The 53,826-nt window shown below is 72.0% G+C and carries 55 protein-coding genes, 2 tRNA genes and 1 pseudogene; 16 read left to right on the top strand and 42 right to left on the bottom strand.

The genetic code is table 11. From position 1 onward, the window contains the following. The 3 genes from Q0W60_RS06775 to Q0W60_RS06765 all read right to left on the bottom strand — a co-directional run. Nucleotides 1-751: transcription termination/antitermination protein NusA (locus tag Q0W60_RS06775; RefSeq protein WP_297693872.1), on the bottom strand; the 751-nt coding region annotated here is incomplete at its 3' end. 12 nt (nt 752-763) lie between these two features. Further along, nucleotides 764-1,306: a ribosome maturation factor RimP gene (gene rimP, locus Q0W60_RS06770; RefSeq protein ID WP_297693870.1), complete on the bottom strand. Its 543-nt coding sequence runs from the start codon at nt 1,304-1,306 to the stop codon at nt 764-766. 140 nt (nt 1,307-1,446) lie between these two features. Beyond that, nucleotides 1,447-2,004: a hypothetical protein gene (locus Q0W60_RS06765; RefSeq protein ID WP_297693868.1), complete on the bottom strand. Its 558-nt coding sequence runs from the start codon at nt 2,002-2,004 to the stop codon at nt 1,447-1,449. Between the two features lie 97 nt (nt 2,005-2,101). On the opposite strand from Q0W60_RS06765, the gene ppa reads away from it, so the two are divergent. After that, entirely contained in the window at nt 2,102-2,632 is a 531-nt protein-coding gene (ppa, locus tag Q0W60_RS06760; protein WP_297693866.1) for an inorganic diphosphatase, read from the top strand. Here ppa and trmB read toward each other — a convergent pair. The 14 genes from trmB to Q0W60_RS06690 form a co-directional block, all read right to left on the bottom strand. Further along, on the bottom strand, nt 2,629-3,300 hold the full coding sequence (trmB, locus tag Q0W60_RS06755) for a tRNA (guanosine(46)-N7)-methyltransferase TrmB (protein WP_297693864.1): 672 nt from the start codon (nt 3,298-3,300) through the stop codon (nt 2,629-2,631). The two genes, ppa and trmB, sit on opposite strands and share 4 nt — an antisense overlap. Before the next feature lie 143 nt (nt 3,301-3,443). Then, nucleotides 3,444-4,664 (bottom strand): methionine adenosyltransferase, encoded by a 1,221-nt coding sequence (gene metK, locus Q0W60_RS06750; RefSeq protein WP_297693862.1) that lies wholly within the window; start codon nt 4,662-4,664, stop codon nt 3,444-3,446. A 75-nt stretch (nt 4,665-4,739) separates the two neighbouring features. Next, entirely contained in the window at nt 4,740-6,320 is a 1,581-nt protein-coding gene (gene lnt / locus Q0W60_RS06745; protein WP_297693861.1) for an apolipoprotein N-acyltransferase, read from the bottom strand. 7 nt (nt 6,321-6,327) lie between these two features. Further along, nucleotides 6,328-7,212, bottom strand: coding sequence for a hemolysin family protein (locus Q0W60_RS06740; protein WP_297693859.1), 885 nt, complete (start codon nt 7,210-7,212; stop codon nt 6,328-6,330). After that, entirely contained in the window at nt 7,199-7,669 is a 471-nt protein-coding gene (gene ybeY, locus Q0W60_RS06735; RefSeq protein WP_297693857.1) for an rRNA maturation RNase YbeY, read from the bottom strand. The genes Q0W60_RS06740 and ybeY overlap by 14 nt, the downstream gene beginning before the upstream one ends. Continuing rightward, nucleotides 7,666-8,616, bottom strand: coding sequence for a PhoH family protein (locus tag Q0W60_RS06730; RefSeq protein WP_297693855.1), 951 nt, complete (start codon nt 8,614-8,616; stop codon nt 7,666-7,668). The genes ybeY and Q0W60_RS06730 overlap by 4 nt, the downstream gene beginning before the upstream one ends. Before the next feature lie 10 nt (nt 8,617-8,626). After that, nucleotides 8,627-9,970: a tRNA (N6-isopentenyl adenosine(37)-C2)-methylthiotransferase MiaB gene (gene miaB, locus Q0W60_RS06725; RefSeq protein ID WP_297693853.1), complete on the bottom strand. Its 1,344-nt coding sequence runs from the start codon at nt 9,968-9,970 to the stop codon at nt 8,627-8,629. 63 nt (nt 9,971-10,033) lie between these two features. Then, the gene (locus Q0W60_RS06720) at nt 10,034-10,465 is read right to left on the bottom strand and encodes a Fur family transcriptional regulator (RefSeq protein WP_297693851.1); all 432 of its coding nucleotides are present in this window, start codon (nt 10,463-10,465) and stop codon (nt 10,034-10,036) included. Nucleotides 10,466-10,480: 15 nt separating this feature from the next. Beyond that, on the bottom strand, nt 10,481-10,948 hold the full coding sequence (locus tag Q0W60_RS06715; protein WP_297693850.1) for an N-acetyltransferase: 468 nt from the start codon (nt 10,946-10,948) through the stop codon (nt 10,481-10,483). Continuing rightward, nucleotides 10,945-11,583, bottom strand: a complete 639-nt coding sequence (gene tsaB / locus Q0W60_RS06710; protein ID WP_297693874.1) for a tRNA (adenosine(37)-N6)-threonylcarbamoyltransferase complex dimerization subunit type 1 TsaB — start codon at nt 11,581-11,583, stop codon at nt 10,945-10,947. The genes Q0W60_RS06715 and tsaB overlap by 4 nt, the downstream gene beginning before the upstream one ends. A 12-nt stretch (nt 11,584-11,595) precedes the next feature. Then, nucleotides 11,596-12,165, bottom strand: coding sequence for a NifU family protein (locus tag Q0W60_RS06705; protein WP_297693848.1), 570 nt, complete (start codon nt 12,163-12,165; stop codon nt 11,596-11,598). A gap of 71 nt (nt 12,166-12,236) precedes the next feature. Continuing rightward, nucleotides 12,237-13,271 (bottom strand): tryptophan--tRNA ligase, encoded by a 1,035-nt coding sequence (trpS, locus tag Q0W60_RS06700; RefSeq protein WP_297693846.1) that lies wholly within the window; start codon nt 13,269-13,271, stop codon nt 12,237-12,239. 118 nt (nt 13,272-13,389) lie between these two features. Further along, complete coding sequence (murJ, locus tag Q0W60_RS06695; protein ID WP_297693844.1) at nt 13,390-15,072, bottom strand: murein biosynthesis integral membrane protein MurJ; 1,683 nt, start codon at nt 15,070-15,072, stop codon at nt 13,390-13,392. A 10-nt stretch (nt 15,073-15,082) separates the two neighbouring features. Further along, the gene (locus Q0W60_RS06690) at nt 15,083-17,911 is read right to left on the bottom strand and encodes a [protein-PII] uridylyltransferase (RefSeq protein ID WP_297693843.1); all 2,829 of its coding nucleotides are present in this window, start codon (nt 17,909-17,911) and stop codon (nt 15,083-15,085) included. Between the two features lie 146 nt (nt 17,912-18,057). Here Q0W60_RS06690 and Q0W60_RS06685 point away from each other — a divergent pair, with 146 nt between their 5' ends. Together Q0W60_RS06685 and Q0W60_RS06680 are read left to right on the top strand one after the other, a co-directional pair. After that, a complete protein-coding gene (locus Q0W60_RS06685; protein WP_297693841.1) occupies nt 18,058-18,912 on the top strand; it encodes a hypothetical protein in 855 nt (284 codons plus the stop codon). Continuing rightward, nucleotides 18,909-19,745, top strand: coding sequence for a retropepsin-like aspartic protease (locus tag Q0W60_RS06680; protein WP_297693839.1), 837 nt, complete (start codon nt 18,909-18,911; stop codon nt 19,743-19,745). Before Q0W60_RS06685 ends, Q0W60_RS06680 begins: the two co-directional genes overlap by 4 nt. Before the next feature lie 66 nt (nt 19,746-19,811). Here the strand turns inward: Q0W60_RS06680 and Q0W60_RS06675 are convergent, their stop codons facing one another. From Q0W60_RS06675 to mutS, 6 genes are all read right to left on the bottom strand, one after another. Beyond that, the gene (locus Q0W60_RS06675; protein ID WP_297693838.1) at nt 19,812-20,681 is read right to left on the bottom strand and encodes a type II CAAX endopeptidase family protein; all 870 of its coding nucleotides are present in this window, start codon (nt 20,679-20,681) and stop codon (nt 19,812-19,814) included. Next, nucleotides 20,678-21,322 carry an SdpI family protein gene (locus Q0W60_RS06670; protein ID WP_297693836.1) on the bottom strand — a complete coding sequence of 215 codons (645 nt, stop codon included), beginning with the start codon at nt 21,320-21,322 and terminating at the stop codon, nt 20,678-20,680. The genes Q0W60_RS06675 and Q0W60_RS06670 overlap by 4 nt, the downstream gene beginning before the upstream one ends. Before the next feature lies 1 nt (nt 21,323). After that, on the bottom strand, nt 21,324-21,641 hold the full coding sequence (locus tag Q0W60_RS06665) for an autorepressor SdpR family transcription factor (protein ID WP_297693834.1): 318 nt from the start codon (nt 21,639-21,641) through the stop codon (nt 21,324-21,326). Between the two features lie 172 nt (nt 21,642-21,813). Continuing rightward, a complete protein-coding gene (locus Q0W60_RS06660) occupies nt 21,814-22,425 on the bottom strand; it encodes an HAD-IA family hydrolase (protein WP_297693831.1) in 612 nt (203 codons plus the stop codon). Next, complete coding sequence (locus Q0W60_RS06655; RefSeq protein WP_297693830.1) at nt 22,425-23,021, bottom strand: AAA family ATPase; 597 nt, start codon at nt 23,019-23,021, stop codon at nt 22,425-22,427. Before Q0W60_RS06655 ends, Q0W60_RS06660 begins: the two co-directional genes overlap by 1 nt. Nucleotides 23,022-23,023: 2 nt before the next feature. Further along, nucleotides 23,024-25,717, bottom strand: coding sequence for a DNA mismatch repair protein MutS (gene mutS / locus Q0W60_RS06650; RefSeq protein ID WP_297693828.1), 2,694 nt, complete (start codon nt 25,715-25,717; stop codon nt 23,024-23,026). 79 nt (nt 25,718-25,796) lie between these two features. Between mutS and Q0W60_RS06645 the strand changes: the two genes are divergently transcribed. Next, nucleotides 25,797-26,351: a GNAT family N-acetyltransferase gene (locus tag Q0W60_RS06645; protein ID WP_297693826.1), complete on the top strand. Its 555-nt coding sequence runs from the start codon at nt 25,797-25,799 to the stop codon at nt 26,349-26,351. Nucleotides 26,352-26,355: 4 nt separating this feature from the next. Here Q0W60_RS06645 and Q0W60_RS06640 read toward each other — a convergent pair whose 3' ends face one another. From Q0W60_RS06640 to tsaD, 4 genes are read right to left on the bottom strand one after another with little or no spacing between them, the layout of a single operon-like run. Continuing rightward, nucleotides 26,356-26,718, bottom strand: coding sequence for a Rieske 2Fe-2S domain-containing protein (locus Q0W60_RS06640; protein ID WP_297693824.1), 363 nt, complete (start codon nt 26,716-26,718; stop codon nt 26,356-26,358). Beyond that, complete coding sequence (locus tag Q0W60_RS06635; protein WP_297693822.1) at nt 26,705-26,983, bottom strand: YciI family protein; 279 nt, start codon at nt 26,981-26,983, stop codon at nt 26,705-26,707. The genes Q0W60_RS06640 and Q0W60_RS06635 overlap by 14 nt, the downstream gene beginning before the upstream one ends. After that, nucleotides 26,983-27,972 carry an NAD(P)H-dependent glycerol-3-phosphate dehydrogenase gene (locus Q0W60_RS06630; RefSeq protein ID WP_297693820.1) on the bottom strand — a complete coding sequence of 330 codons (990 nt, stop codon included), beginning with the start codon at nt 27,970-27,972 and terminating at the stop codon, nt 26,983-26,985. The genes Q0W60_RS06635 and Q0W60_RS06630 overlap by 1 nt, the downstream gene beginning before the upstream one ends. A 10-nt stretch (nt 27,973-27,982) precedes the next feature. Next, on the bottom strand, nt 27,983-29,083 hold the full coding sequence (gene tsaD / locus Q0W60_RS06625) for a tRNA (adenosine(37)-N6)-threonylcarbamoyltransferase complex transferase subunit TsaD (protein ID WP_297693818.1): 1,101 nt from the start codon (nt 29,081-29,083) through the stop codon (nt 27,983-27,985). 98 nt (nt 29,084-29,181) lie between these two features. Between tsaD and hemC the strand changes: the two genes are divergently transcribed. The 5 genes from hemC (at nt 29,182) to Q0W60_RS06600 (ending at nt 31,917) form a co-directional block, all read left to right on the top strand. After that, the gene (hemC, locus tag Q0W60_RS06620) at nt 29,182-30,132 is read left to right on the top strand and encodes a hydroxymethylbilane synthase (protein ID WP_297693815.1); all 951 of its coding nucleotides are present in this window, start codon (nt 29,182-29,184) and stop codon (nt 30,130-30,132) included. 88 nt (nt 30,133-30,220) lie between these two features. Beyond that, the gene (locus Q0W60_RS06615; protein ID WP_297693813.1) at nt 30,221-30,925 is read left to right on the top strand and encodes a uroporphyrinogen-III synthase; all 705 of its coding nucleotides are present in this window, start codon (nt 30,221-30,223) and stop codon (nt 30,923-30,925) included. Then, nucleotides 30,922-31,164, top strand: a complete 243-nt coding sequence (locus Q0W60_RS06610) for a hypothetical protein (RefSeq protein ID WP_297693812.1) — start codon at nt 30,922-30,924, stop codon at nt 31,162-31,164. The genes Q0W60_RS06615 and Q0W60_RS06610 overlap by 4 nt, the downstream gene beginning before the upstream one ends. 49 nt (nt 31,165-31,213) lie before the next feature. Next, nucleotides 31,214-31,289 (top strand) — tRNA-Thr (locus tag Q0W60_RS06605). 172 nt (nt 31,290-31,461) lie between these two features. Then, entirely contained in the window at nt 31,462-31,917 is a 456-nt protein-coding gene (locus tag Q0W60_RS06600) for a hypothetical protein (protein ID WP_297693809.1), read from the top strand. A gap of 62 nt (nt 31,918-31,979) precedes the next feature. On the opposite strand, the gene Q0W60_RS06595 is transcribed toward Q0W60_RS06600, so the two are convergent. The 5 genes from Q0W60_RS06595 to Q0W60_RS06575 all read right to left on the bottom strand — a co-directional run bounded on the left by Q0W60_RS06595 (nt 31,980) and on the right by Q0W60_RS06575 (nt 37,228). After that, the gene (locus Q0W60_RS06595; RefSeq protein WP_297693807.1) at nt 31,980-33,491 is read right to left on the bottom strand and encodes a hypothetical protein; all 1,512 of its coding nucleotides are present in this window, start codon (nt 33,489-33,491) and stop codon (nt 31,980-31,982) included. Next, entirely contained in the window at nt 33,488-34,237 is a 750-nt protein-coding gene (locus Q0W60_RS06590) for an ABC transporter ATP-binding protein (RefSeq protein WP_297693805.1), read from the bottom strand. The genes Q0W60_RS06595 and Q0W60_RS06590 overlap by 4 nt, the downstream gene beginning before the upstream one ends. A 54-nt stretch (nt 34,238-34,291) precedes the next feature. Further along, nucleotides 34,292-35,749, bottom strand: coding sequence for an ATP-binding protein (locus tag Q0W60_RS06585; protein WP_297693803.1), 1,458 nt, complete (start codon nt 35,747-35,749; stop codon nt 34,292-34,294). Beyond that, the gene (locus Q0W60_RS06580; RefSeq protein WP_297693801.1) at nt 35,746-36,477 is read right to left on the bottom strand and encodes a response regulator; all 732 of its coding nucleotides are present in this window, start codon (nt 36,475-36,477) and stop codon (nt 35,746-35,748) included. Before Q0W60_RS06580 ends, Q0W60_RS06585 begins: the two co-directional genes overlap by 4 nt. A gap of 67 nt (nt 36,478-36,544) precedes the next feature. Beyond that, nucleotides 36,545-37,228 carry a sulfur transferase domain-containing protein gene (locus tag Q0W60_RS06575; RefSeq protein ID WP_297693799.1) on the bottom strand — a complete coding sequence of 228 codons (684 nt, stop codon included), beginning with the start codon at nt 37,226-37,228 and terminating at the stop codon, nt 36,545-36,547. Between the two features lie 137 nt (nt 37,229-37,365). Between Q0W60_RS06575 and Q0W60_RS06570 the strand changes: the two genes are divergently transcribed. Further along, complete coding sequence (locus tag Q0W60_RS06570) at nt 37,366-38,820, top strand: NAD-dependent succinate-semialdehyde dehydrogenase (protein WP_297693798.1); 1,455 nt, start codon at nt 37,366-37,368, stop codon at nt 38,818-38,820. A 31-nt stretch (nt 38,821-38,851) separates the two neighbouring features. On the opposite strand, the gene Q0W60_RS06565 is transcribed toward Q0W60_RS06570, so the two are convergent. The 3 genes from Q0W60_RS06565 to Q0W60_RS06555 all read right to left on the bottom strand — a co-directional run bounded on the left by Q0W60_RS06565 (nt 38,852) and on the right by Q0W60_RS06555 (nt 40,946). After that, entirely contained in the window at nt 38,852-39,322 is a 471-nt protein-coding gene (locus tag Q0W60_RS06565) for an OmpA family protein (protein ID WP_297693796.1), read from the bottom strand. A 153-nt stretch (nt 39,323-39,475) separates the two neighbouring features. Beyond that, on the bottom strand, nt 39,476-40,219 hold the full coding sequence (locus Q0W60_RS06560) for a Sir2 family NAD-dependent protein deacetylase (RefSeq protein WP_297693794.1): 744 nt from the start codon (nt 40,217-40,219) through the stop codon (nt 39,476-39,478). Nucleotides 40,220-40,292: 73 nt separating this feature from the next. Then, nucleotides 40,293-40,946, bottom strand: coding sequence for a BON domain-containing protein (locus tag Q0W60_RS06555; protein ID WP_297693792.1), 654 nt, complete (start codon nt 40,944-40,946; stop codon nt 40,293-40,295). A 372-nt stretch (nt 40,947-41,318) separates the two neighbouring features. On the opposite strand from Q0W60_RS06555, the gene Q0W60_RS06550 reads away from it, so the two are divergent. Beyond that, nucleotides 41,319-42,536 (top strand): ammonium transporter, encoded by a 1,218-nt coding sequence (locus tag Q0W60_RS06550; RefSeq protein WP_297693791.1) that lies wholly within the window; start codon nt 41,319-41,321, stop codon nt 42,534-42,536. A 4-nt stretch (nt 42,537-42,540) separates the two neighbouring features. On the opposite strand, the gene Q0W60_RS06545 is transcribed toward Q0W60_RS06550, so the two are convergent. Then, the gene (locus Q0W60_RS06545) at nt 42,541-42,849 is read right to left on the bottom strand and encodes a YggT family protein (RefSeq protein WP_297693790.1); all 309 of its coding nucleotides are present in this window, start codon (nt 42,847-42,849) and stop codon (nt 42,541-42,543) included. A gap of 127 nt (nt 42,850-42,976) precedes the next feature. Here Q0W60_RS06545 and Q0W60_RS06540 point away from each other — a divergent pair. Beyond that, a tRNA-Ala gene (locus tag Q0W60_RS06540) sits at nt 42,977-43,052 on the top strand. A 40-nt stretch (nt 43,053-43,092) separates the two neighbouring features. Here Q0W60_RS06540 and mscL read toward each other — a convergent pair. Next, on the bottom strand, nt 43,093-43,506 hold the full coding sequence (gene mscL, locus Q0W60_RS06535; protein WP_297693788.1) for a large-conductance mechanosensitive channel protein MscL: 414 nt from the start codon (nt 43,504-43,506) through the stop codon (nt 43,093-43,095). Nucleotides 43,507-43,698: 192 nt separating this feature from the next. Here mscL and Q0W60_RS06530 point away from each other — a divergent pair, with 192 nt between their 5' ends. Next, complete coding sequence (locus tag Q0W60_RS06530; RefSeq protein ID WP_297693786.1) at nt 43,699-44,430, top strand: hemerythrin domain-containing protein; 732 nt, start codon at nt 43,699-43,701, stop codon at nt 44,428-44,430. A gap of 58 nt (nt 44,431-44,488) precedes the next feature. Here Q0W60_RS06530 and polA read toward each other — a convergent pair whose 3' ends face one another. The 3 genes from polA to Q0W60_RS06515 form a co-directional block, all read right to left on the bottom strand. Further along, entirely contained in the window at nt 44,489-47,353 is a 2,865-nt protein-coding gene (polA, locus tag Q0W60_RS06525) for a DNA polymerase I (RefSeq protein ID WP_297693783.1), read from the bottom strand. Between the two features lie 79 nt (nt 47,354-47,432). Further along, the gene (locus tag Q0W60_RS06520; RefSeq protein WP_297693781.1) at nt 47,433-48,008 is read right to left on the bottom strand and encodes a hypothetical protein; all 576 of its coding nucleotides are present in this window, start codon (nt 48,006-48,008) and stop codon (nt 47,433-47,435) included. Nucleotides 48,009-48,012: 4 nt separating this feature from the next. Beyond that, nucleotides 48,013-48,339 (bottom strand): hypothetical protein, encoded by a 327-nt coding sequence (locus Q0W60_RS06515; protein ID WP_297693779.1) that lies wholly within the window; start codon nt 48,337-48,339, stop codon nt 48,013-48,015. A gap of 66 nt (nt 48,340-48,405) precedes the next feature. Between Q0W60_RS06515 and Q0W60_RS06510 the strand changes: the two genes are divergently transcribed. Further along, the gene (locus tag Q0W60_RS06510) at nt 48,406-48,957 is read left to right on the top strand and encodes a metallophosphoesterase family protein (protein WP_297693777.1); all 552 of its coding nucleotides are present in this window, start codon (nt 48,406-48,408) and stop codon (nt 48,955-48,957) included. Here Q0W60_RS06510 and Q0W60_RS06505 read toward each other — a convergent pair. After that, a complete protein-coding gene (locus Q0W60_RS06505) occupies nt 48,954-49,766 on the bottom strand; it encodes an isocitrate lyase/phosphoenolpyruvate mutase family protein (protein ID WP_297693775.1) in 813 nt (270 codons plus the stop codon). The genes Q0W60_RS06510 and Q0W60_RS06505 overlap by 4 nt on opposite strands. A 223-nt stretch (nt 49,767-49,989) precedes the next feature. Between Q0W60_RS06505 and recF the strand changes: the two genes are divergently transcribed. Both recF and gyrB read left to right on the top strand, forming a co-directional pair. After that, entirely contained in the window at nt 49,990-51,123 is a 1,134-nt protein-coding gene (gene recF / locus Q0W60_RS06500; RefSeq protein ID WP_297693773.1) for a DNA replication/repair protein RecF, read from the top strand. A 131-nt stretch (nt 51,124-51,254) separates the two neighbouring features. After that, nucleotides 51,255-53,690 (top strand): DNA topoisomerase (ATP-hydrolyzing) subunit B, encoded by a 2,436-nt coding sequence (gyrB, locus tag Q0W60_RS06495; RefSeq protein WP_297693771.1) that lies wholly within the window; start codon nt 51,255-51,257, stop codon nt 53,688-53,690. Nucleotides 53,691-53,702: 12 nt separating this feature from the next. Here gyrB and Q0W60_RS06490 read toward each other — a convergent pair. Continuing rightward, a pseudogene (locus Q0W60_RS06490) lies at nt 53,703-53,826 on the bottom strand (IS630 family transposase); the annotation flags it as partial.

Raw genomic sequence — 53,826 nt, 5'->3', positions numbered from 1 at the left:
GGGCCACGGCGCGGATCTCGATGACCCCGTCGTAGACTTCCGGCACCTCCTGGGCGAACAGCTTGGCCATGAAGCCGCCATGCGCGCGCGAAAGCAGGATCTGCGGCCCCTTGGTCTCGCGGCGGACGTCGTAGATGTAGCAGCGGATCCGGTCGCCGATATTGAAGTTCTCGCGCGGGATCGACTGGTCGCGCCGCATGATGCCTTCGCCGCGGCCCAGGTCGACGATGACGTTGCCGTACTCGACGCGCTTGACCACGCCGTTGACGATCTCGCCGACCCGATCCTTGAACTCCTCGTACTGCCGCTCGCGTTCGGCGTCGCGGACCTTTCCCATGACCACCTGGCGGGCCATCTGGGTCTGCACCCGGCCGAACTCGAAGGGCGGCAGGACCTCCTCGTAGGTCTTGCCGATCTCGGCGGACTTGTCGGTGCGCTTGGCGTCGGCCAGCCGGATGATCCCGGCCGGCTCCTCGAAGGGCAGTTCGTTGCCCTCCTCGTCGACGCCGCCGCCGAACACCGCGTCGTCGGCGACCACCGTGACCACGCGCTTGATCGTGGTCTCGCCGGTCTTCGGATCGATGTGCACGCGGATGTCGTGCTCGGCGCCGTAGCGGGCGCGGGCGCCCTTCTGGATGGCGTCCTCGATCGCCTCGATGACGATCTCCTTGTCGATCGCCTTCTCGCGGGCGACGGCTTCGGCGATCTGCAGAAGCTCAAGCCGGTTGGCGGAAATGCCGGTCAGGCTCATGGGGTCTCTCTCTCAGTCGGACGCTTCGTCGTGTTGATGTTGCAGGCGCTCGGAGCGGCTTTCGGCCCCGCGTTTCATAAGGTCGTCGGTCAGTACGAGCTTCGCCTCGGCAATCCAGGCGAACGGGATCAGCGTGGTCGAGTCCTCGCCCTCCAGGTCGATGGCGACGTTGTCGCCCTCGACGCCGGCCAGCGCGCCCTTGAAACGCTTGCGGCCCTCGGCCAACCGGTCGAGCTCCAGGCGCGCCTCGTGGCCCTCGAAGGTCTCGAAATCCTTCATCCGGGTGAGCGGCCGGTCGACCCCGGGCGAGGAGACCTCAAGCGTATAGCGGCCGCTGATCGGATCGGCGGCGTCCAGAACCTCGGAGATGGCGCGCGAAAGCGTGGCGCAGTCGTCGATGTCCATCTCGCCGTCGGGGCGTTCGGCCATCACCTGCAGCCGCCGGGCCTCGCCGCCGCCCATCAGCCGCAACCGCACGATGGCGTAGCCCGCCGCCTCAGCCACGGGGTCGAGCAACTCCAGCAGTCCTGCGTCCTCGGCGGTCTTCCCGCGCATGAAGCTCGGCCGTCCTTCGGCAAAGAAAAAAGCGGTCGGGCCGGAGCCCGCCGCTTGAAAGCGCCATCCAGCGCTATCAGCGATGTTGCGAGGAATATAGGCGAGGCCGGGCCGCTTGTCAGCCCCGATTGCGCGCGGCGTTATTTCGCCGGCGGCGTCGCCACCTTGAACGAGCTGACGAACGCTTCCCCGACCGATTCCGGCGGCGTCTCGTGGCTCGGATCGAGCGTGGCGAGCTGACCCTCGCCACTACGCATGAACGTCACGCCATAGATGTGGCCATTGACCTTGACCGTGCGGATCAGGACGACTGCGCCGTTCCCCATCACGCGACGCTCCTCGGGCGGCGAGGCCAGATCGCGGCCGACGGAGTCACAGGGGCTGATGGTTCCGGGCGGTACGGGCAGAGGCGGATCGCCGCACGTCGCGCGCGGTGCGCCGGGCTGCTCGCGCGGGGTCATTGCCGTGGCCCGAAAGGTCGCGCCGCCGATCCGCAGCATCCAGGTGTCGACGGAGCGGATCGACTCCGTCCCGGCGCCCTTCGCCGGTCCCGCCGGCGGTTCGGACGTCGTGTGCATCTTGGCCGGCGCGCTCGGGAAAACGACCGAAACGCCGTCGCCCAGGTCGACCTTCGTCTCGGCCAGCGCAAGCGTCGGGAGCAGGGCGCTCAGAACGCCTCCGGTCACAGCCATCCGCATGGGCTAACCCCCAATTCCCCCGCAACTGTCAGCTGGGTTTTTGCCGAACGCAAGCCGCAGCTTTACTCGTCTCCCGACCTGCCCCACATGCGCCCGCATGGACCTCTCCAAGATCCCGGTCGGCGCCAATCCGCCTTATGACGTCAACGCCCTCATCGAGATTCCGCAGGGCGGCGAGCCGGTGAAGTACGAGCTCGACAAGGAGAGCGGGGCGATGTTCGTCGACCGCTTCCTGCACACCGCGATGTTCTACCCCGGCAACTACGGCTTCATCCCGCACACGCTTGCCGACGACGGCGATCCGATGGACATCCTGGTGGTCGGGCCGACGCCGGTGGTCCCGGGCGCGATCATCCGGGCGCGGCCGATCGGAGCGCTCTTGATGCGCGACGAGGCGGGGGGCGACGAGAAGATCCTGGCGGTCCCCGTCGACAAGCTGCACCCGTTCTACGAGGGCGTGGATTCCTGGCGCGCGCTGCCCTGGATCGTCACCGAGCAGGTCGCCCACTTCTTCCAGCACTACAAGGACCTGGAGAAGGGCAAGAAGGTCGACATCCTCCGCTGGGCCGACCCCGAGGAGGCCGCCGACCTGATCCGCGCCGCCATCGAGCGGGCGAAGGCGCGCTAGACCCTTACGAAATCCAGGAACGCCGGCGCGCAGTCGCCCAGGTGCTTTTGCTCGTAGCGGGTCGCGACGTGATCGGCTGGCGGGGCGCGCCAGTCGTTCGCCCGCTCGGCGGTCCAGCGCAGAGCGGGACTGGCGAGGAACCGCGCCAGCGCCCAGTCCACGTACTCGGCCCAGTCGCTGGCGAAACGCAAGGCGCCGCCCGGCGTTAGCACGCGGGCCAGCTCGGCCACGGTGTCCGCCTGGACCAGCCGTCGCTTGTGGTGCCGCGTCTTCGGCCAGGGGTCGGGGAACAGGATGAAGATGCGCTGGAGGCTCGCCTCCGGCAGCTGGATTAGCAATTCGCGGGCGTCGCCGGCATGGATGCGGACGTTCCGCAGCGCCTGAGCCTCGATATGGCGAAGCGCGCTCGCCACCCCGTTCTGGAACGGCTCGGCGCCGAGCATGAGCACGTCAGGATGAGCCGCCGCCTGCGCCGCCAGGTGCTCGCCGCCGCCGAACCCGATCTCCAGCCAGACCTCTCGCGCCGCCGGCATCAGGCTCGCCGGCTCGAACGGGCCCTCCGGAACGCGGATCGCCGGCAGCAGGGTCGCGAGGAGCGCCGCCTGCCTGGGCTTGATCGGCCGCGCCTTGGTGCGGCCGTAGGTGCGGAGTTGGGGACGGTCCGACATCGTTCCACCTAACCGTCATGGCCGGGCTTGTCCCCGGCCACCCAGAGACGCCGAGGACCGAACGCTGGCGCGACCTCAGCCGAGGTCGTGTTTCCAGGTCCCGGGGACAAGCACGGGGATCACGATCAGTTAGTTGGAATGAGCTACGCCAGCCCGCGCAGCTGGTCGACCAGGTCGGTGCGCTCCCAGGAGAAGCCGCCCTCGTTGTCCGGCTGGCGGCCGAAGTGGCCGTAGGCGGCGGTGCGGGCGTAGATCGGCCTGTTCAGCCCCAGGTGCTCGCGGATCGCTCTGGGCGTCGCCCCGCCGATCATCGCCGGCAGAGCGGTCTCCAGCTTGGCGGGATCGACCTCGCCTGTGCCGTGGGTGTCCACGTAGAAGCTGAGCGGCTGGGCCACGCCGATCGCGTAGGAGATCTGGATGGTGCACTTTCTCGCGAGGCCCGCGGCGACGACGTTCTTGGCCAGATAGCGGCAGGCGTAGGCCGCCGAGCGGTCCACCTTGGTCGGATCCTTGCCGGAGAAGGCGCCGCCGCCATGCGGCGCCGCGCCGCCATAGGTGTCGACGATGATCTTGCGGCCGGTCAGGCCCGCATCGCCGTCCGGTCCGCCGATCTCGAAGCGGCCGGTGGGGTTCACCAGCCACTCGGTGTTCTTGGTGATCAGGCCCTCCGGGAACACCTCTTGGACGAACGGGCGGATCTCGGCCTGCAGCCGCTTGGGCGTCACCGAATGCAGCCCCATGCGCTTCTTGTGCTGGGTGGAGACGACGATCTTCAGCACCTCGACCGGCCGTCCGTCCTCGTAGCGCAAGGTGACCTGGCTCTTGGCGTCCGGTTCGAGCACGGCGCACTCGCCGGAGTGCCGGACCTCCGAGAGCCGCTTCAGGATGTTGTGGGCGTACTGCAGGGTGGCCGGCATGAGCTCCGGCGTCTCGTCGACCGCGTAGCCGAACATGATCCCCTGGTCGCCCGCGCCCTCCTCCTTCTTGGCGGAGGCGTCGACGCCCTGGGCGATGTGGGCCGACTGGGCATGCAGGTAGCAGGCGTACTTGGCCTTGGCCCAGTGGAAACCCTTCTGCTCGTAACCGATGTCCTTGATGGCCTGGCGGACCTTGGGCTCCAGCGAGCGGACGATCTCCTTGGTCAGCGACTTGTTCTCGCCCTTCGAGCCGCCGGGCCGGCCCGCGCGCACCTCGCCGGCCAGCACGATGCGGTTGGTGGTGACCAGAGTCTCGCAGGCGACGCGCGCCTCCGGCTCCGCGCTCAGGAATGCGTCGACCACGGTGTCGGAGATGCGGTCGGCGACCTTGTCGGGATGGCCTTCGGAGACGCTTTCCGAGGTGAAGATGTAGCTGGAACGGCTCAAGTCGGACTCCGGGAGGCTGGGCCGTGCGGCGGACGCCGCGGGCCGGTCGGCATGCGAAAACCTATAAAGACATCCTTATGTCCCGCCAAGTCGGCGCGCCCGCTCGGCAGCCGCGATCAACGCGGAGAGTGCGACGAGGCTCCAGAACGGGATATCCCCAAGCCGTTCGTAGGGCGTCGGGCCGAGCGCCGGCGGCAGGCGCGCATCGATCACGCCGAAGTCGCCAAGACCCAGCCGCTTGCCGGGCTCGGTCCGCCCGAACGCGTCGATCACCGCCGACACGCCGGTCGGCGTCGCCCGCACCATCGGCAGGCCTTCCTCGATCGCCCGGTAGCTCGCGAGGTTCAGGTGCTGCAGCGGCCCCGACGTGCGGCCGAACCACGCGTCGTTGGAGATGTTGAGAATCCAGGTCGGACGCAGGTCCGCGCGCGCCGCCCCTTCGCGGGTGAAGCCGGGGAACAACGCCTCGTAGCAGATCAGCGGCTGGAAGGGCGGCAGGCCGGCCGGCGTCGCGGGCCGGGGCGGCGGCCCGGCGGAGAAGTCGTCGGGCATGTGCACCAGGCTGCGGAACCCCACCTTCGAGGCGAGCGCCCCGAGCGGCATGTATTCCCCGAACGGCACCAGCCGGTACTTGTCGTAGACGGCGGTGACCTTCAGCCCCCCGGCCTCCCGGCGGAAGGCGATCAGGCTGTTGAAGTAGGCGAGGCCGCCGTCCGCCTTCGGCTGCGCGCGGTTGGCCCCGAGGATCAGCGTCTGGCCCGGGTCGACGGTGTCGCGCAAGCGCGGCCCGTAGGGGCTGTCCGGCGCCAGCAGCTCGTCGATGACCGCCGGCAGCGCGCCCTCCGGCCAGATCACGACATCCGGATGCGTCGGCGCCGGCCGGCGCGAAAGCTCGACGTAGGTCTGGAAGATGGCCGCGAGGTGTTCCGGCCGCCACTTGTCCTTCTGGTCGATGTCGGCCTGCACCACGCGGATCATCGGCGAGGCGCCCGGAGCCGGCTCTCCTCCCGCGAGGCGGGCGGCGCCGAAGCCGTAGAGCACGGCGAGCAGCGCCAGCATCACCGCGGCCATGGCGGCTCGCCGGCGGCGGGTCACCGGGTCGAACAGCAGCGCCGGGGCGGCGGCAAGCACGATGGTGATCCAGCTCAGCCCATAGGCCCCGACCAGCGCTGCGGCCTGCGAGGGCGCGGAGCCGGCGCGCCAGGTCTCCCCGGGCAGGTCCCAGGGAAAGCCGGTCAGCACATGTCCGCGCAGCCATTCGAACAGCGCCAGCGCGCCGGCGAAGACGATCACCCGCGCCCATCCGCGCGGCGCTACGGCCCGATAGAGCAGGCCCGCCAGGCCCCAGAACAGCGCGAGCCCGCCGGCGGTCAGCGGCAGGGCGATCGGCGCCATCCAGGCCTGGTCCTTGGCGTCGACGAAGAACGGCTCGACGATCCACCAGCAGCCGAGGCCAAAGTAGCCAACCCCCGCCAGCCATGCGCGGAAGAAGGCCGAGCGCAGCCGCCGCGGCCCGGCGCGATCGAGCAGCCAGAGCAGCAGGGCGTAGCCCAAGAGCCCCGGCAGGACGCCGAACGGCGGATGGGCGAGCGCGGCGGCGAGCCCAGCGCCGAGCGCCGCGAACCGGAGCGTCCAAGGGGAGACGGGTCTCGCCACGCGCGGCTCAGACCGCCGTCGACGGCGGCTTGGCGCGCCGGATGCGCACCCGCTTCACGCGCCGCGGATCCGCGGCCAGCACCTCGATCAGGAAGCCGCCGGGATGGGCGATGGTCTCGCGCCGCTGCGGCACGCGGCCGGCCAGCGTGTTCACCAGGCCGGCGACCGTGTCGATCTCCTCGCCGACGTCGGCGGGGGCGAGATCGACGCCGCCCAGCGCGGCCTCCAGCTCCTCCAGCGGCGCGCGGCCGTCGACCACCCAGACGCCCTCCGCCTCGACGAGCGGGCTCGCCACCTCGTCTTCCGCCAGATCGTGCTCGTCGGAGATGTCGCCGACCAGCATCTCCAGGAGGTCTTCCAGCGTCACCAGGCCGTCGGTGCCGCCGAACTCGTCGATCACCAGCGCCATGTGGATGCGCCTGGCGCGCATACGCGCCAGGAGGTCGGCGGCGGGCATCGAGCCGGGCACATAGAGCGCCTCGCGCACCAGCCCGCGGCGGCCCTGCAGCACCTTGTCGTCCGGCCTCGGTCGGCGCGCCTTCTGGGCCAGGAGTTTGAAGACGTCCTTGACGTGAACCACGCCCAGCGGCTCGTCGAGCGTCTCCTGGTAGACCGGCATCCGCGAGTGCTCGGCCTCGACGAAGCGCGCCACCAGCTCGGCGAAGCTGCAGGCCTTCTCGATCGCCACGATGTCGGCGCGGGGCTTCATGACGTCCTCGACCCGGACGTCCTCGAAGGCGCGGGCCTGCACCACCAGTTCGTCGGCGACCGCCGCCGCCTCCTCGGCCATGGCCGAGACCGGCTCGGGCTCGCTCCGCCGGCGGGTGAAGAAGTCGAACCAGCCTCGTCGTCGAGACCGATCGGATTGGCTGGCGGGATCAGGGTCCGTCATCATCTTCCTCGCCGGCCGAATAGGGGTCCGGCACCCCCAATCCCGCCAGGACCTGTCGCTCCAGGGCCTCCATCTCCTCGGCCTCCGGATCGCTCAGATGATCATATCCTAGAAGGTGCAGCACCCCGTGCGCCACCAGATGCTGCAGGTGGTGCGCCAGGGGCTTGCCCTGCTCGGCGGCTTCGCGCGCGCAGACACCGTAGGCCAGCGCCACGTCGCCCAGCAGGCTCTCGGGGTTCGCCGGCGCCGGGAAGGAGAGCACGTTGGTGGGTGCGTCCAGCCCGCGGAAGCGGGCGTTGAGTTCGCGCACGTGCGCGTCGTCGGCGAGCAGGACGGTGACCAGCGCGTCGCTCCTCAGCTCGTGCGCCAGCGCCGCCTCCGCGGCGGCTCTGACCAGGCGTTCCGCATCGGGCTGGGCGGCCGTCCAGGCGGCGTCCTCGATCTCCACCTCGATCAAAAGCTGCGCCCGCGCTTGGCGGCGTCGGCGTCGTAGGCGCGCACGATGCGCTCCACCAGCGGGTGGCGGACCACGTCCTCGGCGGAGAAGCGCACGATGCCGATGCCCTTGACGTCGTCCAGCAGACCCACCGCGTGGGCCAGGCCGCTGTCGTTCGGATTGACCAGGTCGATCTGGGTGGGATCGCCGGTGACCACCATGCGCGCCCCTTCGCCCAGCCTCGTCAGCACCATCTTCATCTGCAGCCGGGTGGCGTTCTGCGCCTCGTCGACGATGATGAAGGCGTGGGAGAGCGTGCGGCCGCGCAGGAAGGCGATCGGGGCGACTTCGATCTCGCCCTTCTCACGGCGGCGGCGCAGCTGCTCGGCGCCGAGGATCTCGGTCAGCGCCTCCCAGACCGGCGCCATGTAGGGATCCACCTTCTCGGTGAGGTCGCCGGGCAGGAAGCCTAGCCGCTCGCCGGCCTCGACCGCCGGCCGCGAGACGATCAGCCGGTCCACCTCGCCGCGCAGGAGCAGGCCCGCGCCGTGCGCGACCGCCAGGAAGGTCTTGCCGGTGCCCGCCGGCCCCAGGCCGAACACCAGCTCGCACCGGGCCAGCGCCTGCAGGTAATTGGCCTGGGCCGCGGTCTTGGGCGCGACCTGGCCGCGCCGGCCGACCGGCAGTCCGCCGGCCGCCGCGCCGCCCGTCTTGGCGGCGCCGATCGCCACCCGCACGTCGGCCTCGACGATCTCCAGGCCCTGGTCGGCCCGGTCGGCGATGGCGTGCACCGCCTTCTTCGCCTGGCCGCGCGATTTCGCGTCGCCCGACAGCGACACGCCGCCGCCAGGGGTCTCCAGGAGCACGCCGAAGGCGTCCTCGATCAGGGCGGCGTGGCGGGAATTGGCGCCGGCGACGGCGCGGACGGCGGCGTCGGAGAGCGGGATGAACTCGGGCGCGCGGCTCAATTCATGTCCTTCAGGCGATCTCCAGCCCAGCTTCGAGCCGGCCGGCCAGGCTGTGCGCGGCGGCGCTTTCCACACGCACCGCAATGATCTGTCCGATCAAGCGATCCGGCGCCTCGGCGTGCACCGCCTGCAGGTAAGGGCTGCGGCCGACCAGCTGGCCGGGGCGCCGGCCAGCCTTCTCGAACAGCACGGGAAGCGTGCGGCCGGCCTGGGCGGCGTTGAACGCGCCCTGCTGCTCCTCGAGCAGGGCCTGCAGCCGATGCAGCCTCGCCTCCTTCACCGCCTCGGGGACCTGGCCCGGCAGGGCCGCGGCCGGCGTGCCCGGCCGGCGCGAATACTTGAAGGAAAAGGCCTGGGCGTAGCCCACCTCGCGCACCAGCTCGAGGGTCGCTTCGAAGTCCGCCTCCCGCTCGCCCGGGAAACCCACGATGAAGTCGCCGCTGATCGCGATGTCCGGCCGGTGCGCTCGGATCGTCTCGATGAGCCTGAGATAACCGCCGGCGGTGTGCGCGCGGTTCATCGCCTTCAGCACCCGGTCGGAACCGGCCTGCACCGGCAGGTGCAGGTAGGGCATGAGCTCGGGGACCTCGGCGTGGGCGGCGATCAGGGCCTGGTCCATGTCGCGCGGGTGGCTCGTCGTGTAGCGGATGCGGTCCAGTCCCTCGATGCGGGCCAGGCGGCGGATCAGGCCCGCGAGCCCGCCCTCGCCGGCGTAGGCGTTGACGTTCTGGCCCAGCAGGGTGACCTCGCGCACGCCCCGGGCCGCCAGGGCGCGGGCCTCCGCCTCGATCGCCTCGGCCGGCCGCGACCACTCGGCGCCGCGCGTATAGGGCACCACGCAGAAGGTGCAGAACTTGTCGCAGCCCTCCTGCACCGTCAGGAACGCCGCCACGCCGCCGGGCCGCCGTTCGGGGCTCAGCGCATCGAACTTGGTTTGCGGCGCGAAGTCGGCCGCCAGCCGCTCGCCGCGCGCCCTGTGGGTGCGGGCGATCAGCTCGGGGAGCTGGTGATAGGCCTGCGGGCCAACCACCAGGTCGACCGCCGGCTGCCGGCGCATGATCTCTTCCCCCTCGGCCTGGGCGACGCAGCCCGCCACCGCGATGGTCATTTCGCCGCCCGCCGCGGCGCGGGCCTCCTTCAGCCGCTTCAGCTGTCCGAGCTCGGAGTAGACCTTCTCCGTCGCCTTCTCGCGGATGTGGCAGGTGTTGAGCACCACCAGGTCGGCGTCCGCGGGCCGCTCCGTCAGCCCATAGCCCAGCGGCGCCAACACGTCGGCCATGCGCTCGCTGTCGTAGACATTCATCTGACAGCCGTAGGTCTTGATGTAGAGGCGCTTGCGCGCGTGGGCGGACATGGCCGGGGTTATGGGGGTGAGGGTTCCGGCGCGCAAGTTCCTCCCCCCCAGGGGGAGCAACGATCATTCCTCGATCGGAACGCCGTAGAGTTCCAGGCGGTGGTCGACGAGCCGGTAGCCGAGCTTGCGGGCGATCGCCTCCTGCAGCGCCTCGATCTCCTCGTCGACGAACTCCACCACCTTGCCGGTCTTCATGTCGATCAGGTGGTCGTGGTGGACCTCCGGCTGCTCCTCGTAACGCGAGCGGCCGTCACGGAAGTCGAGCCGGGCGATGATCCCGGCCTCCTCGAAAAGGCGCACCGTGCGGTAGACCGTGGCGATCGAGATGTGCGGATCCGCCTGGTGGGCGCGCCGGTGCAGCTCCTCCACGTCGGGGTGGTCGTGGGCCTCGGAGAGCACGCGGGCGATCACCCGCCGCTGCTCGGTCATGCGCATGCCCTGTTCGACACAGAGCTTTTCGATGCGGTCGGGCACGTGGGCTCCGTGGGTGTCCATTGCGCCAGGATAGGCTCAACCCGCGGGGTCGTTAAGATCGAGCCGCATGACGTGGGCGTCCACGAACACCCCGCCGCCCCGGTCGTAGTAGCGTCGCCTGAGCCCAGCCTGCCGGAATCCAAGCCCTGCGTAGAGCGCGACCGCGGGGGGATTGTCCACCGCCACCTCCAGGAACGCCGCCTTGGCGCCGGCCCGGCGGGCGGCGGCTAGGGCGGCCTCCATCAGCGCCTTGGCGACGCCGCGGCGGCGCGCGCCAGGCGCGACGCCGAGAGTCAGCACCTCCATCTCCTGGGCGGCGATCCGGCAGAGGATCACGCCCGCCGGCGCCTCGGCCTTGGCGACGAAACCGAAGATGCCGGCGCCGTCCAGCAGGTCCTCGAAATCCTCCTCGCGCCAGGAGTCCTCGAACGCGCCGCCGTGCGCCTCGGCCATGGCGGCGGCCTCGGCCGGCGTCGCCCAGGCGATGACCAGCTCCGGGCTCATGGCGCATTCGCGACCGAGGGGCGGGCGTCCGGCGCCCGCAGATAGAGCGGGACCAGCGGGCCCGGGCTGCGGCGGGCCGCGAGCCGCGCGACGGCGCGCGGATCGGCGCCCTCGGCGGGGTTTACCATCGCGCCGGGAGCGGCCGCGGCCAGCAGGCCGGCGCCGGAGCCGGCCAGCGTCAGCGCGCGGCCCTGACGGATCTCGACGAGCCGGGCGGCGGCGGCGCTAACGGGCAGGATGTCGGGCGCCATCAGCGGCTCGGCCGCCTCGAACGCCTGGCAGTAGACCTGGTCGCGGCGGCCGTCGATCGCGGCGAACACCAGCCCGTCGATGTCGGCGGCGAGCGCCTCCAGCGTCCCGACGCCGGCCGCCGGGATCGCCAGCGCCGAGGCGAGGCCCTTGGCGAAGGCGATGCCGACCCGCAGGCCGGTGAACGAGCCCGGGCCCACGGTCGCGCCAATGCGCTCCAGGGCGGAAAAGGGCAGCCCCGCCTCGCGCATCACCGCCTGCGCCATCGGCGCGAGCCGCTCCTGGTGGCCGCGCGCCATGACGTCCGAGGCGTGCGCCAGCACGCGCTCTCCGTCCATGACGGCGACCGAGCAGACGGAAAGGCAGGTGTCCAGGCCGAGGACGATCACGCCGCCGATTTACAAGGTCTGCTCGACCCGCGTCACTTCCGGCACGTAGTGCTTGAGCATGTTCTCCACGCCGGCGCGCAGGGTGGCGGTGGAGGACGGGCAGCCGGAGCAGGCGCCGCGCATGTTGAGCCACACGACCCCGGTCGCCGCGTCGAAGCGGCTGAACAGGATGTCGCCGCCGTCCTGCGCCACCGCCGGGCGGATGCGGGTGTCCAGCAGGTCCTTGATCTCGGCGACGATCTGGGCCGTCTCGCCTTCGTAGGCGCCCTCGTCGTGACCCACGGCCTCGCCGTCGCCTGCGAACAGCGCCACGCCGGAGGTGAAGTGGTCCATGATCGCCGCCAGGATCGGCGCCTTGACGTGGGCCCAGTCGCGGCCGGGCAGCTTGCCGACCGTGATGAAGTCGGGCCCGAAGAACACGCGGGTGACCCCCGGGATGGCGAAGATCTCGGCGGCCAGCGGCGAGGCGGACGCGTCGTCGGCGTCGCGGAAGTCGCGGCTGCCCTCGCCCATCACCTCGCGGCCAGGCAGGAACTTCAGGACTTCCGGATTCGGCGTGGCTTCAGTCTGAATGAACATGGGGAAGATGTGAGCGCTGGGGGGGCGTGATGCAAGCGTCCCTCCCGTAATGGAGAGAGGCAGGGAGGCAACTAGGAATTCCAGAACCCCACGATCTTGCGCACCTCGGCCATCGTCGGCTGGGCGAGGGCGCGGGCCCGCGCCGCGCCGTCGGCCAGGATGCGGTCGATCTCGGCCGGATCGGCGAGCAGGCGGCGCATCTCCGCTCCGATCGGGCCCAGCACCTCGACCGCGAGGTCGGCGAGCCTGGGCTTGAACACGCCGAACCCCTGGCCCGCGAACTCGTCCAGCACCGCCTGCGGGGCCTTGCCCGCCAGCGCCGCATAGACGCCGACCAGGTTCTGCGCCTCCGGTCGGCCCTCCAGCGCGTCCAGGCTCGCCGGCAAGGGATCGGGGTCGGTGCGCGCCTTCCGGATTTTCTGCGAGATGGTCTCGGCGTCGTCCGTCAGGTTGATCCGCGAATAGTCCGAAGGGTCCGACTTGGACATCTTCGCGCGGCCGTCGCGCAGCGACATGATCCGGGCCCCCGGGCCCTGGGTCAGCGCGTCAGGGAGCGGGAAGAAGCCGGGCGCCCCGAAGTCGTGGTTGAACTTCTGGGCGATGTCGCGGGTCAGCTCCAGGTGCTGGCGCTGGTCCTCGCCCACCGGCACGTGGGTCGCCTTGTAGAGCAGGATGTCGGCCGCCTGCAGCACCGGATAGGCGTAGAGCCCGACGCTCGCCCGCTCCTTGTGCTTGCCGGCCTTGTCCTTGAACTGGGTCATCCGGTCGAGCCAGCCGATGCGGGCCACGCAGTCGAACACCCAGGCGAGCTCGGTGTGCTCGGGAACCGCCGACTGGGCGAAGATGGTCGCCACCTTGGGGTCCAGCCCGGTCGCCAGGTAGGCGGCGGTGATCTCGCGCACCTGCCCCTTCAGCTTGGCCGGGTCCTGCCACTCGGTGATCGCGTGCTGGTCGGCCACGAAGATGAAGGTCGGGATCTCGTGCTGCAGGCGCGCGAACTTCACCAGCGCGCCGAGATAGTTGCCGAGGTGCAGGTCGCCGGTCGGCTGAACGCCGGAGAGCACGCGCTTGGGGCCCGCGAAGGGCGCCGGGGTTTGGTCGGTCATGAGATCAGGCTTTTCGGACGAACGGACGGGCGGGCGCAAGGCCCGGGCGGATCAGCGGATCAGGCCCGCCATCGCCGGGTGTTCGTCGAAGCCATGGCGGCTAGCCTCTAAGCCAGCCTCAGCCTTCCGGCAAGTCCGCGGCGGGACCGGAGCGCTGCCCGCGGGCGCGGCGCAGGCCGGTCCGGATCTCGGTGAGCGTGAGGCCGCCGAAGGCGAACAGCAGGAAAGGGTAGGCGCCGCCGCAGATTCCGCAGACCAGCACGATAGCGAGCTCCTTCGGATGTCCGAGCGAGACCGGCGCCAGGAGATGCTGGATGAGCGGCCGCTCGTATGAGGCCAGCCCGAGAAGGGCGCCCATGACCAGGCTCGCCGCCACGATCCGCAGGGTCTTGGAGACGGCGCGCGGGCTCGGCGTGTAGTGGCCGTCGCGGTGCAGTCGTTCGGCCATCATCAGCACGTTCAGCCACCAGGATGCGGCGGTCGCGGCGGCGATCCCCGGGACGCCCACCGCCCGGTACAGCACGATCGCCAGCGGAATGTTCACCGCCACGGTGATCAGGGCGAAGCGCATCGGCGTCTTGGTGTCCTGCCGCGCGAAGAAGGCGCGGTTGAAGATCTGCGCCAGCACGAAGGCCGGCACGCCCCAGCCGTACTGCAGCAGCGCCGCGGCCGTGTGGTGGGCGTCGCCGACGGTGAACTCGCCGCGGGTGTAGAGCGCGTCGATCAGGAAATAGGGGATCGAGACCAGGGCGGCGGCGGCCGGAAGGCAGAGCGCCAGGGCGAAGATGATCGCCTGGTCCATGGCCGTGCGCGTGGCCTGCCGGTCGTCGGCGCCGGCGGCGCGGGAGAGCTGCGGCAGCAGGGCCACGCCGATCGCCACGCCCACCAGCCCCTGCGGCAGCTGGTAGAGCCGGTCGCAGACGGTGAGCCAGGTGCGGGCGCCGTTCACCTGGCTGACCAGGATGCCGGAAACGAAGATGTTGATCTGGGTGGCGCTGGCGGCGATCGCGCCCGGCACCGCCAGCATGATCAACCTCTTGATCTCGGGCGTCAGCCGCGGCCAGCGGAAGCCGACGTGCGCGCCGGACCGCCGGCAGCCCCACCAGAGCAGCGCCGCCTGGGTGATGCCGGCCAGGATCACGCCCACCCCGCCCCACTCGGCGGCCCGCACGGGCGAGTGGGCCGGCAGCACGGTCATCAGCGTCCAGAGGTTCAGCAGGATCGGCGCGGCGGCCGAGAGGATGAAGCGGTTGCGGGCGTTCAGCACGCCCGACAGGTGCGCGTAGATCGCCATGCATGGCAGGTAAGGCATGGTGATCTGGGTGAGCAGGATGGCGAGCTTGAACTTCTCGGGGTTGGCGGCGAAGCCCGGGGCGATCAAGTACATCAGCCACGGCATGGTCAGCTCGGCGACCACGGTCAGCGCCAGGGTGGCTGCAGCCAGCACCGCCATGGCGTCCGCCGCCAGCACGTCGGCCACCACCTCGCCGTCCTTCTCCAGGCTGCGCGAATAGGCGGGCACGAAGGCCGCCGCGAAGGCCCCCTCGGCGAAGATCCGCCGGAACAGGTTGGGGAAGGCGAGCGCCGTGTTGAAGGCGTCCGCGGCGATGGTCTGGCTAGCCCCCATGACGGCGGTCAGCGCCAGGTCCCGGGCGAAGCCGACGAACCGGCTGATCAGCGTGAACCCCGAATAGATCATCGAGGAGCGGATCAGGCCGCCGGTCCGCACCGCGTTCGGCTTGACGGCGCTTGGCTTGCGGGCGGCCCGGGTCTGGCTCACGGGAATCGGGGTCTCGGTCACGCGCGGCAGGCTAGCGTGCGACGCTCGCCCTGGCGCGCTGCAAATTGGCGCGCCGGCCGCCCGCGGGTTCGCCGTCCGCTTCGACCATCGCCGCGATCAGGGCGTTGCGCAGCGGGTTGCGCTTGCGCGCGTCGGTGATCTTCGTCCCCTCCGGGCCCACGACATAGAAGGCGTCAACGGCGCGTTCGCCATAGCCGTCGATGTGGGCCGAGACGATCGACAGGCCGGCGTCGGATATCGCCCCGGCGAGCGCGGCGAGCAGGCCCGGCCGGTCGCGACCCGAGGCCTCCACGACCGTGGCGGTCTCGGAGGCGTCGTTGTCGAAGCTCACCGACGGCGTGATGTCGAAGGCGGCGCTGCGGCCGAGGTCGGCCGAGCGGCGCGGCTCGCGCGGGACCGGCTCGCCGCGCGCGGCGGCCTCCAGCGCCCGCACCAGCCGGGCGAGCGCCCGGGCGTCGTCGGCGCCATAGGGTTCGCCGGTGACGTCCTGCACGTAGAAGACGTCCAGGGCCTCGCCGGCGCGCGAGGTGAACACCCGCGCCCCGACCACGTTCGCGCCCGCGCCGGTGATCGCCGCGGCGAGGTCCACGAACAGCCGCGGCCGGTCGGCGGCGGCGACCACCACCTCGGCGGCGTTGCGGTCGGGCCGCACGCGGCCTTCGGCGGCGGCCCCGGCGGCCTCCAGCGCCCGGCGGGCCAGGGCGGCGTGGTCCAGCACCTCGGCCTCGGTGAAGGCGGTGAAGTAGGCGTCCTCCATGGCGTCGGCCCAGGCTTCGGTCGCCGGATCCGCCTTGGCGAGCCGCACGCGCGCGTCGTAGGCGGCGTTCTCGTGATAGCGCCGCAGCGCCGCGGCGGCCGCCTCCGAGCCGCGGCCGCCGCGGAACACCGCCTCGGTCGCCCGATAGAGCTCGCGCATCAGCTGGCCCTTCCAGCCGTTCCAGACGCCGGGGCCGACCGCGCGGATGTCGGCCACCGTCAGCACCAGCAAGAGCCGCAGCCGCTCCGGCGTCTCGACGATCCGCGCGAAGTCGGCCACCGTGCGCGGATCGGAGACGTCGCGCTTCTGGGCGAAGTCGCTCATCACCAGGTGGTGCTCCACCAGCCAGGCGACGAGCTCGATCTTCGAGCGTTCCAGCCCCAGCCGCTCGCACGCCTGCCGCGCCGCCCGGGCGCCGGCCTTCTCCTGGCCGCCGGCCCCGCCCTTGCCGGTGTCATGCAGCAGCATGGCCAGGTACAGCGCCTCGCGGTCGGCGATCAGCGGCATCACCGCCGTGGAGAGCGGGTGATCCTCCACGAAGCGACCGGCGGCGACCTCGGCGATGATGCCCACGGCCCGCAGCGTGTGCTCGTCCACCGTGTAGGAGTGGTACATGTTGAACTGCATCTGGGCGACGATGCGGCCGAACTCCGGGATGAACCGGCCGAGCACCCCGGCCTCGGTCATCAGCGTCAGCGTCCGCTGCGGGTCGCGCCCGCGCGCCAGGATGTCCAGGAACACCTTGGCCGCGTGACGGTCGCGGCGCACCGCCGAGGTGATCGCCGGCGCCGCCCGCGTCGCAGCGGTGAAGGCGTCGGGGTGCAGGTCGAGGTTGCGCTCGTCGGCGATCTGGAAGAGGCGCAGCAGGTTCACCGGATCGCGCTCGAAGACCTCGGCGCCATCCACGTCCAGCCGCCCGCCGACTTCGTGGAAGCCGGGCACATCGAGCGGCTTGCGCTTGATCTTGCGGCCTGGCAGCAGGCGCGACAGCCCCTTCGGCTCGGACTTCACCCGCTCGGCTTCGAGCTTGGCCGCGAACACCCGGGTCAGCGCCCCCACCTCCTTGGCGAACAGGAAGTAGCGGCGCATGAACCGCTCCACGGCCGGGGCGTCGCCGCGGTCGCCGTAGCCCATCCGCCGGGCGATCTCCGGCTGCAGGTCGAAGGTCAGCCGCTCCTCCGGCCGGCCGGTGGCGAAGTGCAGGTGGCAGCGCACCGCCCACAGGAAGTCGAAGGCGCGGATGAAGGTCCGCACCTCCCGGCCGGTGAACATCTCCAGCTGCATCACCTTCTCGATCGGCTCGCCGGGATGCAGGTACTGGGCGATCCAGAACAGGGTGTTGAGGTCGCGCAGGCCGCCCTTGCCCTCCTTGACGTTCGGCTCGACCAGGTAGCGCGAGGCGCCGGCCCGCGCATGCCGCTCGTCGCGCTCGCGGAGCTTGGCGGCGACGAACTCCGCGCCGGTGCCCTTCACCACCTCGGCCTGGAAGCGCTTGATCAGGCCGGCGGCCAGCGCCTCGTCGCCGGTCAGCCGCCTGGCTTCCAGGATCGCGGTGCGGATCGTGAAGTCCTCGCGGGCGAGCTTGACGCACTCGTCGATGGTGCGCGAGGCGTGGCCGACTTTGAATCCCAGGTCCCAGAGCGCGTAGAGCATGAACTCGATGACGCTCTCGACGTGGGCGGTCTGCTTGTAGGGCCGCAGGAACAGGAGATCGATGTCGGAGAACGGCGCCAGCGTGCCGCGCCCGTAGCCGCCGACCGCCAGCAGCGCCAGCCGTTCGCCTTCCGTCGGATTGCGGGCGCGGAAGACGTGCACGGTGGTGAAGTCCCAGAGCGCGCAGACCACCTCGTCCGTCACGCCGGAGAGCAGCCGCGCGGTCTCGATGCCGCCGGCGCCGTTCTCCAGCCGCTCCTTGGCGATCATCCGGCCGCGGAACAAGGCGTCCTTGAGGATCTTCAGAGCCGCCTTGCGCTGCCCGTTCTCGTCGCCGACATGCTCCAGGGCCGCCGCCGAGAGCTGGGCGCGCAGGCGCACGCCATCGACGACGTGTTCGATCCGGGTCGGCCGAAGGCGGGGCGGCATGGGGCGCAGATATAGGCGAGTTCGCGCCCGGGCGCAGGGCGCCTTCGTCCGCTGGCCGGCGCGCCAGTCCGCCGCGGTTGTCGGCGCGGGGAATTCGCGCTTTTCTTGCGGGCGATGTCGAGCCGGGGGCGCTCGTGAGAACCGCCTTGATCACCGCCGTTGCGTCCGCCGCGCTGGCCGGCGCCGCTTGCGCGCAGGACGCCGTCCCGCTGCGCCGGAGCCAGCCGTCCGCCGCCGCGCCCGCCACCACGCAGGTGCGCTTCAAGGCGGTGATGGATTCGGTGTTCGGGCCCGGCAAGTGGCGCGAGACCGGCGGCTATCGGACGCCTGAGCGCGAGGCCGAGCTGCGCGCCGAGGGCGCGCTCACCGTGCGGCCGGGGGCGATCTCGCAGCACTCCCGCGGCCGGCCCGGCGCGCCGGGCGCCTACGACGCGGTCGTGGAAGGTCTGGGCGTCGACGCCGCCGCCGCCAGGCTGCGCCGCTCCGGTGCGCCGTTCCGCCGGATCTTCGCCGAGGGCGCGCACGGGACCCAGGGCGCGCATCTGCACCTGGAGCCGTTCACCCTGGATCTGTCGGGCGCCCGCTCGCTGGCCGCCGCAGGGCCGCCATGGACGGTCTCGGACGCCACCCCGGCGCAGGTCGTCCTCGCTCAGCTGCGCGGGCTCGCTCAGGGCGGCGACGCCCAGGCGCAGCTCCGGCTCGGTGTCGCCTACGCCGAAGGAAGGCTGGCGCCCCGCGACCTGATCGCGGCCTACGTCTGGACCGCCGCCGCCGGCGCCAATCCGACCGCCGACCCCGTCGGCCGACATGACGCCGAGCAGATCCTGGCGCAGATCGCCCCGCACATGAAACCCGACGAGATCGCCCAGGCGCAGCGGTTCGCCGGCGCCTCGTCCTGCGCACCGGCAGCGTCTGACCATGGCTCGGCGGTGATCGTGCTTGGCGCCTGGTCGCCTGCGCCCTCCGCGGGCCCGCAAGCCGCCGCCTGCCCGGCGAGTTGAGCGCGCTTCCGTTCCACGTCCCCGCCGCCGAGGCGCCGTTCGTCATGCTCTCCGGCGCGGCCGAGCACGGGCGTCAGCTGCGGGTGATGTTCGACACCGGCGACGCCACGCCGTTCATCGTCATCGTCGGCAGGCGCGCGGCGGCCGCGGCGGGAGCCCGACCGACCGGCGAGGCGGAGGTGGTGATCCGCGGCACGGCGGGCGGCGCGCCGGCGCGCTTCTCGCCGGCGCGGATGCCGAGCTTCCGGCTGGGGCCGATCGCGTTCTCGGACGTCTCCACCGGCGTCTCCGACGCGGTCGACAAGGTCTCGGACCAGGTTCCTGTCCGGGTGGACGCCGTGGTGGGCCAGGTCTTCGCGCTCTCGCGCGTGGTGAGCCTCGACTACCGGACCCATCAGGTCGACTTCGACGCCGCGCCCGGTCCGCCCGCGGCCGCGCTGCCGATGACGATCGCCCCCAAGCGGCCGCTGAGCCTGGTCTCGGCGATGATCGACGGCCGCGGGCCGTTCTCCATGGTGGTCGACACCGGCGCGGTGCTGACGCTGCTGTCGCCGGAGGCGGCGCGGCGGGCCGGCGTGAGCGCGGCGGGGCGCTACGTCACCTTCGGCGGGGCCGGGGGAACCCGCTCGCACGGCCGCGCGGCGCGGGCCAGGGTGCAGATCGGCTCGGCCGACTGGCCGGCGGCTGACGTCGTGGTCACCGACATCCTGGGCGTGGTCGCCGAGGAATCCGGCGCCCAGGTCGACGGCGTCCTGGGCGCCGACCTGTTCGGCCATGGCCGGCTGGTGATCGACTATCCCGGCCGCCGGCTGTGGATCGACCGCGGCCGCTAAGGCCCTGAGGCAGCTCGACGACGTATTCCAGGCGGGTCGGCCAATTCGCCGCCCCTCGTTTGCCGCTCAGGCGGCCGCGAACCGTCCGGCGGTCGGCACAGCCGGCGATCCGCGTTTCGCGAGCTGTGTCAGGCGGAGGAAGGCCAGGGCGCCGAGCGCGCCGAAGGCGACGGTCTGGACCACGCTGATCCAGAACCCGGCGTCCAAGCCGTGCGTCCAGATCAGCGAGCGGTGCGCGTCCTGCGGCCAGATCAGGGCGAAGAACACCAGCAGGCCGACGGCGTGGACCAGGATCCCCGGACGGATCGATCCCGTGACATAGGCGAGCGCGCCCAGCATGCCGTCGACCAGCAGGTAGAACAGGAGCGTCGGCCAGACGAACCCCTGGGTGAGCGCATGGACCGGCGCCATCACCAACGCGGTGGCGAGCACGGCCAAGACGCCAAAGCCCCGCCGCTCCAGCGCGCCCTGGAAATAGCCGCGGAAGCCGGCCTCTTCCGACACCGCGCCCGAGATCGCCGAGGCGACCAGCAAGACGGCGAGGGTGGCGGCCGGCAGCCTGGAGAAGTCCGCGCCGGGGTTGCCGGGCGTCGCGACCAGTCGGTGCAGCACGATCCAGAAGCCGGCGAGGGCGACGACCCAGAGGACGCCCGCGGCCGTGGCCCAGGCGAAGACCGGCGCGGCCGGCGGCTCGGCCCGCAGCAGCGCGCGGCGCGCCGCCTGGGTGCGCCTCGGACCAAAGCGGCCGCCGAGCCAGGACCAGAGCGCGAAGAGGACGAGGGCCACCACGGCCGCGGACCAGGGGACCGCCGGGCTCACGGCGAGATTGGCCGACAGCAGCCCCGCCCAGATCCCGGAGACCAGCACCGTGACGCCGATGGCCAGGGCTCCGGTCCAGAGGACGGCGAGCGTTTCGCGAGCGACGAGGGTCTTCATGACGCGCGCCTCCGGTGCAGGCTCGCCGAATAGGCGACTCCGGCGAGCGGCGGGATCGCGGCGCAGGCCGCGATGGCGGCGCCCAGCGCCGGGCCATCCCTCAGGATGAAGCTCGCGGCGATCAGCACCAGGCCGCCGGCGAACATCGCCCGGCCGGTGAAGCGATGGGTCCGGTCCCAGATCGAGGCGTCGGCCAGCGTCCAGGGCGTGCGGATGCCGAACACCGCGTTCTGCCGGGCCTTGCCGAGGAAGTTGCCGACCATCAGCAGCAGCGCGCCGGTGGCGGTCGCCACCGGGCGGATCACCTCGAAGGCTGGATCGAAGGCGCGGCCAACCATGGCGTATTCCGTCACCAGCAAGAGGCCGGTGATCGCGATCAGGGTGGTCTCGTAGGGTTTCGTCGCCCGTTCGACGCCGCGCCGCCGGGCGCCGGCCATGAAGGCCAGGCTCACCACCGTCGAGACGGCGGGCAGCAGCCACACCAGGGTCCGGGAGCTCTCGGTATGGCGGACGCCGTCGAGGCCGAGGACGTGAACCGGCACGCCGGCGCCGAGCGGCAGGGCGAGCCACGCCCAGAGCGCCACGGCGGCGCTGATCGCGGTGAGGCCGGCGGCCACGAGGTACGCATAGGAGACACGCATCCTAGGGTTCTCCCTTCCTGCTCTTCAGCGCGGGACTGCGCTTCGCCTCGGCCGCAGGCTCCTGGAGCCGAAAGGCGTCCATCAGCGCCATGAGCGCTTCCTCCAGCACCGAGACGTTCAGCCGGTAGATGATGGTCGTGCCGGTCCTCTCCGGGCTCACGAGGCCCGCTTCCCGGAGCACCGCGAAGTGGCCGGACAGGGTGGGCTTGGCGAGGTCGAAGTGCTCGGCGATCTCGCCCGCGCTCATCTCCCGCTCCCGGAGGAGCTGGAGGATGCGGCGGCGGGTGGGGTCGGCGAGCGCCTTGTAGACTTCCGACACGGTCGTTTCCTATTTCGCTAACTAGCAAAATACCGAAATAGCTGCGCCTGGCAAGCGCTATTTTGCCAATGACCGAAATTTAAGGTGGTCGACGGCGTCCTGGGCGCGAACCTGTTCGGCCATGGCCGGCTGGTGATCGACCGGCTCTGGATCGACCGCGGCCGCTGACTGGCTAGGGCAGCTCGACGCCTTCGCGAGCCAGCGCTGTGGCCAGGCTCTCGGTCCCGTCCCACAGCGCGCCCAGCCAGCCCGCCGCCCGCGCCGCCTGCACGTTGGCGAACTTGTCATCGAGCAGCAGCAGCTCGCCCGGGGCATGGCCGGTGCGTCGCGCCACCGCCTGGAAGAACGCCGGATCCGGTTTGCCGCAACCGTAGTCGGCTGAATAGTGGAGGTCGTCGAACCGCTCGCGCAGCCCAAGGTCAGTCCACAGATGCTCGGCGCGCAGGTGTTCCTGGACGGTAGCCAGCTGGATCCGTAGGCCCCCTGCCCGGAGCGCCGCGAGCTCATCCAGCAGTTTGTGATCGAGCGTGGCGTCGTGCGCGAACCAGTAGGCGGCGAGATCCTGGCTCGTGAGGTGCGGCGCGTGCTCGGCGAGCACCGGCGCCAGCCGCTCGTGCAGCCCGGCGCGGCCAAGCACGACGTCCGCCCAGTGCGGCTGGAAGAAGTGCCGTTGCAGCGCCGCCACCGAGAGCCCGAGGTCGCGCTCCAGGTCTACGCCCCAGCCGCCCGCCCGTGGGACCACGATCACCCCGTCCACGTCGACCATCAGCGCCTTCAGCCGCATCAGGAGGCCTCCGCCGGGGCCAGCCGCTCGAACACCGAGGGCCGCGTCCGCCCGGCCAGCGCGGCGATTATCGTCTCCGCGCAGGCCTCCGCCGGCGTGGCGCTGGTGTCGACCTCCAGATCGTAGGGCCCATAGGCGTGCACCCGCTCGTGCTGCCAGAGCGCCTGGCCGACGCCGCGGTCGCCGCGCGCCGCCTCGCGCCGCCGCAGTTCGCCGAGCTCGCAGCGGACGCCAACGAAGAACACCTCGAGGCCGTCGAACGCCTCGATCCACTCGTCCAGCGCGCCCTCGGTGATCATCACCTCGTCGAGGATGAACTTCAGCCCCTCGTCGGCCGCCACGCGTAGCATCCGCCGCCACGCGCGCATCACGCGCCGGCCCTCGACGCCCACCACCATCGGCATCTCGCCATTCGACAGCGGGACCAGCTGGAATCCTTCAGGGCGGCCGTTCCATTGCGGCGGCAGCCAGGGGAACAGGTCGTCGACGCCGAAGTGCAGATAGGGTTCCGGCAGCCTCGCCTGCAGGGCCTTGGCCAGCGAGGTCTTGCCCGCCGAGGACGAGCCGTTCAGGAAGATCACGTCGGGCAGGGCCATGGTTATCCGGCCAGGAGCCCCTTCAGCTTGTAGAGGGCGTCCATCGCCTCGCGGGGGCTCATGCCGTCGGGGTCGAGGGCCTTCAGCGCTTCCTCGACCAAGCTCGGGCCGTACTCGGCGTCGGGCTCGGCCACGGCGGCGAACAGCGGCAGGTCCTCCAGGTGCGCCGGCGCCCCGGCCTCGCGCTCCAGCCGTTCCAGCACCGCCTTGGCGCGGGCGACCACCGCCGCGGGCACCCCGGCCAGCTTCGCCACCTGCACGCCGTAGGAGCGGTCGGCAGGGCCGGGCCCGGCCTCGTGCAGGAAGATCAACTCCCCGTTCCACTCGCGAGCCTTGAGCGACAGATTCGCCACATAGGCCAGCCGGTCCTCCAGAATGGCGAGCTCGTGGTAGTGGGTGGCGAACAGCGCCCGGCAGCGGTTCACCTCGTGCAGCGCCTCGGCGCAGGCCCAGGCGATGGCGAGGCCGTCGTAGGTCGCCGTGCCGCGGCCGATCTCATCCAGGATCACCAGCGAGCGGGGCGTCGCCTGGGTCAGGATCGCGGCGGTCTCGACCATCTCGGCCATGAAGGTGGAGCGGCCGCGCGCCAGGTCGTCGCCGGCCCCCACGCGCGAGAACAGCCGGTCGACGACGCCCAGCCGCAGGCGTCTCGCCGGCACGAACGCCCCGGCCTGGGCGAGCACCGCCAGCAGCGCGTTCTGCCGCAGGAAGGTCGACTTGCCGGCCATGTTCGGGCCGGTGACGATGGCCAGCCTGGGGCCGCCCGCGCCCGTGCCGTCCAGCCGGCAATCGTTGGGCGTGAACGGCTCCCCCGCCCGCTTCACCGCCGTCTCCACCACCGGATGCCGCGCCGCATCCGCCTCGAACGCCGTCGAGCGGTCGACCACCGGCCGGCTCGCGCCCACCTCCTCGGCCCACTCGGCGAGCCCCGCGGCGACGTCCAGCCGCGCGGCCGCCTCGGCGGCCGCCTGGATCCCCGTCGCCACGCGGATCGCGGCCTCGCGCCAGGCCTCGAAGGTGTCCGCCTCGATGGCCAGCGCCCGCTCGGCGGCTTGGGCGATCCGGGCGTCCAGTTCGGCGAGCTCGACGGTCGTGAAGCGCACCTGGCTGGCCAGCGTCTGGCGATGGATGAAGGTGGCGTTCAGCGGCGCGGCCAGCAGCGGCTCGGCCGCCTTGGCGGTGGTCTCCACGAAATAGCCGAGCACGGCGTTGTGGCGGATCTTCAGCGCTACGCCGCTCTCGGCGGCGAGCCGCGCCTCCAGCGACAGGATCACGCGGCGGCTGTCGTCGCGCAGCGCCCGCGCCTCGTCGAGCTCGGGGCGCACGCCCGCCGCCACGAAGCCGCCGTCACGGGCGAGCGCCGGAAGCTCGGCGCCCAACCCTTCGCGCAGCAGCTCGCGGAACGCAGCGAGGTCGGCGTGCAGCGCCGGGTTCAGCGCCCTCAGCGCCTGGGCGATCTCCTCCGGCGGCTGCACCAGCGGATCGCGCAGGCTGGCGAACAGGGCGGTGATCGCCTCGCCGATCGCCAGGCCGTCGCGCAGGCCGCCCAGGTCGCGCGGACCGCCGCGGCCCAGCGCCAGGCGCGACAACGCCCGCGCCATGTCGCCGAGGCCGCGCAGCGTCTCGCGCAGCCGCTGCCGTTGCGCGCGGTGCTCGCAGAACCAGCCCACTGCATCCAGGCGCGCCTCGATCGCCGTGGGATCGAGCAGCGGCCGGGCCAGGCGCGCGGCCAGCAGGCGTGCGCCCGGCGCTGTCATCGTGCGATCGATGGCCGAGAGCAGCGAGCCGTCGCGGGTCCCCGACGTGGTCCTTTCGATCTCCAGGCTCGCGCGGGTCGCCGGATCGATGACCATGACGTCGGCCTCGCCCGCCCGCCTGGGCGGTGAGAGCGCCGGGAGCTTGCCGGCCTGGGTGGTCTCCAGGTGCGCGGCGATCAGACCGAGCGCGGAGACCTCCGCGCCGGACAGGCCGCCGAAGCCGTCCAGGGTCTCGACGCCGTAGAGCCGCTTCAGCCGCGCTTCGCTGGCGCCGGGCTCGGCGAGCGCCTGCGGGACCGGCTGAACGAAGCCGCCGGCCGCCTTGAGCGCGGCCGAGACCTGCTCGTCGGCGAACAGCCGGTCGGGGACCAGGATCTCCGACGGGCTCAGGCCCGCAAGCGCCGAGCCGAGGCCTTGGGCCTGCACGGCCAGGCATTCCACCTCGCCGGTGGAGAGCTCGACGCTGGCCACCGCCGCGCCGCCGGCCCGGACCGCGATCGCCGCCAGCCGGTTCGCGCCGCGGGCGTCGAGCAGGCCCTCCTCGGTCAGCGTTCCGGGCGTCACCACGCGGACCAGATCGCGGCGCACCACCGACTTGGCGCCGCGCTTCCTCGCCTCCGACGGGTCTTCCAGCTGCTCGCAGACCGCGACCTTGAACCCCGCCCGGATCAGCTTGGCGAGATAGGCCTCGGCCGCATGCACCGGCACGCCGCACATCGGGATCGGCTGGCCGCCGTGCTGGCCGCGGGCGGTGAGCGTGATGCCGAGCGCCGCCGACGCCTTCTGCGCGTCCTCGAAGAACAGCTCGTAGAAGTCGCCCATCCGGAAGAACACCAGCGCGTCCGGTTGTCGCGCCTTGGCCTCGAAGAACTGCGCCATGACGGGCGAGGCGCCCGCGGCGGGGTCGATCGTCTCGGAAGGCGGAGCCTGGGCGTTCATCGGAGCCCGGCAGGCTAGCGGCCGATGCGAGTCGGGTCAGCCCTTGAACCGGCCGCGAACAGGGCCAAGCTGTGGAAGGATGCCGCAATCCCGTGGAGCGTCGGTCTCGATCCTCATCCTGCCCGCAGGGCCGGCGGATGCCGAGGCGCTGGCCCACGTGCACGTGGCCTCGTGGCGCGAGAGTTACCGCGGCCTGTTGCCCGACGCCTACCTCGCCCGGATGAGCGAGGCCGGCTTCACCCGCCGGTTCCGTCGCGCGCTCACCTACCCGGGTGCGAACGAGGTGACCCTCGCCGCGGCCGGGCCGGACGGACTCCTGGGCTACGCGCAGGGCAGCCCCTCCCGGCGAGGACGCTCCGGCGAGGCGGAGATCGCCACGCTCTACGTCCTGAAACGAGCCCAGGGCCTCGGCCTCGGCAGGCGGCTGATGCTGGGGACCGCGCGGGCGCTCGCCGCCCAGGGCGCCGGCTCGCTGATGATCTCGGTGCTGGCGGAGAACCGACGCGCCCGCGGCTTCTACGAGCATCTCGGCGGCGAGCCCGAGCCGGCGCGCTCCGAGCGCGGCCCCGGCGGCGCGCTGCTGCAGGAGGTCGCCTACCTCTGGCCCGACATCGCGGCGCTGTTCACGCGCTGACGGCTCAAGCCGTCCACACCGCCCCATCCCTCACCGTCACCGGCCAGTCGAACAGCCGCCGGCCCTCGCAGGGCCCTGCCACGCAGACGCCGTCCAGCCGGAACAGCGCCCCGTGGCCCGTGCACAGGATGTGGCGCGCATCGCGGGTGAGGTAGCGGTCGTCGAGGGCGGCGAGCGGCCAGGCGGCGTGCGGGCAGGAATCCACATAGCCCGCCAGCAGGTCGCCCGCGCGCACCACGAAGCCTGCGAACAGCCATCGCTCGGCGCGGAAGCGGAACCCCTTGGCGCCCGGATCGGGAATCTCCGCCAGCTCGCAGAGCCGCACGCCCGCGGCCGGCCGCGCCGGGTTGTCGCTAGAGCCTGTCAATCGTGACCCGGAAGGGGCGGATGTCGACCGAGGCCCAGAGCCCCGCCTGGGTGTAGGGATCGGCGGCGTTGAACGCCCGGGCCGCGGCCAGGTCCTCCGCCTCGATGATGATCAGCGAGCCCGCCATGTCGCCCTTCTCGTCGAGGAAGGGGCCGCCGAGCTTCAGCGGCTGGTCCTTCGCCCAGGCCAGGTGCCGCTCACGCGCGCCCATGCGGACCGCGAGCGAATTGGGCTTGTCGATGCAGACGAGCGCGAACAGCGGCATCACTTTTCCTCCCGAAGCGGTCTTGCGAGCAGGCCGGCGATGGCCTCGTCGACGCCGATCTCGCCGGCCAGGATCGCCGCGACAGCCGCACAGATCGGCGCGTCGACGCCGAGCCGGCGGGCGAGCGCCTTGACCGCCGGCGCCGAGGCCACGCCTTCGGCCACCGACAGCTTGCCGGCGAGCGCCGCCTCCAGGCTCTCGCCCTTCCCGAGCGCCAGGCCGACGCTCATGTTGCGCGATTGCGGGCTGGAGCAGGTGAGCACCAGGTCGCCCAGGCCGCAGAGCCCGGCCACCGTCTCCGCTTCGCCGCCCAGCGCCACCGCGATGCGGGTCAGCTCGGCGAAGCCGCGGGTGATCAGCGCCGCATGCGCGCTCCGCCCGAGGCCGCGGCCCTCCACCACGCCGCAGGCGATCGCCAGCACGTTCTTGACCGCGCCGCCGGCCTCGGCGCCCACCATGTCGGCCGCGAGATAGGGGCGGAAGGTGGGGGAGGCGATGGCTTGGGCCAAGGTCCAGCCGAGCTCCGGGTCGGGGCACGCGAGGGTGATGGCGGTCGGCAGGCCGCGCGCCACCTCGCCGGCGAAGGATGGGCCCGAGAGCACCGCCGGCCGCGCGGCGGGCGCGGCCTCGGCCAGCACCTGCGTCATCAGCTTCAGCGAGCCCTGCTCGATTCCCTTGGCGCAGAGCACGACGGGCAGCCCGGGCTCCACGGCCCCGGCGAAGGCGCCCAGCGTCGATCGCAGGTGCTGCGCGGGGACGACCGCCAGCACGAACTCGCTGCGCGCCAGGTCGGCGAAGTCGTGGCTCGCGCGCACGCCGGCGTCCAGCGCCACGCCCGGCAGGAACAGCCGGTTCTCGTGTTCCTCGTTGACCGCGACCACCACCTCCGGCTCGCGCGCCCAGAGCACGGTCTCCAGCCCGGCCCGGGCGCAGACCTGGGCGAGCGCCGTCCCCCAGGCCCCGCCGCCGACGACGCCGGCGCGCTTCACGCTCCGACCCTCATGCCTTGGCGCCCTTGCGGCCGGGAACGTGGGTCGGGCTCGCCAGCGCGGCGGCCGCGTCCAGCGGCCAGCGCGGGCGGGCGGGCGCATGCAGCGGATCAGACAATCCCTGGGCCAGCCGCTCGGCGCCGGCCAGCGCGATCATCGCGGCGTTATCGGTGCAGTACTCGAGCGGCGGGGCGGCGAAGATGAAGCCCCGGGCGGCCGCCCCCTCGGTCAGCCGGCGCCGCACCGTTTCGTTCGCGGCCACCCCGCCGGCGACGACGAACCGCAGGTCGCGGCCAGCGTGCTCGCGGGCATAGAGCGCCATGGCCCGGTCGCTGCGCTCGGCGAGCTGGCGGGCGATCGCGGCCTGCACGGCGGCCGCGAGGTCGGCGCGGTCCGCCTCCGAGCTCAGGCCCTCGGCCAGTCGCGCCGCGGCGGTCTTCAGGCCGGAGAAGGAGAAGTCGCAGTCCTTGCGGTCGAGCAGCGCGCGCGGCAGGGCGAAGCGCTGCGCATCGCCGGCTTTCGCCAGCCGCTCCAGCGCCGGTCCGCCCGGATAGGGCAGCCCCAGCGTCTTGGCGATCTTGTCGAACGCCTCGCCGGCCGCGTCGTCGATCGTCGAGCCCAGCCGGCGGCAGGCGCCGACGCCCGCCACCTCCAGGAGCTGGCAGTGGCCGCCGGAGACCAGCAGCAGCAGGAAGGGGTAGTCCAGCCGCGCCGCGAGCCGCGCCGAGACCGCGTGGCCCTCCAGATGGTTCACGGCCGCGAGCGGCAGGCCGCGCGCCAGCGCGGCGGCCTTGCCGAACGACAGCCCGACCATCACCCCGCCGACCAGGCCGGGCCCGGCGGTCGCGGCGATCCCGGTCAGCTCGGCGTAGCTCAGGGCCGCCTCGGCCAGCGCCCGCTCGGCGATGGCCTCGATCACCTCCACATGGGCGCGCGCCGCGATCTCCGGCACCACCCCGCCAAACGGCGCGTGGCGGGCGATCTGGCTCGCCACTACGGAGGAGAGCACCTGCACGGCGCCGTCACCGGCCAGCCGCACCACCGCCGCGGCGGTCTCGTCGCAGCTGGTCTCCAGGCCGAGGATGGTTTGGGCGGTGCGGGCGGGGCTCATCGGTTGCCGGGGGGCGCCCCGTCCTGTAGCGAGTTCGTTCAACGCTTGCAGGTAGACCGCGCTCCGTGCCCACGCAACCGCCCGCCCGTGATGAGAAAGTGGCGGACGCGCACGTGCGGATCGGCGCGCGCGGCTCCAAGCTCTCGCTGGCCCAGGCGGGGTTGGTGCAGCGGCGGATCGCCGAGGCGCTGGGCGCCGACCCCGCCGAGGCCGAGCGCGTCGCCCCGCTCGTCGTCATCACCACCACCGGCGACAAGGTGCAGGACCGCCGCCTGCTGGAGATCGGCGGCAAGGGCCTGTTCACCAAGGAGATCGAGGAGGCGCTGCTGGCCGGCCGCATCGACTGCGCCGTCCACTCCATGAAGGACGTGCCGGCCGTGCTGCCCGACGGCCTCTGCATCGCCGCGGTGCCGGAGCGCGAGGATCCCCGGGACGCGTTCCTGAGCCTCAAGGCCGAGCGGCTGGAGGCGCTGCCGCAAGGCGCAAGGCTCGGCACCGCCAGCCTGCGCCGCCAGGCGCAGTCGCTGCACCGGCGCCCTGATCTCGAAGTGTCCCTGCTGCGCGGCAACGTCGACACGCGGCTCGCCAAGCTGCGGGCCGGCGAGGCCGACGCCATCCTGTTGGCGCTCGCCGGGCTCAGGCGTCTGGGCTTGGGCGACCTGCCGCAGAGCCTGATCGACCCGACCGAATGCCCGCCGGCCCCGGGTCAGGGCGCGCTGGCGATCGAGACCCGCGCGGCCGACCGCGACCTGCCCTGGGCCACGGCGCTGCGCCACGAGCCCACCACCGTCGCCGTCGCCGCCGAGCGCGGCGCGCTCGCCGCGTTGGAAGGCTCCTGCAAGACCCCGATCGGGGCGCACGCCTGGCTCGACGGCATGCGGCTGAAGCTGATCGTCGAAGCCCTGTCTCCCGATGGGCGGCTGCGCTTCCGGCGCGCCGGCGAATCCGACCTCGCCGAGATGGCGGACTGGGAGGCCTCGGCCCGGGCGCTGGGCGTCTCGCTGGGCGAGGCGGTCCGCGCCGAGGGCGGGGCGGCGATTTCCCTGTGACCTGCGCGGCTTGCCGCCCGGCTAACGCTTGACGCCACCCGCGGCTTCGGTTGTCTCAGGCGCTCGGGTTGGGCCTTAGGATCGGCGGATGGCCGGCCGCAGACAGACGATTTGGATCACCCGCACCCAGCCGGGCGCGGAGCTGACCGCCGAGCGCGTCCGCGCGCTGGGCCACGAGGCCGTCGTCGCGCCGCTGCTGGCGGTGCGTCCGATCGCCGACGTCGAGGTCGACCTGCGCGGGGTCGCGGCGCTCGCCTTCACCAGCGCCAACGGCGTGCACGCCTTCGCCGAGACATCCGGCGAGCGGCGGCTGCGGGTGTTCGCGGTGGGCGCGGCGACCGCCCAGGCGGCGCGCGCCGCCGGGTTCCGCACCGTGCTCTCCGCCGACGGCGACGTCGACGCCCTGGCCGAAGGCATCGCCTCGCGCCGCAGCGAGCTGCGCGGCGCGGTGCTGCATGCGGGCGCGGCGGAGCCGGCGGGCGACCTGGTCGACGCGCTGGACAAGCACGGCGTGCCGGCCCGCCGGCTGGTGCTCTACGAGACCGGCCCGGTGAAGCTCGATCCGGCCCGGGCCGAGGCGCTGGTCAAGGCCGACGCCGCCCTGCTGCACTCGCCGCGCGCCGCCAAGGCGCTGGCCGCGGTGCTCAGGGCCCATCCGGCGCCGCAGCTGCGCGCGCTCGGCCTGTCGAAGGCGGTGATCCGGCCGCTCGCCCGCGCGCGGCTCGCCGCCAAGGCCTTTCCGCCCTTTCCGCTCGAAGCGGCGCTGCTCAATCTGATCGACCGCAAGCCATGAGCGCGCCGCCCGATCCGGACCTCGCCGCGCCCAAGGACCCCGCCGCCGACCGGCCCCGCAGCGTGCTGGGCGCGAGCTTCTGGGCGATGATCGCGTTCGGCCTGATCTGCGTGCTCGCCGGCGCCGGGATCTGGAGCCTCGCGCCGCGCCTCCTGCCACAACGCCCCGCCGGTCCGCCGGAGGGCCCCCGCCCGGCGCCGGCGGCCGCGCCGCTTGGCGATCGTACGCAGAGCCGCTAAATAGGCGCGCCCCGGCGGCCGGGTCCTCGCGCCGCCGCAACCTCCTTGGGCCGCCTTAGCTCAGCCGGTAGAGCGGCGCATTCGTAATGCGTAGGTCGGGTGTTCGAGTCACCCAGGCGGCACCACACCTCTGGCTAGGAAGCACGGGCGCGATGCGTTTGGGTCCCAGACGGGTGCGGCTTCCCGGAAGGGGCTGGTGAAACGGAGCGCCAAGCCGAACCAGGCGACCGGCCGCACTGGATACGTCTTGTTAGGCCTTTTCTCCCCTCTTCACGCCGACGCTTTAGCGGGGGCGGGATGAAGTTGACGTGGATCGCGGCGACGGCCGTGCTGGTGATAACCACGGCGCAGGCTCAGGTGGCGACGGAGAAACAACTCACCGACGCCATGACTGCGGTCGCCGACTACAAGAGAATAGATGAGTTTGATGAGGGTCCAAACAAAAAACTGCTCGCCGGTCAATCATTCTCCTTGCGAATCCCGCTTAGGAAGTACGGATCTCGCGACTCATCTTTCGTATATGATTATGACATTCAAAATCACACGCTGACGTTGAACCTGAATGCGGAGCCGTATATTGCCCACGTACGAGGAAAGACGGTCTTCTGGCGTGGATTTACCATCGGGCGGGTTGTTGACCGCGGCGAAAATTTCGAAGCGGCAAACAGGTTTGGCGCGAGTGTGACGGTGGATACCGCGCGGACGACGACCTTCATCGTCGGTCCGCCGAAGCTCGGGTCTGCGCCGACCTGAGTAACCTTGGTAAGTCGGGTGTTCGAGTCACCCAGGGGCGGCGCCTCTCAACAGACTCCCGCTCACGGCCGCGCCGGCAGGCGCAGCGCCAGGAGCACCAGCAGGGCGGCGGCGGCCGGCGCGACGGCGGCGAGGTGGTGGGCCGAGGCGAGGCCGGCGGCGAGCGCGATCAGCAGCCCAAGCGTCAGCTCGGCCAGGTTGACGAACCAGGGCGCCGGCGCGCGCTCGCGGAAGGCGCTGCGCTTGCCGGGCCGCTGCCACCAGAGGTTCACCAGGCCCGCCGAGACGGCCGCCGCGGCGCATCCGGTCAGCACCACCGCCCCCTGGTAGGGCGCGACGAGCGCCAGCGGCGCGGCGACCAGGGCGACGATGGCCATCACCGTGCCCACCGCCGCCGCCAGCTTGATCCGCAGCAGCACCGTCCGCGGCGCGGGCGAACTGGCCAGCAGGTCAGGCGCATCCTCCGCGGAGATGGTCATCCAGGCGAGGCTGCCGGCCAGCTGGTTGGCCATCAGCGTCATGGCGAGCACGGCGCCGGAGAGGGCGGTGAAGTCGAGCCTGGCGCCATACTGCACCGCCACGATGCCGGCCGGGACCAGATAGACCACCCGCAGGATCACCTGCGGCAGCAGCATGGGATCGCGCAGCAGCAGGCGAAGCTCCTTGGCGAGCACCGCGGCCGGCAGCCCGCGCCGGAACGGGCGCGGCCGGCCGGCCCGCGCGGCGCCGGCGGCTGGCGCGCTCTTGGCGGCGGCGTGGAAGGCGGCGAACCTGGGCCCGAACCAGGCGGTGGCGAGCGCAAAGACCGCCAGCAGCGCGCCCACCACCATTGCGAACGCCCGCGGCTCGCCCTCGAAGGCGCGCAGCACGATCTCGATCTGACGCGGCGCCGAGCCCGCCGCCAGCCGGCTCAGGCGCAGCACGGCCGGCCCGCGGGAGATCTGGCCGCTGGCCAGGGCCAGCACCTGCGTCCCCAGGAAGAACACCGATCCGAAGCCCACCGACAGCGCCCGGCCGATGAAGCGGGTGCGCCTGGGCCCCACCCAGTCGATGAGCAGCGCCCCAAGCGCCAGGGCCACGCCGGTCGCGGCGAGCGCGCAGGCGTAGAGCACCGGCAGGATCGCCAGCCAGCGCGGGTGGCCCATGACCGCCATCGCCGCCAGCGGCCCGAGCGAGAAGAAGCCGAACACCGAGAAGGCGGCGAAGGCGATGCCCAGCGCCCTGACCGTGATCACCCGGCGCGGCGGGATCGGCGAGGAGAACAGCAGGTCCAGGTCGCCGCGCTCGTAGAGGGCGTCCACCACCTCGGCGAGCGCCTGCGAGAGCATGAAGGTGAAGGCGCTGGCCAGCGCCGCGGCGGCGACCAGCTGGGCTGTCCAGCCCCGCGGCGGGCCGAAATGGTTGAGCGCCAGCGCCAGGGGCACGCCCATCACGCCGGCCAGGAACAGCGGCGCGCCGATGGTGATGATCAGCGCCAGCCAGCGGCGCGCGCCGGTCACTGAGGTGCGGCGGCGCCAGTCGAGCCGCAGGTCGTGGGCCAGCAGCCACACGGTCGAGCCGGCGGGCAGCCTCAAGGCCCGACGGCCGCAGGCTGCAACGTGAGCTCGAGGAACACCTCCTCCAAGGTGCCCGCGCCCCGGGTGCGGCCCTGCAGCTCCGCCATCGAGCCCTCCGCCAGCAGGCGTCCGCGGTGCAGGATGCCGATCCGGTCGGCCATCCGCTCGGCCACCTCGAGGATGTGGGTGGTGAGCACCAGGCTCGCGCCCGCCGCCGCCAGCTCGCGGAGCATGTCCTTGACCTCGCGCGCCATCCGCGCGTCGAGCCCGGTGAGCGGCTCGTCGAGCAGCAGAAGCTTCGGCTCGTGCAGCAGCGCGCCGGCCAGCGCAGTCTTCTGCATCATGCCCTTGGAGAAGGATCCGCAGCGCTGGCCGCGCACCTCCCACAGGCCCAGCCGCCGCAGCAGCGCCTCGGCCCGCGCCTGCGCCCGGGCGGGGTCCAGGTTCCACAGGCCGGCGATGAACTCCAGGTGCTCCCAGGGCGTCAGCCGTTCGTAGAGCATCGGCTCGTCGGGGACCCAGGCGGTGAGCTGCTTGGCGCGCGCCGGCTCAGCGAGCGCATCGACGCCGAAGACGTCCACCGATCCTGCGTCCGGCGCCAGCAGGCCCGCGATGATGCGCAGCGCCGTGGTCTTGCCGGCCCCGTTCGCACCCAAGAGCGCGTAGAGCTCGCCCGGCCGCACCTGGAACGTGAGCTCCGCCAGCGCAGGCGTCGCGCCGTACGCCTTCGAAAGCCCTGTGACCGTGAGCCCCGCACCCGACATGGCCCCATTGTCCCGGCGTCGCCGTTCCGCGCAAGGGCCGCGCGGAGGGGCGCCCTACAGCGCCGGCAGGGTCACCACCGCCTTCAGCCCCCCGGCCGCGGGCTCCAGCTGCACGTCGCCGCCGTGGGCGCGCGCCGCCGAGCGGGCGATCGGCAGGCCCAGCCCCACGCCGGCCTTGTCCAGGTTGCGCGAGGCGTCGGCTCGGTAGAACGGCTGGAACGCCCGCTCCAGGTCCTCGAGCGCCAGCCCCGGGCCGCGGTCGGCGATCTCCACCACGGCGGCTTCGCCCTGTTGGCTGAGCCGGATGCGCGCCGCGCCGCCGTATTTCACGGCGTTGTCCACCAGGTTGCCGAACAGCCGCTGCAGGGCGACCGCATCGCCGTCGACGGTGACCGGCGCGGCCTCGACGATCTCCACGTCGCCGCCCAGCATGGCCGCGTCGTCGGCGACGCACTCCAGCACCGACAGCAGATCGAGCCGCTCGCGCCGTTTCGGCTGCCCCTCGTCGCGGATGAAGGCGAGCACGCCGCCGATCATCTGCTCCATCTGCGCCACGTCGGCGAGCACGTCGTCCTTCAGCCTGGCGGGGGCGCGCTCCATCTTGAACCGGATGCGGGCGAGCGGCGTGCGCAGGTCGTGCGAGATCGCCCCCACCATCGCCGTCCGGTCGCCGATATAGCGGCGCAGCCTCGCCTGCATCTCGTTGAAGGCGCGGGCGGCCGCGCCCACCTCGGCGGGGCCGGTCAGGATCATCTGCGGCGCATGCGGGTCGCGCCCGAGCTGCTCGGCGGCCTCGACGAAGCGCTTCAGCGGCGCGGTGATCCGCCGCGCGAACAGGTAGCCGGCCGGGGCCACCACCAGGAACCCGGCCAGCAGCCAGAGCGCGGCGCGGACCTGCCATTCGCCGGGGAAGGGCTCGGGCGCGTTGCGGACCACCACCCAGCGGCCATCCGGCGCCGCGAGCGCGGCCGTGAACTCGCCCATGATCGGCAGGTCGAACGCATTGCCCGGCCCGAACCGCGGCCACGGTCCGCGCGGCGCAGAGCCTGGGCCGCCGCCCGGGGCCGGCGGCGACGCGCCGCTCCCCGAGGGATCCGTGGGCCCGAGCTCGCGCATCGGCGACGGCCCGTGCCGCTGTCCGCCGAGCGCGCGGAACAGCCGCCACTCGGCGGTGGGCTGCTGCAGGTAGCGGACGCGCGCCTGGGGCGCGCCGAGCGCGGCGGCGAGCGCGGCGCGGGCCCGCTCGCGACGCGCCGGCTGGGCCTTCAGCTCGGCCGGCAGCTCTGTCTCCACCGTGCGGATCAGCGGCCGGCCGAAGCGGGTCCGCAACGACCCGCCGCGGAGCGCCTGGGCCACCTCGCTCAGGTGGTAGACCGCCGGCCGCGGCGGCGGCATCAAGAGGATCGCGGCCATGCTGATCGCCTGGGCCGCCAGCAGGCTGATCAGCAAGAGGCCGACGAGCTGCAGGCCGATCGGGGCGTGCGGCCCGGGCCAGCGCCGGCGCGGTGTCACGGGCGCGTCACCCGCGCGTCGAACAGGTAGCCCGCGCCGCGGTAGGTGCGGATGATCTCGGATTCGACGCAGGCGTGCAGCTTGCGCCGCAGGCGGCTGATCTGCACGTCGACGGCGCGGTCGAACACGTCGGCCTGGCTGCCGCGGGCGAGCTCCAGCAGCTGGTCGCGCGACAGGATGCGCTGCGGATGATCGAGGAAGGCGACCAGCAGCGAGAACTCGCCGGCGGTGAGCAGGATGGTGGTGCCGTTCGGCGCCCGCAGCTGGCGGCGGAGCATGTCCAGCACGAAGCCCTGGAACTGGTAGGTCCGGCCGCGCGGCGCGCCGCCGCCACGCACCTCGTCCAGCCGGCGGATGACGGCGCGCACCCGGGCCAGCAGCTCGCGCGGATTGCACGGCTTGGCCAGGTAGTCGTCGGCCCCGAGCTCGAGGCCCAGGATGCGGTCGACCTCCTCGCCCATCGCCGAGACCATGACGATCGCAGGGCCGCCCTCGTCGGCGAGCCGCCGGCAGATGGAGAGCCCGTCCTCGCCCGGCAGCATGACGTCCAGCACCACCAGGTCGACCGCGGTCTGGGCCAGCGCCCGCTCCATCGCGGCGGCGTCGGCGGCTTCCTGCACCAGATAGCCGTGCTCGCGCAGATAGGCCGCCATCTGGCGGCGCAGCTCCGTGTCGTCGTCGACGACCAGGATCTGCCGGGCGGGCAGAGCGCTTGGGGACACGGCCATGTCGCTCATTTCGACGCCGATTATGGCGCGGCGACGTCGCCGCCGAAACAATCCACGGCCGGGCCGCTCATTCGCGCCTAAGCAGCCGCTCGGTGACCAGGGTTCCCCACGCACCGGCGCGGAACTCGGCCTTCAGCCCGGCCGGATCGTAGGCGGGGCTCTTCACCCACTCCAGGAACGACAGGCCCGCCGGCTCGCCCTCGGTCAGGTAGCGCTCGAAGGTGTAGTCGAGCACGCCGGTCTTGCCGTGGCGGACGTGCAGGTACTTGAGCCCCAGCTGGTCCATCGCCTCGCGCAGCGTCCGGCCCTGCCGAAAGTGCATGTAGAGCACGCTCATCATCCCGGCTCGGTCCGCGCCCGACTTGCAGTGCATCAGCGCCGGATACTCGATCCGCTCGAACAGCCGCTTGGCCCCCAGCACCGTCTCCCGCGTCGGCGCCTCGCGCGAGCCGACGCGAAAGGTCTCGAGTTTCAGGCCCAGGCGGGCGCACGCCTCCTGCTCCAGGGCGTAGAAGCTGCCGTCCTGCCCGCCGCGCAGGTTGATCACCGTCCGGATGCCCTTCGCCTTCCAGACGGCCAGCTGGTGCGGCCACGGCTGGTTGGCGCGCACCAGCTCGTCCGAGATCCAGTGTGCGTTGGAGAAGCTCAGCCGCAGGTAGGCGTGGTCGTTCCACAGGTAGTCGAGCCAGGCCCGCAGCCGGCCGGCCGGCTTGGCCATGTCGAAGCGGGGGCCGTCGGGCGCGGCGGTCATGGCGCCCTACCTAGGCGCTTGCGGGCCGGTTCGGAAGCTGCGCCGCGGTCGCGCCCGATGCGCTAGACTGCCGGAACCGGCGCGGCGCGGGCGGGTTCGCTCCTCGGGCCGGGGGCATCTGGCATGGGAGGCGCGTCATGGACGAGCCCATCCGCACGGAACGCGACGCATCGCAGGCCCGCGAACCGGCGGCCCCGCCGGCCCGGCGCCCGAGGATCGAGACCGTCGATCCCGCCAGCGGCCAGAACGGCAGGAGCTACGAGGGCCACAGCCGCGAGGACGCCCTCGCCATCCTGGACCGCGTGAGCGCCGCCTGGCCCCGCTGGGCCCGCACGCCCTATGCCGAGCGGGCGAAGGCCATGCGCGCCGCCGCCGGCGTGCTCCGCCGCCGCAAGGCCGAGTTCGCCGAGCTGATGACCGCCGAGATGGGCAAGACCGTCACCGAGGGCCTCGCCGAGATCGAGAAGTGCGCCGCCAATTGCGATTACTTCGCCGAGCACGCGCAGGGCTTCCTCGCCGACCGGCCGGTGGAGATGGGGGGGCCGCCGGGCTCCGCTCGGGCCTTCGTCACCTTCAATCCGCTGGGCGTGGTGCTGGCGGTGATGCCGTGGAACTTCCCGTTCTGGCAGGTCTTCCGCTTCGCCGCGCCGACGCTGATGGCCGGCGACGCCGCGCTCCTCAAGCACGCCTCCAACGTGCCGGGCTGCGCGCTCGCCGTCGAGGCCGTGTTCCGCGAGGCGGGTTTCCCGGAGGACCTGTTCCGCACCGTGCTGATCCCCGGCCGCGAGACCGAGGCGCTGATCGAGCATCCGGACGTCGCCGCGGTCACCCTCACCGGCAGCGTCGAGGCCGGCCGCCAGGTCGCCCGCGCGGCCGGCGGCGTGCTGAAGAAGTCGGTGCTCGAGCTCGGCGGCTCCGACGCCTACGTCATCCTGCGCGATGCCGAGCCCGCCAGGGCCGCGGAGATCGCTGCCGCCGCGCGCATGGTCAACGGCGGCCAGAGCTGCATCGCCGGCAAGCGCTTCGTGGTGGTGCGCGACATCCGCGAGGCGTTCGAGCGCGCCCTCGTCGAGGCGATGCAGGCCTACCGCATGGGCGACCCGCGCGATCCGGCGACCCGGCTCGGCCCGATGCAGTCGATCAAGGCGCGAGACGACATCCACGACCAGGTCAGGCGGAGCCTCGCGGCCGGCGCCCGCCTCCTGAAAGGCGGCGAGGTCCCGGACCGGCCCGGCGCCTGGTATCCGCCGACCGTGCTCGCAGACGTCCGCCCGGGGATGCCGGCCTACGATGAGGAGGTGTTCGGGCCGGTCGTCGCAATCATCGAGGCCAGCGACGAGGGCGAGGCCATCCGGATCGCCAACGACTCCCGCTTCGGCCTGGGCTCGGGCGTGATCACCGCCGATGCGCAGAACGGCGCGCGCATCGCCCGCGACGAGCTGCAGGCGGGCCTCAGCTTCGTCAACGCCGCCGTGCGCTCCGATCCCAGGCTGCCGTTCGGCGGCGTGAAGGAGTCCGGCTACGGCCGCGAATGCTCCGAGTTCGGCATCCACGAGTTCGTCAACGTCAAGACCGTGCTCGTCCAGCCCTGACCCGTCTCCGGAGGCGCCGGAGGCTAACGTGTCACCACCGTCGCCCTTGGGCCAGGATCACCACGTGCTGGGCGTCGCCCGCGGGCTCCTTGCCCTCCACCTGGCTGGTCAGGCGCGCCGCCGCGACGCCGCGTCGCTGCAGGTCGGCGACGACCGCCTGCGCCCGCTCGCCGGCCAGCTTGTGCTGCTCCGCCGCGGTCCCGTGGCCGTCCGCCTCGCCGACGACGATGGCGCTCACGCCCGGATGGCAGGCGAGCCCGGCGGTGAGGGTGTCGAGCGCCGGCGTGTCGAGCTCGCTCAGGGCGTTCTCCTCGAAGCCGAACTCGACGGCGGCAGGCGAGGCGAGCTCGGGACAGGTGTTGGGCCGGATCGCCACCGTGTGGTGCGCCCGGGCTTCCAGGATCGCCTTGCTGGGCGTGGGCCTGACGCTGTGGGTGACGCAGCCGCCCAGCGCCAGGGCGGCGAGCGGCGGAACGAGGCTCAAGGGACGGATGCGGGACATGGCTCAGGGGGTCCGGAGGGGGCGCTGAAGGCAAACCGCGGGCTCGCGGCCCTGTCAACGTGCAAGGAGCCGCACGCGGCCTGTCCGGCCACGGCCGCTACGGCAGATCACCTGGGACGAGTTCTTCCAGGAGCTCGCGGCCCGCGACCCCGCTCAGTTCGCCGGCACGACGCCGCTCATCACCGGCCCGATCTCATCGTGCAGCACGAGGTCGGCGAACCTGTCGAGGTCGGTGGGCTCGCGGTTGACGATGGCGAGCCTGGCCCCGTTGCGCTTGGCGAGCAGCGGGAACCCCGCCGCGGGATAGACCACCAGCGAGGAGCCCAGCACCAGGAACAGGTCGCAGGCCAGCGTCTCCGCCTCCGCCCGGGCCATCGGCCCGGCTGGCATCGGCTGGCCGAAGGAGATGGTGGCGGTCTTCACCAGCCCCCCGCAGGCGCGGCAGTAGGGGATCTCGCCGGCCTTGAGGAAGCCCTCCTTCAGCTCGGCGAGTTCGTGGCGCTCGCCGCAGTCGAGGCATGCCGCGTAGCTCGCGTTGCCGTGCAGCTCGATCACCTTCTCCGCCGGCACGCCGGAATCCTGGTGCAGGTTGTCGACATTCTGGGTGATGACCGCCGCGCACTTGCCGTCGGCCACCAACCGCGCCACCGCGAAGTGGCCGGCGTTGGGCGCCCGTCCGGTCCAGCCGGCGCGGCCGGTGAACGCCCGCTCCCAGGCTTCGCGCCGCCGGGCCGGGTCGGCGACGAAGTCCTGGAAATAGATCGGCTTCATCCGGCTCCAGACGCCCCCCGGCGAGCGGAAGTCGGGGATGCCGGATTCGGTGGAGGCGCCGGCGCCGGTGAACACCACCAGCCGGCGCGCCTCGGCGATCATGCGGGCGAGGTCGGATCGCGACATGCGTCCAATGTTCCGTCATCCCGGACGGCCCGCAAGGCCGATCAGGGACCCAGGATACGAGCCCTGCCGAGCCTCACATCGCCAGCTTCGGGAAGTGGCGCGGGCCTTCCTCGCGGCCGCTCTCGTCGTGCTCGCCTTCCTGCAGCGGCGAGCGCGCGCCGGTCTCGGCTCCGAGCGGCGCGCGCTCGTCAGGCGTTCGGGGCGGCGCGACCGTGAGGTTGTTGCTCACGTCCTTCACCCCGCCGCAGCGGCGCACGATGGTCTCGGCGAGTCGCACGCCGGCGGCCGCGGCGACCGTGCCGTTCAGGGTGACGACGCCGCCCTCCGTCGCCACCTCGATGCCGCGGGCGTCGAGCAACCGGTCCTGCATCAGCGCCTCGCAGACCTGCTCCTTCAGCCGCGCGTCGGTGCGCGTCCAGCCCTGCGGTCCCTTGCCGGCGTGGGGCCCCGCCAGGGGCCGGTTCTCCTCGGCGCGGGCGTCCATCCAGGTGCGGTCGTCGCCGGCGAAGTCCTCGCGGCCGCCGAAGCCGGGCGCGCTTCGGTCGGCGCCGGCGAAACCCTCGCGGTAGTCGGAGGGGCCGAGACTCGCGCCATAGCCCTCGCCCCAGCTGCCGTCGTAGCCCTGGTTCCGGCCGCCGCCGCCGAAGTCGCGGCCGTAGCCGCGACCATACCCGAGCTGCGGATAGCCTAGGCGTCCCGGGTCTTGCTCGTTGCGCCGATCGGCCATGACGGATCTCCCACTCGCAGACGGCTTCGCGGGAAAGAACCGGCCAGCGGCGGGGCTGTTCCAGGCGGAAGGGTGAAGGATGGTCGACCCGGCTTGGTCGGGGGGATGCCAGGGTTGTCAGGCCGGGTCGACCGGAGCCCCTCTTATCCGACAGGCAAGTCGTCGAGAGGCCGCCCGCACAACCCGGTCTCAAATGATAGGTTCCGGCTTGGTTGCGGAAATATCGCCGACCCGCGGGCGGCCGGGGCATGAGGCGATCGGCCCCGCCGTCGGTCCGGTGTTCAGGCTTTGCCCCGGCCGAGCTTTGCGGCTATTCGGCCGCGGGGGCGGCGCCTGCGAGTCCGGGCGCCCTGTGCTTCGGGGACGTCATCCATGGGCAAGATCGATCCGGCGAACACCGCCTGGGTGCTCTCGGCCACTGCGCTCGTGCTGTTCATGACGCTGCCGGGGCTGGCGCTGTTCTACGCCGGCCTGGTGCGCATGAAGAACGTGCTTTCGGTGATGATGCATTGCGTGGCGATCGCCTGCCTCGCCTCGGTGCTGTGGCTGTTCGGGGCCTACAGCCTGGCGTTCTCCGGGACCGCGCCGCTGATCGGCGACCTCGCCAAGTTCGGGCTCATGGGCGTCGGCCGCGAGAGCGTCGCCGGCAGCCTGCCCGAGACTCTGTTCTTCGCCTTCCAGATGACCTTTGCGGTGATCACCCCGGCGCTGATCGTGGGGGCCTTCGTCGAGCGTATCCGCTTCGCCGCCGTGCTGGTCTTCTCCGGGCTGTGGCTGTTCGTGGTCTATGCGCCGGTCGCCCACTGGGTGTGGGGCGGCGGCTGGCTGATGAGCCGCCACGTCATGGACTACGCCGGCGGCCTGGTCGTGCACGCCACCGCGGGGACCTCGGCGATCGTGCTCGCCTGGCGGCTCGGCCCGCGCGACGGCTACCCGCGGGAGCTGTCGCCGCCGCACAATCCCGGCCTGACGATGATCGGGGCGGGCATGCTGTGGGTCGGCTGGTACGGCTTCAACGCCGGCTCGGCGCTGGCCGCCAACGGAGACGCCGCAGCCGCCCTCATCGCCACCCACCTCTCGGCCGCCAGCGCCGGTCTTGTTTGGGCGCTGATCGAATGGATCCGCTTCAAGCGCGCCAGCATGGTTGGCATGGTGACCGGCGTCGTCGCCGGGCTCGCCACGGTGACCCCGGCGTCCGGCTTCGTCGGTCCAATCGCGGGCGCGGCGATCGGCGCGGCGGCCAGCCTCATCTGCTACAACGCCGTCGAGTTCGTGCGCCATCGGGTGAAGATCGACGACGCGCTCGATGTCTTCGCGGTCCACGGGGTGGGCGGCATGCTGGGCGTGCTGCTGGTCGCGGTGCTGGCCGCCAAGCCGCTGGGCGGCGCCGGCTACGCGCCGGGCGTCGACATGCCGGGCCAGCTCGCCACCCAGGCCCTGGGCGTCGTCGCCACCGTCGGCTGGTCGGCGATCGCCACCTTCGGGCTCGCGTTCTTCTGCGAGAAGACGGTGGGCCTTCGGGCCCGCGAGGAGGTGATCGAGGAGGGCCTCGACCTCGCCGCCCACGGCGAGCGCGCCTGGAACCCCTGAGCGGCTACATCGCCTGCAGCGGCCCGAAGATCATCGGCAGGATGTAGATCCTCAGGCCCTGCAGGATGAGGATCGCCAGGATCGGGGTGATGTCCACCCCGCCGAGCGGCGGAATGATCCTCTGGAACGGCCGCAGCACCGGCCGGGTCACCGCGTCCAGGAAGCGGGTGATCGAATGGACGATGCGGTTCCGCAAGTTGATCACGTCGAAGGCGACCAGCCAGGAGATGATCGCGCTGATGATGATCGCCCAGATGAGCAGCGCCAGCAGCGCATTGACGATGAAGTAGATGAATCCGAAAAGGTTGCCCATGTGCGCCGCTTCTACCCGGCTTTGGCGCCGCAGCAAAGCCGCCGGGCGCACGCCCTGCGGCCCGCCGCCGCGCGCGGGGGCCGCTTGACAGGAGAGGCCCCAGCCGCCTTATTCCGCGGCTTCGCGTGGGGCCGTAGCTCAGTTGGTAGAGCGCTACGTTCGCAATGTAGAGGTCAGGGGTTCGACCCCCCTCGGCTCCACCAGACTCCCCCGCCCCTGACCGCCGCGTCCGGCCGCCGGGTTTCAGCTCCGGCTGCGGATCGCGTCGCGGATGTCCTCCAGCAACGCCTCGGTCTTGGTGGGCGCGGGCGGCGTGGCGGCCGGCGCCGCCGCTTCCTGCCGGCGCAGGTTGTTGATCGCCTTGACCAGCAGGAAGATCACGATGCCGATGATCACGAACTGGATCACGGTGTTCAGGAACGCGCCGTACTGGATGGCCACCTCGGTCCGTTTCGCGGCCGGGTCGGCGGCCTTCAGCACGATCTTCATCTGCGCGAAGTCGATGCCGCCGGTCACCAGCCCGATCGGCGGCATGATCACCTGGTCGACGAGGCTGGACACGATCTTGCCGAACGCGCCGCCGATGATCACGCCGACCGCCAGGTCGATGACGTTGCCGCGCGCGATGAATTCCTTGAATTCGCTTCCGATGGACATCGAGGCCTCCCCATCCTTCGCCGCGCCGGCTGTCCGGCCGCGGCGGCCGGGGTGAAACGTGGCACAGGACACCTGCCTGCGATAGCGTCGGCGCGACGCCGCTGAAACCGAAGCGCAACGCAGCCGCGCGAGACAGGGCGCATTCTGAGCGCCTAGGCTTCGCCGCGTTCGATCGCAGGAGGACGCTTCGCCATGGTCTTCGAGCCCGCCGATCCGTCCCGCCGGGCCGCCTTCGCCGCGGCCGGCCTGCTGACCGCGGGCGCGGTGCTGAGCCTGCCTGGCTGCGCCAAGCCCGCCGCCGACGCCGGCAAGAAGGGCGCCGCCGACGTCTCGGCGACCGAGGACCTGATGCGCGAACACGGCGTGCTGCGCCGCCTGTTGGTGATCTACCGCGAGACCGCCGGGGTGATCCGCGCGGCGGCCGCAACCCTCGACCTCGCCGCGCTCGGCCAGGCCGCCGACCTGTTCCGCAGGTTTGGCGAGAACTATCACGAGAAGGCGCTCGAGGAAGCGCACATCTTCCCCATGGTGAAGAAGGCCGGCGGCGCGGGATCCAGCCTCATCGACACCTTGATCGCGCAGCACCGGCGCGGCCGCGAAATCAACGACTACGTCACGGGCCTGGCGACATCGGGCCGGCTCGGGACCGGCCAGGCCGAGCCGCTCGCCGCAGCCCTGGAGAGCTTCGCGCGGATGTACGAGATCCATGCGGCCATGGAGGACACCGTCGTCTTCCAGGCCTGGCGCGATTCGCTGAACGCCAAGGAGCTCGACAGCTGGTCCGACAAGTTCGAGGACATCGAGCACCAGACCTTCAAGGGCGACGGCTTCGACCTGGCGCTGGAGCAGGTGGCCGGCATCGAGCAGCGCCTCGGTCTCTCCGACCTCGCCCGCTACACAGCGCCTGCGCCGCCCGCCACCTGAACCGCCCGTACCCCGCGCAGGCTTGGACTTCCCGCCTCCGCGGGAATGACCGGGTGGTTCAGTGCGCGTCGTCCCAGTTCGCGGCGGCGCGAGCGTCGACGACTAGCGGCACGGAGATCGCCGCCGCCGGCTCCGGGGCGCGGGCCATCACCTCTCTGGCGACGGCGATCACCGCCTCCGCCTCGGCCTCGGGCGCCTCGAACACCAGCTCGTCGTGCACCTGCAGCAGCATCCTGGCTTGCAGCCCCGCCGCCTTCAGCGCGCCCGGCATGCGGATCATCGCCCGGCGCATGATGTCGGCGGCCGCGCCCTGGATCGGGGCGTTGATCGCCGCCCGGTCGGCGAAGCTGCGCTCGGCCTGGCTCTTGCCGCGCGCGGCGGGGATGTGGACCTTGCGGGCGAAGATGGTGGTGACGAACGCCTGGCTGCGCACCTGCTGGATCTGCCGGTCCATGTAGGTGCGGATGCCGGGGAACCGCTCGAAGTAGGTCTTGATGTAGGCGCCGGCCTCTTCCCGGGGGATGCCGAGCTGGTTGGAGAGCCCGAAGGCCGAGATCCCGTAGACGATGCCGAAGTTGATCGCCTTGGCCCGCCGGCGGGTCTCGGCGGGCATGCCCTCGACCGGCACGCCGAACATCTCCGAGGCGGTGGAGGCGTGGATGTCCAGCCCCTCGGCGAAGGCCTTCTTCAGCTGGGCGATGTCGCCGATATGGGCCAGCAGCCGAAGCTCGATCTGCGAATAGTCGGCGCTGATCAGCACATTGCCGGGCTCGGCGATGAAGCAGCGGCGGATCTTGCGGCCTTCCTCGGTGCGGATCGGGATGTTCTGCAGGTTCGGATCGGTCGAGGCGAGCCGTCCGGTGGTCGCCGCCGCCAGCGCGAACGAGGTGTGCACCCGCCCCGTTTTGGGATCGATCGCCTCGACCAGGTTGTCGGTGTAGGTGCCCTTCAGCTTGGAGAGCTGGCGCCAGTCCAGCAGCGTCCTGGGCAGCTCGTGGCCCTGCGCGGCCAGCTCCTCCAGCAGAGAGGCGTCGGTGGAGAGCTGGCCGGTGGCGGTGAACCGGCCCGAACCCAGCCCCATCTCCTTGAACAGCACCTCGCCGATCTGCTTGGGCGAGCCCAGGTTGAACGGCCGGCCGGCCAGCTCGTGCGCCTTGGCCTCCAGCTCGGCCATCCGCACCGAGAAGTCGTTGGACAGCTCCCGCAGCCGGTCGGGGTCGACCTTGACGCCGGCCAGCTCCATCTCGACCAGCACCTTCGGCATCGGCCGCTCGAGCGTCTCGTAGACGGTGAGCAGCCCCTCGCGCGCCAGCCTCGGGCGCAGGTGCTCGTAGAGCCTGAGCGTCACGTCGGCGTCTTCGGCGGCGTAGCAGGTCGCCCCCTTCAGGTCGACGTGGGCGAAGCTCTTCTGGCCGCGGCCCGTCCCCGCCACCTTCTTGAAGCTGATCGGCTCGTGGTCGAGCAGACGCTTGGCGAGCTCGTCCATGCCGTGGCTCTTATGCAGACCGCCTTCCAGCGCGAAGCTGATCAGCATGGTGTCGTCGATCGGCGCCACCTCGATCCCGTAGCGGGAGAGGACGGCCATGTCGTACTTGCCGTTCTGCGCCACCTTCAGGACCGACGGGTCCTCGAACAGCGGCTTCAGCCGCGCCAGCGCCGCCTCCAGCGGGATCTGCGCCAGATCCTCGCGGGCTTCCAGCTCCAGCCCCTCGTCGGCGTGCTTGTGGCCGACCGGCACGTAGCAGGCCTCGCCGGGGGCCACCGCCAGCGACACGCCGCACAGGCTGGCGCTGGACGAGGAGAGCGCATCGGTCTCGGTGTCGAAGGCGATCACCCCGGCCTCGTGGGCGCGGGCGATCCAGGCCTCGAGCGTCGCGATGTCGCGCACGCAGGCGTAGGACTCCAGGTCGATCGGCGCGTGCCTCGGCGGCTCCGGCGCCTTGACCTCCGGCGCGGGCGTGGCCGGCGGCGCCTCGCCGCGCAGGTGCGTCTCGACGCGCTGGGCGATGGTGCGGAACTCCATCTTCTCCAGGAACTCGGCGAGCGCCTGGCTCTCCGGCGCCCGCACGGCCAGCTCGTCGATCGGCGAGGGCAGCGGCGTGTCGCAGTCCAGCTTCACCAGTTCGCGCGACAGCCGGATCTGGTCGGCGAACTCGATGAGCGTCTGGCGGCGCTTCTCCTGCTTGATCTCGTGGGCGCGCGACAGCAGCGTCTCCAGGTCGCCGTACTCGGTGATAAGCGCCGAGGCGGTCTTCACCCCGATGCCCGGCGCGCCCGGCACGTTGTCCACCGAATCGCCGCAGAGCGCCTGCACGTCGACGACCTTCTCCGGCGGAACGCCGAACTTCTCGACCACCTGCTCGATGCCGATGCGGACGTTCTTCATGGTGTCGAGCATCGCGACCTGCGGGCCGACCAGCTGCATCAGGTCCTTGTCGGACGAGACGATCACCACCTCGCCGCCGAGGTCGCGCACCTTGCAGGCGTAGGCGGCGATCAGGTCGTCGGCCTCATAGCCGGGCAGCTCCAGGCAGGGCACGCCGAACGCCCGCGTCGCCTCGCGCACCAGCGGGAACTGCGGGACCAGGTCTTCCGGCGGCGGCGGCCGGTGGGCCTTGTAGGCCGCGTAGAGCTCGTTGCGGAAGGTCCGCTCCGAGTGATCGAAGATCACCGCCAGGTGGGTCGGCGCCTCGGCCTCGGCCTTCATGTCGACCAGCAGCTTCCACAGCATGTTGCAGAAGCCCGAGACCGCCCCCACCGGCAGCCCGTCCGACTTGCGGGTGAGCGGCGGCAGAGCATGGAACGCCCGGAAAATGAATCCCGAGCCGTCCACCAGATAGAGCCGCACCCGCGGCCCGTCCTGCGTCGGCTCGCGCGGGATCTCGCCCAGGGTCTCCGGAGGGGCTTCGAGGGTGTCGCTCATCGGTTCAAGATAGGCGCTGGCCGCGGCGAGGTCATCCGTGGCGAAGCGGCCGAGCCGATCGGCAGCCCGCGGAGCGTCTTCAGGGCGGCGGCTTGAGCGGACGCCAGACCAGCGAGCCGTCGGGACGACGATGCAGGAGGTAGCCGCGTCCATGGGTCTGCGCGATCGCCAGGTCCGGCCCGCCGGGCGGCAGGGCCTGAACAGCCAGGACGCGCTCGTCGGTCTGCTTGCGCCAAAGGTCCCAGACGTAGGCGCCGGCGAAGACGGCGAACAGCAGCATGCCGAGGCTGAGGCTCCAGACCGTGAGGCGATAGAAGGCCTTCGACCGCTTGAGGTAGCGCGCGAGGTTCGCCTGGTGGACCTCTTCGGTCTCGTCTGCGGCTTTGCCGAGCTCGCGCAGCCCGGAATGATAGTACCGGTTGAACAGATAGAAGACGCCCACCGCGCTTCCGAACGCCAGCAACGGGCCATAGAGCGCGAACGCCAGGTAGGCGCCCCAGAATCCCGTCTTCTCCAGGCTGGCCATGCCGAAGGCGATGGCGCCCGCGCCGATCGCGACGAGCCACTTCAACCCGTCCAGCCACCATTCCAGCGACTTCGGCAGCACGGCCTCCGCGGTTGCGGGCGGCGGCGATCCGACCACGGGGGGACTCATCGGCTCAGCCCGGGAAATCCGGCGGCGAGGGCTTGCGCCGGCTGAACTCGCCGTAGGCGTCTTGCGTGAGCGCCGTCACGGGGTGATCCCGCAGCAACGCGACATCGCCCCGGTCGCGCGCCAGCATCAGCATCCGGTCCCGCTCCCGCGGGCCGTCCTCGATCAGATGCTTGAAGACCTGCTCCTGGTCGGGGGCTCGCCGGACCACCGCGCCGAAATGGCGGACGAACAGCGCGAGCGAGCGGTTGCCGATCATGAAGCCCTCGCCGAAGCTGTCGTCGAAGACGGCCTGGAACACCTGGACGATCTGCTCGATCTCCCGCTCGGTCATGACGTCCTCCATTTTGGCGTGCAGTTGAAGTCAAGGTTGCGCTAAAGTCCACACGCGGAGGGGCTCATGCCGGACCTCGAAACCATTGCCGCCAGGACCGTCGCCGTCCTCGCCGACTGCCACATCCACCCGGGCGGCGGCCCCGACTGGACCGATCCTGTGCTGCGCGCGGTGGAGGGCTGCGACCTCATCCTCACCCTCGGCGACATGGGCGAAAGCGCCGGCCTCGATCGCCTGGCCCAGATCGCGCCGGTGGTGGGCGTCGCCGGCGCCGACGACCGGCCCGACCCGCGGACCTCGCCCAGGCTCCGGCGCCTCCAGATCGGCGGCCTCGCCCTGGGCTGCGTGTTCGATGCCCAGGCGGCGGGCCTCGCCGCCTCCGCCGATCCCTTCCAGCCGGCAGCGGACTTTCCGCAGGCGCTCGCGCGGGCGTTCGGCGGCCCAGTCGAGGCGCTGCTCTATGCCTCCACCCACAAGCCGGCCGCGGCCGAGTTCGGCGGCGTCTGGGCGGTCAATCCCGGCAGCGCGCTGCTGCCCGGCGAAGGCGCAAAACCCACCTTCGCCCGCCTGAGCGTCGACGCCGGCCGGCTGCGCCCGGAGATCGTGACGCTCGGCTAACGCCCGAACCTCTCGTTGAGGTTCGCCAGGCCCTCGGCGCCCGCGGAGAACGCCTCGTAGGAGCCGGTCTGCAGGTAGTCGCCCGCCGCCTTGGCGAGCGGCGCATAGGTCGCGCGGAACGGCGCGGTCGCCGAGGACAGCCTGCGCACGCCCAGCGCCTGCAGCCGCTCGGCCGGCGCGAGCCCCGGCAGCAGCATGATGTTGAGCGGCAGGGCGATGGCGTCCGCCAGTCGCCCGATCAGGTCCTCGTCTTTCGCTCCCGGCACGAAGATGCCGTCGGCGCCGGCGTCGCGGTACCCGGCCGCCCGCTGCGCCACGTCGGCGTAGGCCGCGTGCCCCTCGGCCAATCCCTTCAGGATCACATCGGTGCGCGCATTGATGAACAGCGGCACGCCGGCGGCGTCCGCGGCCTTGCGCGCCGCCTCGATCTTGCGGGCGTGCAGGTCCGGCGAACGGCGGCCGTCCTCCAGGTTGATCCCGACGGCGCCCGCCTCGATCACCGCCGCGATCAGCTCGGCGAGCTCGCCCAGGTCGTCGGTGTAGCCGCCCTCGATGTCGGCGGTGAGCGGCGTCTCGCCCGCCGCGCGGGCGGCCGCCTCGAGGGTTGCGATCAGCCGCGCGCGGGGCAGCTTGTCGCCGTCCGGGTAGCCGTGCGCCCACGCCACCGCCGCCGACGACGTCGCCACCGCCTTCGCCCCGGCGTCGGCCAGGATCGCCGCGCTCGCCCCGTCCCAGGCGTTCGGCAGCACCAGGATCTCCGCCGCGTGGTGCAGCCTCGCGAACGCCTCGGCCTTGGCCTTCTGGTCCATGCTCCCTCCGGATGCTCGTGCTTCCGCGCACATATAGGCGCCCCCGCGCCCGTCGCTCGCGAGAATCGGCCACCAACGACGCCGTCATCCCGGACGTCCGCTCGGCCGATCCGGGACCCCGGGGCCGCCGCATGGTGAACAGCTTGGGTCCCGGCTCTCCGTTTCGCTGCGGTCGGGGATGACGGTTGGAATTTAGGCGGCAAAACCGGGTATCACCCCGCGCGTGCGCACGGCCCTGACCCGACTGACCCTGACCGACTTCCGCTCCTACGAGCGGGCAGAGCTCGCGCTCGACGGGCGACCGCTGTTCCTGGTCGGACCGAACGGGGCCGGCAAGACCAACCTCCTGGAGGCGGTGAGCCTGCTGACGCCGGGCCGGGGCCTGCGCGGCGCGAGCCTCGCCGAGGTCGGCCGCCGGCTGCCGGGCGAGCCCCGCGGCCGCGCCTGGGCGGTCGCCGCGGCGATCTCCGCGGACGGCGAGGAGACCCGCCTCGGCACGGGCGTCGCCGAGGCGGGCGCCCCGCGCCGCACCGTGCGCCTCGAGGGCGAGACCGTCCCGCCCGGCCGGCTCGCCGAGCATCTCCGCGAAGTCTGGCTCACGCCGGCGCAGGACCGGCTGTTTTTGGAGGGCGCCGGCGAGCGGCGGCGCTTCTTCGACCGGCTGGTGTTCGCCGCCGAGCCCGCCCATGCATCGCACGCCCAATCCTACGAGCGGGCGCTTCGCGAGCGCATGCGGCTCCTGACAGAGGGCTCCGCCGATGCCGCCTGGCTGGACGCGCTGGAGGCGAGGCTCGCCGAGGCGGGCGCGCTGATGGCCGAGGCCCGCGCCCGGACCTTGTCGGCCCTGCAGGCGGAGATCGCCGAGCGCGGCGAACGCCCATTCCCGCAGGCGCGTCTCAGTTTCGCCGGCGAATGGGAGCAGCTGGCCGCCGCCGGCGCCGCCATCGCCGAGATCGAGACGCGGCTCTTGGGCGCGCTGAAGGCCGCCCGCCCGCGCGACGCGGCCGCCGGACGAGCGCTGACCGGCCCGCATCGCGGCGACCTCGCCGTCGTCCACACTGAGAAGGACCGCCCCGCCGCGGAGTGCTCCACCGGCGAGCAGAAGGCGCTCGTCCTCAACCTCGTGCTCGCCCAGGCCGCCCGCCTCGCGCGCGTCGCGGGCCAGCCCTCGCCGATCCTGCTGCTCGACGAGGTCGCGGCCCACCTCGATGCGCGCCGCCGCGCCGCCCTGTTCGACGAGATCGAGGCCACCGGCCTGCAGGCCTTCCTCACCGGCACGGATGCGCAACTGTTCGAGGCGCTCGCCGGCCGCGCCCAGGGCGTGCGTGTCGAAGCCTCCGGGTTAGCGGCGCTCTAGCGCCGCCCCGCCGGCGCAAAAACGTGCAGAATCAGACGGAAACCCTATATAGAGGGCTCACATTGTTGCGGGCCCTTACGCGCGCGTGCGCGCGACTCTTCCGGAGCCGCCCCGCCCCAGCTGGAAGGCGAATGAGCGAAGACAACGAGACCACCGGCCCCGAATCCAACGGGAACGGCGACGACTACAGCGCGGAATCCATCAAGGTCCTCAAGGGCCTGGACGCCGTGCGCAAGCGGCCGGGCATGTACATCGGCGACACCGACGACGGCTCGGGCCTGCACCACATGGTCTACGAGGTGGTCGACAACGCCATCGACGAGGCGCTGGCCGGCTACGCCACCCGCGTCGAGGTGATCCTGCAGGCCGACGGCTCCTGCACCGTCACCGACGACGGCCGCGGCATCCCGGCCGACATCCACGAGGGCGAGGGCGTTTCGGCCGCCGAGGTCATCATGACCCAGCTGCACGCCGGCGGGAAATTCGACCAGAACTCCTACAAGGTCTCCGGCGGCTTGCATGGGGTCGGCGTCTCGGTGGTGAACGCGCTCTCCGAGTGGCTGAAGCTGACCATCCACCGCGGCGGCTTCACCCACGCGATGGAGTTCCGCCATGGCGATCCGGTCGCCCCTCTGGCCATCGTCGGCAAGTCCCCGCTGCGCGAGAACGGCGAATTCCTGACCGGCACCGAGGTCAGCTTCCTGCCCTCCACCGGCACCTTCGCCTTCATCGAGTTCGACCGGAAGACCCTGGAGCACCGGCTGCGCGAACTCGCCTTCCTGAACTCCGGCGTCACCATTTGGCTGAAGGACAACCGCGAGGCCGAGCCTTTCGAGGAGGTGATGCACTACGACGGCGGCATCGAGGCCTTCGTGCGCCATCTCGACAAGGCCAAGTCGCCGCTCATCCGCGACCCGATCGTGGTCCGCGGCAAGCGGGAGAACGTCGAGCTCGACCTCTCGCTCTGGTGGAACGACGGCTACCACGAGAACGTGCTCTGCTTCACCAACAACATCCCCCAGCGCGACGGCGGCACCCACCTGGCGGCGTTCCGCTCGGCGCTGACCCGGATCGTCACCAACTACGCCGAAGCCTCCGGCGCCGCTCGCCGCGAGAAGGTCTCCGTCTCCGGCGAGGACGCCCGCGAGGGCCTGACCTGCGTGCTCTCGGTCAAGATCCCCGACCCGAAGTTCTCCTCTCAGACCAAGGACAAGCTGGTCTCCTCGGAGGTGCGCCCTGCGGTCGAGGGCCTGGTCGGCGAGGGCCTCGGCGCCTGGTTCGAGGAGCATCCGAACGAGGCCCGCCTCATCGTGCAGAAGATCGCCGAGGCGGCCGCGGCGCGCGAAGCCGCCCGCAAGGCCCGCGAGCTCACGCGCCGGAAGTCCGCGCTCGACATCACCTCGCTGCCCGGCAAGCTCGCCGACTGCTCGGAGAAGGACCCGGCCAAGTCCGAGATCTTCCTGGTGGAGGGCGATAGCGCCGGCGGCTCGGCCAAGCAGGCCCGCAACCGCGAGAACCAGGCAATCCTGCCGCTCAGGGGCAAGATCCTCAATGTCGAGCGCGCCCGCTTCGACAAGATGCTGTCATCCGAGCAGGTCGGGACCCTGATCACCGCGCTCGGCGCCGGCATCGGCCGCGACGATTTCGACATCGAGAAGATCCGCTACCACAAGATCATCCTGATGACCGACGCCGACGTCGACGGCGCGCACATCCGCACCCTGCTGCTCACGTTCTTCTACCGGCAAATGCCGGAGGTGATCGAGCGCGGCTACCTCTATATCGCCCAGCCGCCGCTCTATAAGGCCGCCAAGGGCAAGTCGATCCGCTACCTCAAGGACGACGCCGAGCTGGAGATCTACCTGATCGACGAGGGCGTCGACGGGGCGACCCTCGACCTCTCGAGCGGCGAACGGCTGGCCGGCAAGGACCTCCTGGCGATGGTCACCACCGCCCGCGGCGCGAAGGCCAATGTCGAACGCCTGGCGACGCGGGCGCCGCCGTTCGCGGTCGAGCAGGCGGCCCTCGCGGGCCTGTTGGGCGACAAGGGCGATCCGGCCAAGGCCGCCCGGCGCCTCGACCTTTACGCCGAGGAGGGGGACGGGCCCTGGGAAGGCGAGCGCGGCGAGGCCGGCGGCTACGTCTTCTCGCGGGTCAAGCGCGGGGTCTCGGAGCGCATCGTGCTCGACGAGCTCCTGCTGCACGCCGCCGACGCCCGCCGGCTCTCGGAACGCTCCAAGGAGCTCGCCAAGATCTTCGAGGGCCCCGCGGTGTTCACGCGCCGCGATCGCACCACCCCGGTGCGCGGGCCGATCGACTTGGTCAACGCGGTGATGGAGGGCGGCCGTCGCGGCCTGACGGTGCAGCGCTACAAGGGCCTTGGCGAGATGAACGCCGACCAGCTCTGGGAGACGACGCTCGACACTAACGCGCGCACCCTCCTGCAGGTGAGGGTCAACCACGCCGACGACGCCGACGACATGTTCACCCGCCTGATGGGCGACCTCGTCGAGCCGCGCCGCGAGTTCATCCAGGCGAACGCCCTCGACGCCGAGGTCGACGTCTAGAGCGTTCGGCGCTCAAGCTGAGGCATAGCCATCGTGGCGGAAGTAGTTGGCGCATTCTTGTGGTGTGAAGGCGTCGAGCACTTGTCCGATGCGATCCCAGAGCCCGCCCACGGAGCGCTCGGCGGCCTTGCGCAGC

This window comes from Phenylobacterium sp. (assembly GCF_025934275.1).
GTDB lineage: Bacteria > Pseudomonadota > Alphaproteobacteria > Caulobacterales > Caulobacteraceae > Phenylobacterium.
This window is presented reverse-complemented; position numbering and strand designations above follow the sequence as displayed.

Excerpts from the sequence above, each read along its gene's own strand:
- Q0W60_RS06600 (WP_297693809.1), top strand. The coding sequence starts at position 31,462 with ATGAAGTTGACGTGGATCGCGGCGACGGCCGTGCTGGTGATAACCACG.
- Q0W60_RS06570 (WP_297693798.1), top strand. The coding sequence starts at position 37,366 with ATGGACGAGCCCATCCGCACGGAACGCGACGCATCGCAGGCCCGCGAA.
- Q0W60_RS06690 (WP_297693843.1), bottom strand. The coding sequence starts at position 17,911 with ATGCCGCCCCGCCTTCGGCCGACCCGGATCGAACACGTCGTCGATGGC.
- rimP (WP_297693870.1), bottom strand. The coding sequence starts at position 1,306 with ATGCGCGGGAAGACCGCCGAGGACGCAGGACTGCTGGAGTTGCTCGAC.
- Q0W60_RS06715 (WP_297693850.1), bottom strand. The coding sequence starts at position 10,948 with ATGAGCCCGGAGCTGGTCATCGCCTGGGCGACGCCGGCCGAGGCCGCC.
- Q0W60_RS06555 (WP_297693792.1), bottom strand. The coding sequence starts at position 40,946 with ATGGCCGATCGGCGCAACGAGCAAGACCCGGGACGCCTAGGCTATCCG.
- Q0W60_RS06675 (WP_297693838.1), bottom strand. The coding sequence starts at position 20,681 with ATGAAGACCCTCGTCGCTCGCGAAACGCTCGCCGTCCTCTGGACCGGA.
- miaB (WP_297693853.1), bottom strand. The coding sequence starts at position 9,970 with ATGTCCGCCCACGCGCGCAAGCGCCTCTACATCAAGACCTACGGCTGT.
- mutS (WP_297693828.1), bottom strand. The coding sequence starts at position 25,717 with ATGAACGCCCAGGCTCCGCCTTCCGAGACGATCGACCCCGCCGCGGGC.
- Q0W60_RS06705 (WP_297693848.1), bottom strand. The coding sequence starts at position 12,165 with ATGTTCATTCAGACTGAAGCCACGCCGAATCCGGAAGTCCTGAAGTTC.
- Q0W60_RS06565 (WP_297693796.1), bottom strand. The coding sequence starts at position 39,322 with ATGTCCCGCATCCGTCCCTTGAGCCTCGTTCCGCCGCTCGCCGCCCTG.
- Q0W60_RS06655 (WP_297693830.1), bottom strand. The coding sequence starts at position 23,021 with ATGGCCCTGCCCGACGTGATCTTCCTGAACGGCTCGTCCTCGGCGGGC.
- trmB (WP_297693864.1), bottom strand. The coding sequence starts at position 3,300 with ATGTCGGACCGTCCCCAACTCCGCACCTACGGCCGCACCAAGGCGCGG.
- Q0W60_RS06550 (WP_297693791.1), top strand. The coding sequence starts at position 41,319 with ATGGGCAAGATCGATCCGGCGAACACCGCCTGGGTGCTCTCGGCCACT.
- gyrB (WP_297693771.1), top strand. The coding sequence starts at position 51,255 with ATGAGCGAAGACAACGAGACCACCGGCCCCGAATCCAACGGGAACGGC.
- tsaD (WP_297693818.1), bottom strand. The coding sequence starts at position 29,083 with ATGAGCCCCGCCCGCACCGCCCAAACCATCCTCGGCCTGGAGACCAGC.
- Q0W60_RS06505 (WP_297693775.1), bottom strand. The coding sequence starts at position 49,766 with ATGGACCAGAAGGCCAAGGCCGAGGCGTTCGCGAGGCTGCACCACGCG.
- Q0W60_RS06515 (WP_297693779.1), bottom strand. The coding sequence starts at position 48,339 with ATGACCGAGCGGGAGATCGAGCAGATCGTCCAGGTGTTCCAGGCCGTC.
- Q0W60_RS06635 (WP_297693822.1), bottom strand. The coding sequence starts at position 26,983 with ATGCCGCTGTTCGCGCTCGTCTGCATCGACAAGCCCAATTCGCTCGCG.
- Q0W60_RS06545 (WP_297693790.1), bottom strand. The coding sequence starts at position 42,849 with ATGGGCAACCTTTTCGGATTCATCTACTTCATCGTCAATGCGCTGCTG.
- Q0W60_RS06575 (WP_297693799.1), bottom strand. The coding sequence starts at position 37,228 with ATGACCGCCGCGCCCGACGGCCCCCGCTTCGACATGGCCAAGCCGGCC.
- ppa (WP_297693866.1), top strand. The coding sequence starts at position 2,102 with ATGGACCTCTCCAAGATCCCGGTCGGCGCCAATCCGCCTTATGACGTC.
- Q0W60_RS06740 (WP_297693859.1), bottom strand. The coding sequence starts at position 7,212 with ATGACGGACCCTGATCCCGCCAGCCAATCCGATCGGTCTCGACGACGA.
- Q0W60_RS06615 (WP_297693813.1), top strand. The coding sequence starts at position 30,221 with ATGGCCGGCCGCAGACAGACGATTTGGATCACCCGCACCCAGCCGGGC.
- mscL (WP_297693788.1), bottom strand. The coding sequence starts at position 43,506 with ATGTCCATCGGAAGCGAATTCAAGGAATTCATCGCGCGCGGCAACGTC.
- Q0W60_RS06530 (WP_297693786.1), top strand. The coding sequence starts at position 43,699 with ATGGTCTTCGAGCCCGCCGATCCGTCCCGCCGGGCCGCCTTCGCCGCG.
- Q0W60_RS06765 (WP_297693868.1), bottom strand. The coding sequence starts at position 2,004 with ATGCGGATGGCTGTGACCGGAGGCGTTCTGAGCGCCCTGCTCCCGACG.
- Q0W60_RS06670 (WP_297693836.1), bottom strand. The coding sequence starts at position 21,322 with ATGCGTGTCTCCTATGCGTACCTCGTGGCCGCCGGCCTCACCGCGATC.
- polA (WP_297693783.1), bottom strand. The coding sequence starts at position 47,353 with ATGAGCGACACCCTCGAAGCCCCTCCGGAGACCCTGGGCGAGATCCCG.
- Q0W60_RS06510 (WP_297693777.1), top strand. The coding sequence starts at position 48,406 with ATGCCGGACCTCGAAACCATTGCCGCCAGGACCGTCGCCGTCCTCGCC.
- trpS (WP_297693846.1), bottom strand. The coding sequence starts at position 13,271 with ATGACCGACCAAACCCCGGCGCCCTTCGCGGGCCCCAAGCGCGTGCTC.
- Q0W60_RS06520 (WP_297693781.1), bottom strand. The coding sequence starts at position 48,008 with ATGAGTCCCCCCGTGGTCGGATCGCCGCCGCCCGCAACCGCGGAGGCC.
- Q0W60_RS06645 (WP_297693826.1), top strand. The coding sequence starts at position 25,797 with ATGCCGCAATCCCGTGGAGCGTCGGTCTCGATCCTCATCCTGCCCGCA.
- Q0W60_RS06590 (WP_297693805.1), bottom strand. The coding sequence starts at position 34,237 with ATGTCGGGTGCGGGGCTCACGGTCACAGGGCTTTCGAAGGCGTACGGC.
- Q0W60_RS06560 (WP_297693794.1), bottom strand. The coding sequence starts at position 40,219 with ATGTCGCGATCCGACCTCGCCCGCATGATCGCCGAGGCGCGCCGGCTG.
- Q0W60_RS06660 (WP_297693831.1), bottom strand. The coding sequence starts at position 22,425 with ATGCGGCTGAAGGCGCTGATGGTCGACGTGGACGGGGTGATCGTGGTC.
- Q0W60_RS06720 (WP_297693851.1), bottom strand. The coding sequence starts at position 10,465 with ATGGACACCCACGGAGCCCACGTGCCCGACCGCATCGAAAAGCTCTGT.
- Q0W60_RS06580 (WP_297693801.1), bottom strand. The coding sequence starts at position 36,477 with ATGGCCGTGTCCCCAAGCGCTCTGCCCGCCCGGCAGATCCTGGTCGTC.
- Q0W60_RS06610 (WP_297693812.1), top strand. The coding sequence starts at position 30,922 with ATGAGCGCGCCGCCCGATCCGGACCTCGCCGCGCCCAAGGACCCCGCC.